This is a genomic window from Aquabacter spiritensis, from assembly GCF_004346185.1.
GTDB classification, from domain to species: domain Bacteria; phylum Pseudomonadota; class Alphaproteobacteria; order Rhizobiales; family Xanthobacteraceae; genus Aquabacter; species Aquabacter spiritensis.
The window spans coordinates 1-57,671 of the sequence record NZ_SMAI01000006.1 but is presented as its reverse complement, the minus strand read 5'-3'; the positions used below and the strand labels follow the sequence as shown (position 1 = coordinate 57,671).

The 57,671-nt window shown below is 67.2% G+C and carries 36 protein-coding genes (1 of these 36 running past the window's edge); 23 read left to right on the top strand and 13 right to left on the bottom strand.

Annotation, left to right across the window (positions count from 1 at the left end; genetic code table 11):
* Positions 1-2,363: the 3' portion of an efflux RND transporter permease subunit gene (locus EDC64_RS11160; RefSeq protein WP_132031385.1), read on the top strand. It extends 754 nt beyond the left edge of the window; only the last 2,363 of its 3,117 coding nucleotides appear in the window; the start codon falls outside the window, past its left edge; its stop codon occupies positions 2,361-2,363.
* Between the two features lie 24 nt (positions 2,364-2,387).
* Here EDC64_RS11160 and EDC64_RS11155 read toward each other — a convergent pair whose 3' ends face one another.
* From EDC64_RS11155 to EDC64_RS11145, 3 genes are all read right to left on the bottom strand, one after another.
* Positions 2,388-3,383: a helix-turn-helix transcriptional regulator gene (locus EDC64_RS11155; protein ID WP_132031384.1), complete on the bottom strand. Its 996-nt coding sequence runs from the start codon at positions 3,381-3,383 to the stop codon at positions 2,388-2,390.
* 228 nt (positions 3,384-3,611) lie between these two features.
* The gene (locus tag EDC64_RS11150) at positions 3,612-16,361 is read right to left on the bottom strand and encodes an autotransporter-associated beta strand repeat-containing protein (RefSeq protein WP_165933724.1); all 12,750 of its coding nucleotides are present in this window, start codon (positions 16,359-16,361) and stop codon (positions 3,612-3,614) included.
* A 489-nt stretch (positions 16,362-16,850) separates the two neighbouring features.
* On the bottom strand, positions 16,851-18,893 hold the full coding sequence (locus EDC64_RS11145; RefSeq protein ID WP_132031382.1) for a prolyl oligopeptidase family serine peptidase: 2,043 nt from the start codon (positions 18,891-18,893) through the stop codon (positions 16,851-16,853).
* Between the two features lie 616 nt (positions 18,894-19,509).
* Between EDC64_RS11145 and EDC64_RS11140 the strand changes: the two genes are divergently transcribed.
* From EDC64_RS11140 to EDC64_RS11130, 3 genes are read left to right on the top strand one after another with little or no spacing between them, the layout of a single operon-like run.
* Positions 19,510-20,565, top strand: a complete 1,056-nt coding sequence (locus tag EDC64_RS11140) for a CgeB family protein (RefSeq protein WP_132031381.1) — start codon at positions 19,510-19,512, stop codon at positions 20,563-20,565.
* On the top strand, positions 20,562-22,058 hold the full coding sequence (locus tag EDC64_RS11135; protein ID WP_132031380.1) for an oligosaccharide flippase family protein: 1,497 nt from the start codon (positions 20,562-20,564) through the stop codon (positions 22,056-22,058). The genes EDC64_RS11140 and EDC64_RS11135 overlap by 4 nt, the downstream gene beginning before the upstream one ends.
* Positions 22,059-22,097: 39 nt before the next feature.
* Complete coding sequence (locus EDC64_RS11130) at positions 22,098-22,937, top strand: FkbM family methyltransferase (RefSeq protein ID WP_132031379.1); 840 nt, start codon at positions 22,098-22,100, stop codon at positions 22,935-22,937.
* A gap of 166 nt (positions 22,938-23,103) precedes the next feature.
* Here the strand turns inward: EDC64_RS11130 and EDC64_RS11125 are convergent, their stop codons facing one another.
* Positions 23,104-24,441, bottom strand: coding sequence for a sensor domain-containing diguanylate cyclase (locus tag EDC64_RS11125; protein ID WP_132031378.1), 1,338 nt, complete (start codon positions 24,439-24,441; stop codon positions 23,104-23,106).
* 276 nt (positions 24,442-24,717) lie between these two features.
* On the opposite strand from EDC64_RS11125, the gene EDC64_RS11120 reads away from it, so the two are divergent.
* On the top strand, positions 24,718-28,722 hold the full coding sequence (locus tag EDC64_RS11120) for a glycosyl hydrolase family 18 protein (RefSeq protein WP_165933722.1): 4,005 nt from the start codon (positions 24,718-24,720) through the stop codon (positions 28,720-28,722).
* A 171-nt stretch (positions 28,723-28,893) separates the two neighbouring features.
* A complete protein-coding gene (locus tag EDC64_RS11115) occupies positions 28,894-29,724 on the top strand; it encodes an aldo/keto reductase (protein WP_132031376.1) in 831 nt (276 codons plus the stop codon).
* A 28-nt stretch (positions 29,725-29,752) separates the two neighbouring features.
* Here the strand turns inward: EDC64_RS11115 and EDC64_RS11110 are convergent, their stop codons facing one another.
* From EDC64_RS11110 to cobS, 3 genes are read right to left on the bottom strand one after another with little or no spacing between them, the layout of a single operon-like run.
* Entirely contained in the window at positions 29,753-30,466 is a 714-nt protein-coding gene (locus tag EDC64_RS11110; RefSeq protein WP_132031375.1) for a TIGR02281 family clan AA aspartic protease, read from the bottom strand.
* Entirely contained in the window at positions 30,466-30,672 is a 207-nt protein-coding gene (locus EDC64_RS11105) for a DUF1289 domain-containing protein (RefSeq protein ID WP_132031374.1), read from the bottom strand. The genes EDC64_RS11110 and EDC64_RS11105 overlap by 1 nt, the downstream gene beginning before the upstream one ends.
* Before the next feature lie 56 nt (positions 30,673-30,728).
* A complete protein-coding gene (gene cobS, locus EDC64_RS11100) occupies positions 30,729-31,529 on the bottom strand; it encodes an adenosylcobinamide-GDP ribazoletransferase (RefSeq protein ID WP_132031373.1) in 801 nt (266 codons plus the stop codon).
* A gap of 225 nt (positions 31,530-31,754) precedes the next feature.
* On the opposite strand from cobS, the gene yajC reads away from it, so the two are divergent.
* The 5 genes from yajC to EDC64_RS11075 are packed head-to-tail and all read left to right on the top strand — an operon-like array spanning position 31,755 to position 36,159.
* Complete coding sequence (yajC, locus tag EDC64_RS11095; protein WP_132031372.1) at positions 31,755-32,099, top strand: preprotein translocase subunit YajC; 345 nt, start codon at positions 31,755-31,757, stop codon at positions 32,097-32,099.
* A gap of 20 nt (positions 32,100-32,119) precedes the next feature.
* Positions 32,120-33,727 (top strand): protein translocase subunit SecD, encoded by a 1,608-nt coding sequence (gene secD, locus EDC64_RS11090; RefSeq protein ID WP_132031371.1) that lies wholly within the window; start codon positions 32,120-32,122, stop codon positions 33,725-33,727.
* 11 nt (positions 33,728-33,738) lie between these two features.
* Complete coding sequence (secF, locus tag EDC64_RS11085) at positions 33,739-34,848, top strand: protein translocase subunit SecF (protein WP_132031370.1); 1,110 nt, start codon at positions 33,739-33,741, stop codon at positions 34,846-34,848.
* Between the two features lie 8 nt (positions 34,849-34,856).
* A complete protein-coding gene (locus EDC64_RS11080) occupies positions 34,857-35,237 on the top strand; it encodes an Mth938-like domain-containing protein (RefSeq protein WP_132031369.1) in 381 nt (126 codons plus the stop codon).
* 7 nt (positions 35,238-35,244) lie between these two features.
* Positions 35,245-36,159 carry a phytoene/squalene synthase family protein gene (locus EDC64_RS11075; protein WP_132031368.1) on the top strand — a complete coding sequence of 305 codons (915 nt, stop codon included), beginning with the start codon at positions 35,245-35,247 and terminating at the stop codon, positions 36,157-36,159.
* Here the strand turns inward: EDC64_RS11075 and EDC64_RS11070 are convergent.
* The 4 genes from EDC64_RS11070 to uvrA form a co-directional block, all read right to left on the bottom strand.
* The gene (locus EDC64_RS11070) at positions 36,140-37,243 is read right to left on the bottom strand and encodes a serine/threonine protein kinase (protein ID WP_132031367.1); all 1,104 of its coding nucleotides are present in this window, start codon (positions 37,241-37,243) and stop codon (positions 36,140-36,142) included. The genes EDC64_RS11075 and EDC64_RS11070 overlap by 20 nt on opposite strands.
* Before the next feature lie 9 nt (positions 37,244-37,252).
* Positions 37,253-38,662: a methylenetetrahydrofolate--tRNA-(uracil(54)-C(5))-methyltransferase (FADH(2)-oxidizing) TrmFO gene (gene trmFO, locus EDC64_RS11065; protein ID WP_132031366.1), complete on the bottom strand. Its 1,410-nt coding sequence runs from the start codon at positions 38,660-38,662 to the stop codon at positions 37,253-37,255.
* Between the two features lie 167 nt (positions 38,663-38,829).
* Positions 38,830-38,994, bottom strand: coding sequence for a DUF1127 domain-containing protein (locus tag EDC64_RS11060; protein WP_132031365.1), 165 nt, complete (start codon positions 38,992-38,994; stop codon positions 38,830-38,832).
* A gap of 275 nt (positions 38,995-39,269) precedes the next feature.
* Positions 39,270-42,227, bottom strand: a complete 2,958-nt coding sequence (gene uvrA / locus EDC64_RS11055; protein ID WP_132031364.1) for an excinuclease ABC subunit UvrA — start codon at positions 42,225-42,227, stop codon at positions 39,270-39,272.
* A gap of 374 nt (positions 42,228-42,601) precedes the next feature.
* On the opposite strand from uvrA, the gene ssb reads away from it, so the two are divergent.
* A complete protein-coding gene (gene ssb, locus EDC64_RS11050) occupies positions 42,602-43,159 on the top strand; it encodes a single-stranded DNA-binding protein (protein WP_132031363.1) in 558 nt (185 codons plus the stop codon).
* Between the two features lie 89 nt (positions 43,160-43,248).
* Here ssb and EDC64_RS11045 read toward each other — a convergent pair whose 3' ends face one another.
* Positions 43,249-44,244 carry a GntR family transcriptional regulator gene (locus tag EDC64_RS11045; protein WP_132031362.1) on the bottom strand — a complete coding sequence of 332 codons (996 nt, stop codon included), beginning with the start codon at positions 44,242-44,244 and terminating at the stop codon, positions 43,249-43,251.
* 178 nt (positions 44,245-44,422) lie between these two features.
* On the opposite strand from EDC64_RS11045, the gene EDC64_RS11040 reads away from it, so the two are divergent.
* From EDC64_RS11040 to gyrA, 7 genes are all read left to right on the top strand, one after another.
* Positions 44,423-45,331 (top strand): amidohydrolase family protein, encoded by a 909-nt coding sequence (locus EDC64_RS11040; protein ID WP_132031361.1) that lies wholly within the window; start codon positions 44,423-44,425, stop codon positions 45,329-45,331.
* Between the two features lie 17 nt (positions 45,332-45,348).
* Positions 45,349-46,431 carry an isocitrate/isopropylmalate dehydrogenase family protein gene (locus EDC64_RS11035; protein ID WP_132031360.1) on the top strand — a complete coding sequence of 361 codons (1,083 nt, stop codon included), beginning with the start codon at positions 45,349-45,351 and terminating at the stop codon, positions 46,429-46,431.
* Positions 46,432-46,445: 14 nt separating this feature from the next.
* Positions 46,446-47,819 carry an NAD-dependent succinate-semialdehyde dehydrogenase gene (locus EDC64_RS11030; protein ID WP_132031359.1) on the top strand — a complete coding sequence of 458 codons (1,374 nt, stop codon included), beginning with the start codon at positions 46,446-46,448 and terminating at the stop codon, positions 47,817-47,819.
* A gap of 11 nt (positions 47,820-47,830) precedes the next feature.
* On the top strand, positions 47,831-48,247 hold the full coding sequence (locus EDC64_RS11025) for a cupin domain-containing protein (protein WP_132031358.1): 417 nt from the start codon (positions 47,831-47,833) through the stop codon (positions 48,245-48,247).
* 41 nt (positions 48,248-48,288) lie between these two features.
* A complete protein-coding gene (locus EDC64_RS11020; protein WP_132031357.1) occupies positions 48,289-49,302 on the top strand; it encodes a Bug family tripartite tricarboxylate transporter substrate binding protein in 1,014 nt (337 codons plus the stop codon).
* A 237-nt stretch (positions 49,303-49,539) separates the two neighbouring features.
* Positions 49,540-50,760, top strand: coding sequence for an E22 family MetX-like putative esterase (locus tag EDC64_RS11015; RefSeq protein WP_132031356.1), 1,221 nt, complete (start codon positions 49,540-49,542; stop codon positions 50,758-50,760).
* A 170-nt stretch (positions 50,761-50,930) separates the two neighbouring features.
* Positions 50,931-53,699 (top strand): DNA gyrase subunit A, encoded by a 2,769-nt coding sequence (gyrA, locus tag EDC64_RS11010; protein WP_207916023.1) that lies wholly within the window; start codon positions 50,931-50,933, stop codon positions 53,697-53,699.
* A gap of 85 nt (positions 53,700-53,784) precedes the next feature.
* Here the strand turns inward: gyrA and EDC64_RS11005 are convergent, their stop codons facing one another.
* Positions 53,785-54,711: an AraC family transcriptional regulator gene (locus EDC64_RS11005; protein ID WP_245504656.1), complete on the bottom strand. Its 927-nt coding sequence runs from the start codon at positions 54,709-54,711 to the stop codon at positions 53,785-53,787.
* Between the two features lie 129 nt (positions 54,712-54,840).
* On the opposite strand from EDC64_RS11005, the gene EDC64_RS11000 reads away from it, so the two are divergent.
* From EDC64_RS11000 to EDC64_RS10985, 4 genes are all read left to right on the top strand, one after another.
* Positions 54,841-55,605: an SDR family NAD(P)-dependent oxidoreductase gene (locus tag EDC64_RS11000; RefSeq protein ID WP_132031355.1), complete on the top strand. Its 765-nt coding sequence runs from the start codon at positions 54,841-54,843 to the stop codon at positions 55,603-55,605.
* Positions 55,606-55,774: 169 nt separating this feature from the next.
* Complete coding sequence (gene coaD / locus EDC64_RS10995) at positions 55,775-56,299, top strand: pantetheine-phosphate adenylyltransferase (protein ID WP_132031354.1); 525 nt, start codon at positions 55,775-55,777, stop codon at positions 56,297-56,299.
* Positions 56,300-56,453: 154 nt separating this feature from the next.
* A complete protein-coding gene (locus tag EDC64_RS10990; RefSeq protein ID WP_420808957.1) occupies positions 56,454-57,008 on the top strand; it encodes a peptidylprolyl isomerase in 555 nt (184 codons plus the stop codon).
* 102 nt (positions 57,009-57,110) lie between these two features.
* Complete coding sequence (locus tag EDC64_RS10985; protein ID WP_132031353.1) at positions 57,111-57,569, top strand: peptidylprolyl isomerase; 459 nt, start codon at positions 57,111-57,113, stop codon at positions 57,567-57,569.
* The last annotated feature ends 102 nt before the right edge of the window (positions 57,570-57,671 follow it).

The window sequence follows — 57,671 nt, the reverse complement described above, 5'->3', positions numbered from 1 at the left end:
CCATCCGCGCCAATCCCGACGGTTCGGTTCTGCGGGTGGGCGACGTGGCGCGGATCGAACTCGGCGCCTTCAACGAGGATGTGGAGACGCGCCTCAACGGGCGCGCGGCGCAGCTCATCGCCATCTATCTCTCCCCCGGCGCCAATGCGCTCGGCGTGGCGGAGGAGGTGAACCACGCCATGGCGGAGCTGAGCCGGCGCTTTCCGTCCGGCATGAAGCAGGCCATCACCTACGACACGACCAGCTTCGTGGAAGCCACCATCGAGGTGGTGGAGCACACTTTGGTGGAAGCCTTCGTGCTGGTCATCCTCGTGGTGTTCATCTTCCTCGGCTCGCTGCGCGCCACCCTGATTCCGCTGCTGGCGGTGCCGGTGAGCCTCGTCGCCACCTTCGCAATCATGCTGGCCATGGGCTATTCGGCCAACACCGTGTCGCTGCTGGCCATGGTGCTGGCCATCGGCATCGTGGTGGACGACGCCATCGTGGTGGTGGAGGCGGTGGAGGCGCAGATGGAGCGCGACCACAGTCTCACGCCCGCCGAGGCCACCAAGAAGGCGATGGAGGGAATTACCGCGCCCATCATCGCCATCACCCTCGTCCTGCTCTCGGTGTTCGTGCCGCTGGCCTTCATTCCCGGCATTTCCGGCGAGCTGTTCCGGCAGTTCGCCGTGGTCATCAGCGTGTCCATGCTGTTCTCGGCCCTCAATGCTCTGACCCTGTCGCCGGCTTTGTGCGCGCTGCTGCTGAAGCCGCATCACGGCGCGCGCAAGGGCGTGATGGCCTGGGTCAGCCGCCGCATCGACGGCGTGCGCGACGGCTATGCGGCCCTCGTCGCCCGGCTGGTCCGGGTGGCGGTGCTCTCGCTGGTGCTGGTGGGGGCCGCGGGGGCCGGCATCTATGTGCTCGGCAGCAGCACGCCCTCCGGCTTTCTGCCGCAGGAGGACCAGGGCGCCTTCTTCATCGAGGCCAAGCTGCCCGATGCCGCGTCCCTGAACCGCACGCGCGAAATCGTGGCGCGGGTGGAGGAGGTGGTCTCCAAGCTCCCGGGCGTCCAGGACGTCTCCGTGGTCAGCGGCTATTCCATGCTCTCGGGACTGGCCGAATCCAACAGCGCCTTCTTCATCGTCACGCTGAAGCCCTTCAAGGACCGCACCGTCGGGGTCAATGAACTCCTGGCACAGGTGGCGCAGGAAACGGCCGAGGTTCCGGCCTTGGTCATTCCGTTCAATCTTCCGCCCATCATCGGCCTCGGCACCGGTGGCGGATTCGAATATCAGCTGCAGAACCTGGAAGGCCGGCCCGCCGCCGAAATGGGCGAGGTGATGCGCGCCCTGGTCTTCGCCGCCAACCAGGATCCCGCCCTCACCGAGGTCTATTCCACCTTCCGGGCCGAGACGCCCTCGGTGTTCCTGAACATCGACCGCGACAAGGCGGAAGTGCTCGGCCTGTCGGTGAGCGACATCTTCGCCGGGCTCCAGGCCGCGCTGGGAAGCGCCTATGTGAACGACTTCAACATGTTCGGCCGCACCTGGAAGGTCTCCCTCCAGGCCGACGCCCTCGACCGCGCGAGCATCGACGACATCTACCGGGTGCAGTTGCGCAACCGCGACGGCAAGATGGTGCCCGTGCAGGCGGTGGCCGAGGCGGAGATCGCGTTCGCGCCGTCGGCCGTCATCCGCTTCAACAATGTGCGCAGTCTCACGGTGAACGGCGCCCCGGCGCCGGGCTATAGCAGCGCGCAGGCATTGGCCGCCATGGAGGCGGTCAGCGCCAAGACCCTGCCCAATGGCTACAGCTATGCCTGGACCGGCACCGCCTATCAGGAAAAGGCCGCCAGCGGCCAGATGGGCGCCATCCTGGCCTTGGCGGTGCTGTTCGCCTTCCTGTTTTTGGTGGGGCTCTATGAGAGCTGGGTCATCCCCGTCCCGGTCATGCTCTCCGTCGCGGTGGCGCTGGCGGGGGGCATCGCGGCGGTGGGACCGGCGGGCCTGTCCATCGATCTTTATGCCCAGATCGGCATCGTGGTCCTGATCGCGCTCGCGGCCAAGAACGGCATCCTCATCGTCGAGTTCGCCAAGGCCCAGCGGGAGGAGGGGGTTCCCATCCGGGAGGCTGCGGTGATGGCGGCCCGGCTGCGGTTCCGGGCCGTGATGATGACCTCCTTCGCCTTCATCCTCGGCCTTCTGCCGCTCGTCATCGCCACCGGTGCCTCGGAGATCAGCCGCCGCTCGGTGTCGACGCCGGTCTTTTTCGGCATGATCGCCGCCTCGACCTTCGGCATCCTGGTCATTCCCATGCTCTATGTCGCCTTCCAGACCGCGCGGGAATGGGTGAAGGCAGGCGGCCGCCGGAAGCCGGGCTGAGGCGGGTGCCGATGCGCCCGCCTTTCAGTCGGCGGGATCGCGCGCGTCCGGCGCGCCGGTCGGCGGATGGCCGAAGCGGCGGGCAAAGGCGAGCGAGAAGTTGCTGGCATGGGCATAGCCCAGCCGATGGGCCACCTGCTTCACGCTGAGGTCTCCGGTTTGGAGCCACTGGCGGGCCAGATCGAGGCGCCACCGCACCAGGCACTGCAGCGGCGACGCCCCGAAGACCTCTTGGAACACCTCGTTCAGCCGCCGTTGCGACAGGCCCACCTGCACGGCAACATCCTCGATGCGCGGTGGCTTGGCAGGGTCCGCGAGCATGATTTCGCGCGCTGCAAGCGCATGGCGGCGCGCCCGCGCACCCGGGCTCGGACGGGCCTCGTCATGGAAGGCAGATAGGCATTCCGCCAGCATCTCGAACGCCTTGCCTTCGAGATAAACGGCCTCCATCAGGCCCTGATACGGGTTGCGGGCGATCTGCTCCGCAATGGTCCGCATCGCCGCGCTGGGGACAGATGAACGGATCGACGGGTCGAACGCTCCGGTTATGAAGGCCGATATGGACCGGCCGGGCCGCTGGCCCTGCAGCATCTCGTCGAGCCGCGCGGGCGTTACGGCCATGCCCGAGACACGATGGTGCCCTGCGACATAATGAAAGGTGCTCAGCGGGTCGCGCAGCATGGCGAAATGGCTGCTGCCGGGAACAATGGCACCGTCCAGTCCGCCGTCATGGACATACGAGCTGCAGCCGGAGAAATTCAGGGCGAGCCAGAGATAGGGCTCACCGGACAGCACCCTGTAGGTCAGGTCGACCGGCGACCTGACCTTGGCATCGAAGGTGTAGACTTCCAGTCCCGGCCGGAGCGAGTATTGCGGGTAGGTGAGTTCCGCCACGCTGTTCGGCAAGATGCGCTGGTCCGGCGGGAGTTCGAGACTGTCAAAGCCATTCGGAAGAAGCCAACGGCTCTCCGATGCGATCCCTAACGTCGCCCCGCTTGCGCCTTCACGCCGGTCCGTCACGCGAGCCCCCACCTGCGATCAGGCAAAAGATAGCATGAATTTGACGGATCGGCGTGGCCGTCGGCGGGTGCGGGCGCGTGCCGCAACTCGGCCTGGTGGGGGCTCGACGCCGACCTGAAATCCCGACAGGGCTCCGGCCACCGGACCGCGCGCGATCCGCGAAAGGCGCGGTGCCGGGGCCACGCCAAGGCTCTCATTCGCCCGCAGCGCGGGCGGTTCCCGCTCGGTCTAGAACCGGGTGGTCAGCACGGCGCGCATGCCATTATCCTCATATCCGCCGCCGAAAGCGCCGTTGTAATTCACCCCGAAGGTGACATTCGGCGAGACGATCGCGTCGAGGCCGATCGAGACCAGCGCCGCGTCGCGGGCGATCGGCACGCCGCCGATGCTGAACGGCGCGGTGCTGCCCGCAAATCTGAGGCTCACGCTGGGATCGACATCGCCGAAGGCGTGTTGCCAGGCGAGCGAGGCCCGGAACTGGTACGGGTTCGCAGCGGTGCCGAAATCGGTGGTGAGCCGCACGCCGAGCGTGGTGAAGAGCGTGCTCATGGACTGGCTCGCCGCCGTCAGGCGTGCCGCCGTCCCGACTTCGGAGAAGCCGTCCGCCTCGAGATTTACATAGGCAAGGCCGGCAAACGGCTCGAGGCCGGCCTTATCGAACTGCATCCGGTAGCCGGCTTCCGCGAAGGCCTGAAGGGTGCGCGCGTCGTAATCGCCCTCGTTCTGCCCGGACAGGCCCGGCAGGGCGATCGTGCGCGCGGCCTCGATCGACTGCCAGCCATAGGACAGGCCGCCGCGCAGCCCGAGATCGCCGGAGGCGAACTGGCCCAATGTGGTGCCGCCATAGAGCGAGAGCGAATAGCTCTCGATCGATCCACTGGTCGAACTGCCCCCGGCGCTGAAGGACGTGAAGCCGTAACCGAACGCCGCGCCGACGAGCGTGTCCGTGCCGATCTTGCGGTCATAGCCCGCCACGAGACCGCCGATCGAGCGCGAGACGGTCGAGACATCGGCGGACGAGACATGGCCCCAGGAGCCAAAGCCTTGCGCCCACAGACCGTTTTCCGCCGCGGCCTGGGCTGCGGTCGGGGCGCTCGGGTGAGCGGTGCGGACTCGGTCGTACACCGCGTCGCGCACGAACCGCGTGTCCTCGATCATGATGGATTGCAGGCTGGCATAGGTTTCGCCCGACAGGCTGACGAGCGCGGGCTGAACCTGCACGGGACCGAGTTGGGCGACCGCATTGTACACGGCATTGCCCGCGCCCAGGGCTTCCACCGCCTGCGCCGTCTGCACCGCGTTCGGCGTCACCGCATAGGTGGAGAAGGAGATGCTGTTCCGGGTCAGGGTGAGCAGGATCGACGTCTGCGTGTAAGACAGGGTGGGGTCGAGGAAGGCGTAATTGGACGTCACCGTGCTGAAGGTGCCGTTCACCCCCTTGGAGGCGGTGAGGATCGTGTAGGTCGTGCTTGGCCCGTAGGCCGCGCCGTCGTCCAGCGCCACCACGTTCACCGCAGCACCGGCATCGATGACCGCCGCGCCGTTGACGGCGATGAGATCGCTCACCCCGCTCGCCAGGACTTCGGCCTGATAGGCCGAGCCGGCGGAGAAGCGCGCATTGCCGGTGACGGTCAGCGTCCCCGGCGAGTTTCCGGGCGAGACGATGCCGCCGCGGAGGACCAGATCGCCGATTTCGCCGCCGCCGCCGAGAACGGCTGGCGTTCCGTCCGCAGACACCCCCACCGTTATGTTGGACCCCGGCAGGCTGCCATTGATCTTGAGCGTGCCGCCCGAGACGGTGGTCGGCCCGGTGAATTGGGAACTCTGGCCGGTGAGTTCCAGCGTTCCTGCGCCGCTCTTCACGAAGGGGGCGCTGCCGACGAGGGTGCCCGCGAAGGCGGTGTCGCCGCTCTGGTTCACGGTGAGCGAGCCGGTGCCGAGCTCGATCGTGCCGCCGGTGCCGGCGAGCCCGGCCACCACCTGGTCGGCGCTCCCGAGCCGCAATTCGCCGCTGTCGACGACGAGCGGCGCCGTCGGGTCGAGGGTGTCCGCAACCGTCAGCGTGCCGCTCAGCACCGCGACGCCGCCCGCCGCGGTATTGGACCCGGTCAAGGTGAGGTCGCCCGTTCCCGCCTGCACGATCGCGCCCGTGCCGCTGATACTGCCCGTGAACGCGACGGCGTCGGACCGGTTGAAGATCAGGACGCCGTTGTTCAGCACGTCGCCGAGGATGCTGCCGCTCGTCCCGCCGTCGCCGAGCTGCAGCGCGCCGGACGCGATGGTCGTGCCTCCCGCATAGGTGTTGGCGCCTGTGAGGATGAGCGTCCCCCCGCCCGTCAGAGTCAGCGCGCCGGACCCCGAGATGACCCCCGAGAGCGTCAGGCTCGTGCCGATGGCCGGGCTGAGCGTGCCGGTTCCGGTCAGCGTCACGGCGCGGGCGGAGGTGAAGGTGGCGCGCGTCGCCAGCGTGCCGCCGGAGAGCGCGATGCCGCCCGAGGCCTGGCCCAGCGCGCCGTCCGCGCCGATCTCGAGCGTGCCGGCGGCGAGGGAGGTGCCGCCCGCATAACTGTTCGTCCCGGAGAGGGCGAGCGTTCCGGCGCCGCGCTTCACCAGGCCGCCGGTGCCGGAGATTTCGCCGGAGAGGGCGAGGCTGGTGCCCTCCGCAGGGCTGAGGGTGCCGTTTCCAAAAAGCACGACCGCGCGTGTCGAACTGAAGCTGTCGGTCGTCGCCAGCGTGCCACCCGCGAGCGTCAACCCGCCGGTCGCATCGCCGAGATTGGCATCGGCCGCGACCTGCAGCGTGCCGGCCGAGATGGTTGTGCCGCCGGTATAGGCATTGGTGCCGGAGAGGACGAGGGTGCCGGCGCCGGACTTGGCGAGGGCGCCTGTGCCGGAGATGACCCCCGAGAGGGTCAGGCTGGTTTCACCGGCGATGTTGAATGTGCCCGTTCCCTCGAGCGCGACCGTGCGTGCGGAGGAGAAGGTCGCCGTCGTTGCAAGCACGGCATTGGCGAGCGTCAACCCGCCGGTCGCATCGCCGAGATTGGCATCGGCCGCGATTTGCAGCGTGCCGGCCGAGAGGGTGGTGCCGCCGGTATAGGCATTGGAGCCCGAGAGGATGAGGGTGCCGGCGCCGGTCTTGGTCAAGCCGGCGGTGCCCTGGAGGGGGGCGCTGATCGTGGCGGTGCCGTCATCGACCCGGATGAAGGGCGTGCCGCCGCCCACCTGCGTCACCAGGGTCAGCGGGCCGGTGCCGGACAGGGTATAGCCGGACACGGCGAATTGCAGGCCGCTCGCGCTGACCGGGCCGACATCGACCGTACCCGCCGTCCCGGTGAAGATGCCGAGCCCGCCGGCGATCCAGGACGAGGCGACCGTGCCGTCGACATTGGTCCAGTTGGTGGCGGTGGGGGTCCAGCTGCCGTCGCCGCCGGTAATGGTGCCGCTGCCGGCCGTGCCCGCGCCGTTCCACCATTGGGTGGAGACGCCGTCGACGATGGCGATCAGATTGACCTGGCCGGCCACCGAGGTCTGGATCAGGCTTGCTGACAGGGAGGCCGGGACACCGGAAAGCGTCAGGCCGCTGCCGGTGAGGGAGAGCGTGCCGGTATAGTCGATGAGGCGATAGCTGCCGGCCGCGAAGGTGCCGCCGTCATTGATGGTGACGAACCCGCCCGCCAGCGCGAGGTCGCCGGTGACGGCGATGCGGTCGTTGAGCGCGCTGTCCGGCGCATTGGGCACGGCCAGGGAGAAGGCGAGGGTGGCGCCGGCGCCGACCGAGAGGCCGCCGAGCGTGAGGGTTCCCGCCGTGCTGCCGGTGCCGGGCGCGAGCGTCGCGCCGGCGGCGAGCGTCACCGTGCCGGCGACCGATCCGCCGCCGGTCAGGTTGGCCCCGTCCGCCACCGCCGCCGCCCCGGCCAGGCTTCCGCCCACCTGCAGCGTGCCGGCCGAGATGGTTGTGCCGCCGGTATAGGCATTGGCGCCGGAGAGGATGAGCGTGCCGGCGCCGGTCTTGGCGAGGCCGCCGGTGCCGGAGATCGTCCCGGAGAGGGTGAGGCTGGTGTCGGCCGCCGTGCTGACCGTGCCGCCGCCGTCGAGCGCGACCGTGCGTGCGGACGCCAGGTCCGCGGTCGTCGCGAGCGTGGCGCCGGCCAGCGTCAGCCCGCCCGCGCCGCCGAGATTGGAATCGGCGGCGATTTGCAGCGTGCCGGCGGAGATCGTGGTGCCGCCGGTATAGGCATTGGAGCCCGAGAGGACGAGCGTGCCGGCGCCGGTCTTGGCGAGGCCGCCCGTGCCGGAGATCGTCCCGGAGAGGGTGAGGCTGGTGTCGGCCGCCGTGCTGAACGTGCCGCCGCCGTCGAGCGCGACCGTGCGCGCGGAGGTCAGGTCAGCCGTCGTCGCGAGCGTCGCCCCGGCGAGCGTCAACCCGCCCGCGCCGCCGAGATTGGCATCGGCCGCGACCTGCAGCGTGCCGGCCGAGACAACGGTGCCGCCGGTATAGGCATTGGAGCCCGAGAGGACGAGCGTGCCCGTGCCGGTCTTGGTCAATCCGCCCGTGCCGGAGATCGTCCCCGAGAGGGTGAGGCTGGTGCTGCCGGCGGTCTCGATTGTGCCGCCGCCGTCGAGCGCGACCGTGCGCGCGGACGCCAGGTCCGCGGTCGTCGCGAGCGTGGCATTGGCGAGCGTCAACCCGCCGGTCGCATCGCCGAGATTGGCATCGGCGGCGACCTGCAGCGTGCCGGCCGAGACGGTGGTGCCGCCGCCATAGGTGTTGGTGCCGCTGAGGACGAGCCGTCCGGCGCCGGCCATGGTCAGGCTGCCGGCACCGGAGATCACGCCGGAGAGGGTCAGGCTGGTGCCATTGGACGGCGTGAGCGTTCCGCTGCCGGTGAGGGTCACGGCGCGGGCGGAGGTGATGTTGGCTGTGGTCGCCAGCGTGCCGCCGGAGAAAGCGAGGGCGCCCGAGATATTGCCGAGCGCGCTGTCCGCCCCGACCTGCAGGGTACCGGCGGAGAGGGTGGTGCCGCCCTGGTAGGTGTTGGTGGCGGCCGAGAGGGTCAGCGTGCCGGTGCCGGCCTGCGTGACCGAGCCGGTACCGGAGATCGTGCCGGCAAAGGTCACGTCATCGGATCGGTTGAAGACGAGGGATCCGTCATCGGTCACATCGCCGGTGATGATGCCGGTGCTGCCGCCGCTGCCGATCTGCAGCGTGCCCGCGGATATGGTGGTGCCGCCGCCATAGCTGTTGGCGCCGGTCAGCGTCAGCGTGCCGCTGCCGGCCTGGGTGAGGGTACCCTGGCCGGAAATCTCGCCCGAGAAAGTGAGGGCATCGGAGCGGTTGAAGACCAGCGCCGCGTCCACGCTCACGTTTCCGGCCAGGCTGCCGGATGTGTTGCCGTCGCCCACCTGGAGGATGCCGGCCGAGACGGTGGTGCCGCCTGAATGGGTGTCCACGCCGGCCAGGATGAGCGTGCCGTTGCCGGTCTTGGCATAGGAGCCGGTCCCGGACACATCGCCCGCGAAGGTCTGCGTCGTGTTCTCGGCCGTGTCGATGCTGTTGGCCCCGGTCACCGTGATGGTGCGGGTGGTGGTGATGTCATTCGTCTCGATGGCGAGCGTGCCGCCTGCGAGGACCAGAGCGCCGGTGCTGACGCCCAGATTGCTGTCGTCGGAGATCCGGAGGGTGCCCCCGCCGGAGAGGGTTGTGCCGCCGGAATAGGTGTTGGTCCCGGTGAGGATCAGGGTGCCGAGGCCGCTCTTGATCAGCGCCCCCTCGCCGGAGAAAGCGCCGCCGAGAGTGAGGGACACCCCATCGTCCGTGAAAATGGTGCTGCTGGTGCTGCTGGTCAGTGTAACCGCGCGGCTCGAAGAGAACGAACCGATTGCGGACAGCGTGCCGCCGGACAGGGTCAGGCCGCCAGAGCTGTTCCCGAGCCCCTGGTCCGAGCCGATCTCGAGCGTTCCGGCCGCCACCGTGGTGCCGCCGCTAAAGGTTTTGTTGTTCTCCAGAACCAGCGTACCGTCGCCGGTCTTGATCAGCCCGCCGTTGCCCGAAATGTTACCCGTCACGGTCAACGTCGTCCCGGCAGCCTGGGAGAAGGTACCGGTGCCCGTGAGCGATACGGATCTGGTGAGGGTGAAATTGCCCGTCGTGGCGAGGGTGCCGCCATTGAGCGTCAGCGAACCTGTGCCACCGAGATTGGTTCCCTGCGAGATCTGCAGCGTCCCGCCATTGATCGTCGTGCCGCCGGTATAGGTGTTTGTCCCGGTGAGCACGAGCGTCCCCGCGCCGGACTTCACCAGCGCGCCGCTGGAAACCACCCCGGAGAGGGTGAGCGTCGTAGCGGTGGCCGTGTTGATCGTGCCGGTGCCGGTGAGGGTGACGGCGCGGGTGGAACTGAAGGTGCCCGTCGTCGCCAGCGTGCCGCCGGAGAGCGTGAGCGCGCCGGTGCCGCCGAGATTGTCGTCGGCGCCGATCGAGAGCGTCCCGGCGGAGACCGTCGTGCCGCCGGTGTAGCTGTTGCTGCCGGAGAGGATGAGTGTGCCCGTGCCGGCCTTGGTCAGGCCGCCATCGCCGGAGATCTCGCCGGACAGGGTAAGCGTGGTGTCGGCATCCGTGCTGAAGGTGCCGGCGCCGGTGAGCGTGACGCTGCGTCCCGAGGCGAAGGTGGCGGTGGTCTTGAGCGTGCCGCCGTCGAAGGTCAGGTCGCCATAACCCAGCTTGTCTTCGCTGGACACTTGCAGCGTGCCGGCGTTCAGCTCGGTACCGCCTTCATAGGTGTTGTCTTCGGTGAGAACCAGCGTGCCGGCACCTGCCACCACGAGCGCGCCGCTGCCCTCCAGAGAGCCGGTGAGGGTGAGCGTCGTCCCGGTCGCCACGGCGAAGACGCCATCGGCGGTAAAGTCGGCGCGGCGGTTCGAGGTGAAGGACGCCGTGGTGGCGAGCGTGCCGCCGGTGAAGATGAGCGCGCCCGACTCTCCGCCGAGATTGGCGTCGGCGCTGATCGAGAGCGTGCCGGCGGCGAGGGTGGTGTCGCCGGTGTAGCTGTTGGTGCCGGTGAGGATGAGCGTGCCGGCGCCGGTCTTGATCAGGCCGCCTACGCCGGAGATGACGCCGGAAAGTGTCAGCGTGGTGCCGGTCGCGGTGTCGAACGTGCCGGTGCCGGCGACATTCACGGTACGAGCGGAGGTGACGTCGTCCGTCGTCTGCAGCGTGCTGCTCTCGAGGAAAAGCCAGGCGGTGCTGGCGCCGAGATTGGCGTCGTCGCTGATCGAGATCGTGCCGGCATTGATCACGGTGGCGACGCCATAGGTGTTGGTGCCGCTCAGCGTCAGCGTGCCGGTGCCGGCCTTGGCGAGTGTGCCGTTGCCGGAGATCGTGCCGGAGAAGGTGGTGCTGCTATTGTCACCGCCGGCGGTGAGGCTTTGGTTGCCGACGGAAAGACTGCCCGCACCGGCCAGCGAGCCCACGACCTCGGCGGTCGCGAGCGTGACGCTGGCGCCGTCCTCTATGGTGAGGCGCGCCGTATCGGAGAGTGACGACCCGCCGCTCAGCGCCAGCGTGCCCGCCGAGACCGTGGTGGCCGCGGTGAAGCTGTTCTCGCCGGTGAGGCTCAGCGTGCCGGCGCCGGTCTTGGTCAGCGATCCGTCGCCGGAGATGGTGCCGGAGAGGGTCAGCGTGGTGTCGGCGTTGGTGCTGAACGTGCCAGCGCCGGTGAGGGCGACGGCGCGGGCGGAGCTGAAGGAGGCCGTCGTTTTGAGCGTGCCGCCGTCGAGGGTCAGCCCGCCCAACGCATCGCCCAGATTCGCATCCGCGCTCACTTGCAGCGTGCCGGCGGAGATCGTCGTGCCGCCGCTATAGGTGTTGGTGCCGCTCAGAGTCACCGTGCCGTCGCCGGCCTTGATGAGTGTGCCGCCGCCGGAGATCGTGCCGGAATAGGTGATGTCATCGCTGCGGTCGAACGTCAGGATGGTGCCGCTGGCGAGGCTGACGGCGCCGGTGATGCTGCCGGTGCTGCCGCCGTCGCCGATCTGCAGCGTGCCCGCCGAGACGGTGGTGCCGCCGGTATAGTCGTTGGTGCCGGTGAGGATGAGCGTGCCGGCGCCGGTCTTGGTCAGGCTGCCGCCGCCCGAGATCTTGCCGGAGAGGGTGAGCGTGGTACCGGTGGACGTGGCGAAGGTGCCTGTTCCAGTGTTCAATGACACCGTGCGGGCGGACAAGAACGTTCCCGTGGTCGCCAGCGTGCCGTTCGAGAACGCGATCCCGGTGCCGGCACCAAGGTTGGCGTCGGCCGACACCTGAAGCGTGCCGGTGGTTATGCTGGTGTTGCCGGTATATGTGTTAGTCCCGGTGACGATGAGCGTGCCGGCGCCCGCCATTCTGAGAGTGGTACCGGAGAGCTCCCCGGACAGCGTGAGCGTGGTACCGGCGGCCGGCCTGATGAAGCCGTTAGCGAGGATCACGGCCCGGCCGGAGCTGAAGCTTGCCGTGGTGACGAAGCTGGTCGACCCGCTAATGGTAAGACTTCCTGCGGCGTTACCCAGATTTTCGTCGGCGGACACTTGCAGGGTTCCGGCCGAGATCGTCGTGCCGCCCGAATAGGTGTTGGTTCCCGTAAGGATGAGCGTTCCCGCGCCGGACTGGGTCAGCGATCCGAGGCCGGAAATCACGCCGCCGAGCGTCAGACTCATGCTGGTCGCCGGCGCGAACGCCCCGGCACCGTCGAGGGCCACCGCCCGGTTCGACGTGACCGTGGCCGACGCCGCGAGCTTGCCGCCGCCCGACAAGGTCAGGCCACCCGCAGTATCGCCGAGATTGCCGTCCGAGGAGACCTGGACCGTGCCGGCCGATATGGCCGTCCCGCCCGAATAAGTGTTCGAGCCCGAAAGAATGACGGTGCCGGCGCCGGTCTGCGCCAAGGCCCCCATCCCCGCGATCACCCCGGCCACGGTCAGCGTCGTGCTCGCGGCTGCGGCAAGGGCTCCCGTGCCGGTGACGGTGATGTCGCGGCTCGTCGACAATGTCGTCGAGGTCGCAAGTGTGCCGCCCGCCAGGGTCAAGGCGCCGTTTGCGTCGCCAAGACGGCTGTCGGCATTGATCCTCACCGTGCCGGCACTGATGGTCGTGCCACCGGAATACTCATTGGCCCCGCCGAGAACCAGCGTTCCGGCGCCGGACAGGGTGAGCGCGCCGGACCCGCTGATTTTTCCGTTCCAGGTCAGGGTCGCCCCGGATGCCGGTGCGAATGTGCCGCCGCTTGCGGACAATGTGGTGACGCGCGAATTGGTAAAGGTTCCCGTGACGACCAACGTTCCGCCCGAGAAGGTGACGCCTCCGCTGCCACCAAGGCCGCTGTTCGCCGCAATCTGGACCGTGCCGCCCGCGATGGTGGTGCCGCCGGTATAGGTATTAACGCCGGAGAGGACGAGCGTGCCTGCGCCGGTCTTGGTGAGGGCGCCGGTGCTGGAGAGAATACCGCCGAGCGTCAGCGTGGTGCCGGTGGCGACGGAAACAGAGGAACTGCTGGAAAGGGTTACATTCGGGCTGAAACTGAACGTGCCGGTAGTGGAGAGGGTACCGCCACCCAGGGTCAGTGTGCCGGTTCCAAGCGCCGTATTGCTGCTGACCTGCAACGTGCCGGCAGAGATCGTCGTGCCGCCGGTGTAGGTGTTGGTGCCGGAGAGCACCAGCGTACCGGCGCCGGATTTGGTGAGCGAGCCGTCGCCGGAGATCTCGCCGGACAGGGTGAGCGTGGTGTCGGCGTCCGTGCTGAAGGTGCCGGCGCCGGTAAGCGTGACGCTGCGTCCCGAGGCGAAGGTGGCAGTGGTCTTGAGCGTGCCGCCATTAAAGGTCAGGCCGCCATAACCCAGCTTGTCTTCGCTGGACACCTGCAGCGTGCCGGCGTTCAGCTCGGTACCGCCTTCATAGGTGTTGTCTTCGGTGAGAACCAGCGTGCCGGCACCTGCCACCACGAGCGCGCCGCTGCCCTCCAGAGAGCCGGTGAGGGTGAGCGTCGTCCCGGTCGCCACGGCGAAGACGCCATCGGCGGTAAAGTCGGCGCGGCGGTTCGAGGTGAAGGACGCCGTGGTGGCGAGCGTGCCGCCGGTGAAGATGAGCGCGCCCGACTCTCCGCCGAGATTGGCGTCGGCGCTGATCGAGAGCGTGCCGGCGGCGAGGGTGGTGTCGCCTTCATACGTGTTGGTGCCGGACAGGGTGAGGGTGCCCGCCCCGGTCTTGGCGAGCGCGCCGGAGCCGGACAGGATTCCGGACCAGGTGGCATTGAGCCCGTTGGTGTCGATGGTGCTGGTCGTGGCGTCGACCAGGGTCGCGTTCACCGAGGTGACGAGGTTCGAGCCGATGACCTGGATCGTGCCGCCGCCGAGATTGAACGCGTAGGTGCCGCTGCCGCCGAAGCTGCCGATCAGGCCGCCGGTTCCGCCCACCTGGAGGGTGCCGCCGGTCAGGTCGTAGCGGCCATTGCCATAGGCGGAAAGATAGAGGTGGGAGGCGTTCGAGATGGTGAGCGTGCCGCCGGTCTGGAAGATCTGCCCGGTCGACTGGTTGGTCGCGCCGCTTTCGCGATTGCCCAGAATGAGGCTGGACGGGCCGGCATCGGTGGTGTGCAGCACCACGGTGCCGGTCCCGCTGATATTGAGCGTGCCGGTGCCCGCCGCGCGCGTGCCGGTGTTGCGGCCGAGGCTGTTGAGTTCGCTCTCCAGGTTGAGCGTGCCCGCGCTGATATTGTAGGTGCCGTTGCCTCCCTGATTGCCGATGTTCAGAGAGGCGCAGCGACCCGCGACCGTGCAGGTCGGCGTGACATTGACGGTGCCGCCCGTCTGGTTGACCGTTCCCGTGCCGCCCCAGTCGCCGACATGCAGCGCGACGCCGACATTCAGCGTTCCGCCGGTGAGGGTGAGCGTGCCGGTATTGCCGCTGCCGGTGCCCACCGCGAAATAATCCACGGACGAGGTGCCCGCGGCGACGGCGATGGCGCCGCCTTCCAGATGCGTTTCGCCGCCGACGATGGTCGCGTTCGACAGCGTCAGCGTGCCGCTGCCCTTTTTGGTGAAGACGCCGTAGGAACTGTCCCAGGCGTTGCCGCTATTGGTGATCGTGCCTTCAAAGGTCCCGTCCGCGCTCGTGTCGAGCGTGAGAGTGCCGGTGTTGGTGGCGACGTCGCCGCTGCCGGTCAGCCCCGCGATGGTCTGGTTCTGCAGGATCTCGAACGTCGCGCCCGACGCAACAGAGACCGTCGCGCTGCTGGAAAAGGCCCCTGCGGCCGCAATCTGCAGCTTGCCGGCCGAGACGGTGGTGGCGCCGGTATTGCTTCCCGTGCCCGTGAGCACCAGCGTGCCGGCCCCCGACTTCATCAAGCTTCCGGCGCCCGCGCGCGTGCCGCTGAGCGTGGCGGTATCGGAGGCGCCGATGGTCAGCGTCGTCTGCGTGCCGGCACCGAAGCTGAAGGCGTTGGCGATGGTGGTGCCGTTCACGAGGGACAGCGTCACCGTCCCGCCGATCGAAACGTCGCCGGTGCCGAGGGCGGTGCTCGTGCCGACCCCAATGGTGCCGTCCTCAATGCTCGTGCCGCCATCATAGGTGTTGGCTCCGGACAAGGTGAGGGTGCCGGTGCCGGTCTTGGAGAGCATGCCGCTGCCGGAGAGGATGCCGGAGAGGGTAGCGGTCTGCCCGTTGGTGTCGATGGTCGCGATTTGCGTCGCTGCGAGGGTCATGTCCGACGCGGAGGTGAGCGCCGAGGAGACGATGAGGGTGCCGGCGCCGAAATTGAACTGGCCGGTGCCGCGGATACCGTTCGTCCCGCCAACCGTCAGGGTTCCGCCCGTGAGCGAGAAGGTGCCGGTCCCCGAGCCGAAGCTCAGATAGCTCGACCCCGACAGGGTCAGCGCGCCGCCCGTGAGATTGACGCTGCCGGTCGCGCCCGCAACAAGTCCGAGGATCAGGGGCGTCTCGACGGTTGCGGTGCCGCCCGAGATATTGAAGGTGCCCGTTCCGCCCGAGGCCGCCCCGAAAACGAGCTGCGGCGAGCCGCTGACATATTGTACCGAGAGCGTGCCGGCGGACAGGTTGTAGGTGCCCGTTCCGCCGACACCATAAGAGGAGGTGTCGCTGCCGAACCGGATCGGATTGATGAGCGCCAGCGTGACGCTGGATCCAGCACCATCCTGCGTGATGGTGCCGATTCCTTTCGAATCGCCGACATACAGCTGACCGCCCGTAAATGCGCCGGTGGTCATGGTGAACTGGGCGTTGTCCGAGATGGTCAGCGTTCCGCTCGCGGCGGTGCCCGATCCGCCGGCGCCGGATGTGCGTGAGCCGATATAGGCGGTCATCCCCCCGGAGGAGGCATCGAAGACACTGTCTCCCGAGAGCGCATAGGTGCCCACGCCGCCCTGCGTGCCAAGATCGAGTGCCCCCGCACTGCTGAAGCGCACCTCGCCGCCCGACTGATTGAACGCGCCGGTGACGCCGGTGCCGCGGCCGATGGCAAGTCCGCCATAATTCAGACTTCCGGCATTGGCGATGTACAGAAGCTCGCCGTCGCTCATGTCGAGCGTGCCGGTGCCGCCGGTCGTATTGAGGGCGCCGCCGCCGACCCAGATGCGGCCGATCGATGTGCCCGGCGCAACGCTCGTGTCGGCGAGATTCACCTGGAGGGTGCCGCCTTGGATGAGGAGCGTGCCGGTATCCCCATCGCCGATCTCGATCCGCCCGGCACTCGTCCCGCTGGTGGTGTTCAGCGTGAGCGTCGATCCGGACAGAAGCGTGAGGGTGGCCTCCTCGGACGCGCCGATGATGAAGGGTGAGGTGTTGAAGGTGAGGGAGAGGGAGCTGGCGTTTCCGGGAAGGGACCAGTCGCTGCCCGCATAGAAAGAGGAGCCGCCCTGGGCGGTGATGTCATTGGGCTCGCCGGTATCGATCGCGGCCTCGACGGCGGCGGTGAAGCTCGCCTGATCGGTCACGACAACGCTGTCCGCGCTCGCGGGACGGGGCGCGTTCATGTGGATCAGCAAAGAGAGTGCCGCGACTCCGGTATAAAGTCGCGCGGCACGCGCGCTCAACAAGCCAATCAAAGCAGCCCCCCGCATCTTATGCCTTTTTATTTCCGGGCCCGAAGGGATGCGAGGGAAAAGTTCCGGGTGGGCCGAAGCGGCCAAAAAATTACGCGTGCTCCGCTGCTTGCGGGAGCGGAAGACGGATTGACCCGCTTGGATCGAGCCGCTTTTTCTGGGAGAATCCAATGAATTGACGGAGGCGCGCGATTGGGAAAGCCGCTCCGATCCCCGCAAGGTCATCGGCGCCGCGCGAATCAGACGGGCCGCTTCATGTCCGGCGATCGTGTCCTGTGGCGGGTGGAACTGGCGTTCACAATCGAAGGGCCGGCCGGCGCGGGTCCGAGGCCCGCGCTGACCGTTCACCGTTCTGATTGCGCCCGGAAGGACCCGTCGCCGTCAGGTCTTCAGGCCCGTCCAGTGCGCTGCGAAGGCCCACATGTCGGCGATTTCCTCGATCGCCCTCTTGATCGGCTTCCCCCCGCCGTGCCCGGCGCGCGGTTCGATGCGCAGGAGGCGGGGGCGATCGCCGAGGTCGGCGGCCTGGAGGGCCGCGACATATTTGAAGCTATGGGCCGGGACGACACGGTCGTCCGTGTCGGCCGTGGTGGCGAGCACGGCAGGGTAGGGCGTGCCGGATCGGATCGTGTGGTAGGGCGAATAGCCGAGAAGGGTCTGGAAATCCGCCGCGTCGGCCGGATCGCCGAATTCGCTGACCCACAATCGACCGCCGGTGAAGCGGTCGAAGCGCAGCATGTCCATCACGCCGACCCCGGGTAGCGCCGCCGCGAAGAGGTCGGGTCTCTGATTGACCACGGCACCCACGAGAAGCCCGCCATTGGACTCGCCCTGGACGGCGAGGCCGTCTTCGGGTGCGATGCCTTCGGCCTTCAGATAGGCGCCGGCGGCGATGAAGTCGTCGAAGCTGTTCTGCTTGTTGCGCAAGCGTCCGGCATCGTGCCAGGCCTTGCCGTATTCCCCGCCGCCTCGGATGTTGGCGATCGCCAGCACGCCGCCTTGCTCGACCCATGCCAGTTGGGCGGGGGAATAGACCGGGATCATACTGATCCCATACCCGCCATAGGCAGAGAGAAGGGTCGGTGCGGGGTCACCGATGTCTTTGCGTCGGACGATGAACATCGGCACCTCGGTGCCGTCCTTGGAGGCATAGAATCGCTGCTCGACAGCAATCGCGTCGAGATCGATGGTGACCTTGGGCGCCGCCCATACGGAGCTGGAATTTGCCGCCGCGTCGTACCGGTAGATCGTGGTCGGCGCATTGAAGCTGGTGAAGACGAAGAAGGCTTCGCTGTCCGCGGCGCGGCCGCTGAAGCCGCCTGCGCTCCCGATTCCCGGAAGTTCGACGATGCCGTCGGGCGTGCCATCCGTGCGGTAACCAAGGACCTGCGTTTTCGCATCGGCGAGATAGGCGAGGATGAGCCGGCCGCCGAGCAGCGCCGCGTCGTTCAGCACCGCCGCCTGTTCGGGAATCAGATCGATGAAGTGGGGCTCGGCGTCGCCGAGATCGAGCGTTACGATCCGTCCGCGCTTCGCGCCCCATTGGGTCGTCAAGAAGAGCTTGCTCTCGATATTGCCGACAATGCTCCAGTAATTGTCGAAGTCAGCGACGAGCGTCCGGGATGGCCAGTCGGCGCGCGTCAGGTCGACGACGGTCGGCGCGCTGCCGCCCGAGCCCGGAGACGAATAAATGACCGCATAGCGGCCATCGTCGGTCACGCCGGCGATGTGAATGAGATGCGGCAGATCGGGTGTCGCATAGACCAGCCGATCTGCGTCTTGAGATGTCCCGAGGGCATGGAAGAAAACGGCATGCCCGGCCAATTGGGCCTGGGGCATTCCGTCGTCCCCCGGCGCGGGATATCGAGAATAGAAGAAGCCGGACCCATCCTTCGCCCAGGCGATGGACGTAAACCTGGCCCAGGCGATCCGATCCGCGAGGACTTTTCCGGTCCGGATGTCGAGAATGCGGATCGTGCGCCAGTCGGTCCCGCCGTCCTGCACCGCGAAGGCGAGGCGCAGCCCGTCTTCGGAAGGCGACCATTCCGCAAGTGCCGTTGCGCCGTCCTCAGACCAGCCGTTCGGATCGATCAGCACCCGGTCCGGACCCGTCACGCCGTCGCGCACGACGAGCACGGCTTGATTGTCGAGCCCGCCGTTGCGGGTGAAGAAGTAGCGATCGCCCCGCTTTGTCGGTGCGGTGAGGCGTTCGTGATCGAACAGGTCGGACAGGAGCGCGCGAAATCTGTCGCGCCCTGGCAATTCGGCGAGATGGGCGCGGGCGGCCTCGTCCTGGGCTTTCATCCAGGCGGCGACCTCCGGAGCGCGGCCGGCATCGCTTTCGAGCCAGCGATAGGGGTCCGTGATCTGCACGCCGAATTGCTCTTCGACGACGTCGATACGCTGGGTCTGCGGATAGGGCATCGGCATCTTCTCGTTGGTGCGGTGCTGCGCGCGGTGTGTTGGAACCGCGTGACCAGGTCTCGGCGGAAAGCCCGGGCGATCTCGTCCTCGTCGAGGTGGGAAGTAGAATGTCATTGCGCCAGCCGCGTTGTCTGGAGGTCTCCGCCTGACGCAGATCGTCCATGGTGCGGTCGGCAGAGGTCCACGGGGTCCATTGGGACGCGGCGAAGCACCCGATTTCCGGCGCACGAACCCCTGCGCGTACGCTGGATCTTCAGACAACGAACAAAATGAAGAATTGCTCCCTCCGAGCATCTTTTGGCTGGATGGTCGCTCCTGACAAAGCTCAAACGGGCCTGTATGCAAGCCTTGCGGCGGCGTGCCCTGTGCGGCTCGCGGAGTGTGCGGGATCACGAAGGACGGAAAGCCGCCCGGCGGGCCAGGCGCCAAAAATTGACGGCTCTACCAGCCGGGCGATTGGAGCGGGCCGTTCGCAAACGTTATGGTACCAGATTGCGGACCTAGACATTGCCCCGTGGCGAGAGATGGGGGCATGTTCGCCCACACGGGAATGACGGCCCAGCTGACCGTCCCGGCGAGTAATTGAGATGTTCGATACGACGGACTGGGAATCGTGATGCGCATCGGCATTCTAGCGACGGATGAGCAGGCGACGACCGCGCGCTATATTGAACGCGCTGTCCGTGAGGCGCATTTCGAGTTGCGCCCTCTCGCATCGGCCGAAAATGCGCGCGATCTGGCTGATCTCGATTACCTCATCGTCGTCGACCCGTGGTTCGGCGCCGTCAAGCCGCTGCTGATGGCTCCCTGTCCGGTGATCGGCTATTTTATCGACGTACATCTCGATCTCCCGACGCGCCTCGCTTATGCGCGCTATTGCGATCACGTTTTCGTCGCCCAGGAAGACCGCGTCGTCGATTTTACCCGCCTTCCGCATCCTAGTGTCCATTGGCTGCCTCTCGCAGGCGATCCGCGCGTTCACCATGTTCCGGCGCAGACGCGAATCTACGACATTGGCTTCGTCGGGAAGCTCGGGCCGCCGGGGAGCGCGCGCCGCACAGTTCTGGAGCAGGTCCTTTCGCGGTTTTCGACCAATGACTATGCCCGCTATCATACTCCCACGGAGATGGGGCACGTTTATAGCCGCTCAAAGATCGTCATAAATAAAAGTATAAATCATGATCTTAACATGCGTTTCTTTGAAGCCATGACGAGCGGCGCGCTTTTGATCACGGATCGCGATGTCCCAGGACTATGTCGGATCGGCCGCGAGGGCGAACATTTCGTCACATATCGCACGGCTGACGAGGCCGTGGAAAAGGTGACCTATTATCTAACGCACGATGCCGAGCGCGAAGCCATTGCCGACTGTGGTCGACACCTCGTCCTTTCGCAGCACACCTACGCGCATCGTCTGGCCCAGATGCTTGAGCGGGGACTACATTCGCCTCGACTGGACGCTCCCGCACGGCATGCCACCCCACGCACCGAAGCGATCTGGCGCAGCGAGTGTATGCGGTTGATCGGCGCATCGGCAGTCACGGTTGCAAATCTGATGATCGAGGGCCATCTCTCGGGTCCGATGCTGCGCAATTCCGTGACGGCCTTTGCCCGCGGTCTCGTGCGTCCCGTCCGGATCGCCCTGTCGAGGCGAATTCGGTCGCCGACATGACGTCACACGGCCGGACCTTGCTATGGAACGTAGCAGCCATGCTGGCGCTCGGGTTTCTGCAGCGGGGAATGGGCCTCGTATCCGTGACGGTTCTAGCGCGCCTGCTCGGCGTCTCGGGGGTCGGCGCTTATGCCTTTGTCCAGTCGACCAGCCAGACGTTTTTTAGCGTGTCCCGCTGCGGGCTCGATGCCGGCCTCCATGTCGGCCTGGGCAAGCTGGTCGTCCGGGGCGAACGGGCGCGCATCGAGGCGACGCTGGGCGAGGGGCTCTCCTTGTTCTGCTTGATCGCGGTCGTCGGCGCTGTTGTCATGTCGCTGTTGTCCGATCAGATTGCGGCCGGACTGTTCCACGCGCCGCAGCTCGCGTCATTGGTCAAGGTGGGCGCCGTCGTGTTCTTCGCTTTGACCTTGACCCAGTTTTTCTACACTGCGTTTGCCGGGCTCAATGCCTTCGTCGCCTATGCGCGCATCAGCGCTCTCAGCGGCGTGTTGCTTCTTGTCGCGACGGTGGCCGGCGGGTTTATCGCTGGAGTCGATGGCGCCGTTTGGGGACTGGCGGCTGCAAATTTGGCGGGTCTCTCTCTTTTGGGTCTTCGGTTGAAGGCTGAACTGAGCAAGCATGGCCTTCACTTGCGCCCGAGATGGCCGGCCCGAGAGGCACGTTCGCTCCTCGGCATCGGCTTTCCATTCTATGCGAATGGGCTATTGCTGGTTCCGGTCGACTTTCTCTGCATGGCCTATCTCAGTCGCGTTGCCGGGGTCGAAGCACTCGGCGACCTGCGCGCAACACAAACACTGATGAGTGTCGCGACTCTCGTTCCGGCGGCGTTGGCTGGTCCTTTTGTGGCGCAATTGGCCGGGCGTCTCGAGGCTGGCGGCAGTCCGAATGCGCTGCTCAACCAGATTCGTGCGATCTGGATTCTTTCGCTTTGCCTTGTAATCGGTCTTGGCACTCTCTGGCCGTTTTTCATTGATGTCCTCTTCGGCACGGCCTTTGCCCAGGCCCGGACCGCAGGCGTCGTGGCGCTGACCGCCTTCGTTCCCACCATGTTGCTTTCCACCTTGACTGGGGGCCTGCTTGCGATGAGCCGGTCGCGCACCCTCATTGCAGCCGGCATCTTCCAAGCCGCGATCGTATCTCTGTGTGCCTATGTGCTGATCCCCCGCTATGGTCTGGCCGGTTATCTCGCCTGTCAGACGATCAGCATGGCCGCTGGGATATTTGCTCTGATGGTGGTCGTGCCGCGCCACTTTCCGGACGGCATCTGGCGCGCTTGGATGGTTCCGCTCTCACTCCTTACTCTCGTCCTGACGGGGTGCCTGTTTGCCGATCAATGGTTCGAAGTGCGTTGGCCGACGCGCCTCAGCATAGGCCTCTGCCTCAGTTCTTTTTTGGTCGTGGCCTGTGGGACGACAGTATTGACCCGGAGCGAGCGCAACGCGATTCTAAGCCAGGTGGGACACGCGGCGAGGGATTTCCTCCGGCCAAATTAAGTGCGGTGATGCCGTGCAATGTGACGGTAGGATGTTCGAATGATTAAGGAAAAACTCGTTGGTACGGTTCAGCGTCTTGTTGCAAAGAATCGATTTGGCGTGGCTTTTTCCATTAAATTGCGCGAGCAGTGCAACTCTATTATCGGTCTGTCTTTGAGTTCTGGAATTGAGCCGACCCAGAACGGAGAGTTGTTACTCATCGATGTCGTTGCGCCGAGGTCTCGTTACTTCGTCGATGTTGGGGCTAATGTCGGAAACTGGTCTCTGATGTTTGCCGATCGTATGACCCATGCAAAAGGACTTGCCTTCGAGCCCGGGCCTCAAACGGTCGAACGCCTGCGCGCGGCGCTCCGTGGGGCCGGGTTCGGCGGGATCGAGGTGGTCGCAAGCGCCGTAAGCGATTTGCCCGGAACCCTCCGGTTTTGGGAGGAGGCCGGGTACGGCGAGACATCGAGCCTGCTCTCGCAGCACAGCCATCCCGATGCGAAGGCCGTCGCCGTGCCGGTGACGACGCTCGATATCGAAATGCAGACACGTGGTGTCGAGAGGATCGACTTTCTCAAGATCGACGCTGAAGGGTTCGATCTGAATGTCTTGCGTGGCGCTGCCGGATATCTTGGAGGTCAGCGCATCCGCGTTCTTCAATTCGAATACAATGCTCCTTGGGCCCTCGCCGGTGGCACGATCCAGGCGGCGTTCAGGCTTTTGGAGGGAAATGGCTACAAGGTCCGTCTTCTGATGCGGGACGGTCTCTTCATCGTCAATCCGGCAATGGCCGGTGAGTATTTCCGGTATGGAAATTATGTCGCATATTGTCCTTGCGAATGTGGGGAGCTGCTTGAAGCCGGAGCCCGACCTTTCGACGCATTGTTTGCATAATCGTGCAACCATCGAGCTTCGAACTTCTTGTCTCGGATATTAAAGAGGCCGGCCGCCAGATCTGCGCGATCTCGCTGAAGGTGCTCAACGGATGGCCGCCCCGCCGCGGCGGGCGATGATCATCGCAGCGGTCCGCCCGCCACGGCCCGCGCTTTGCAGACCGGGCCTAACCGCGATTGATGCGGAAGGTGTTCCGGCCCGCCGATTTTGCGGCATAGAGCGCGGCGTCCGCCGCCGCGACGATGTCGGCGGGATCGTCGCCGGCCTGATCGATGAAGGTGATGCCGATGCTGAGGCCGATCGAGAGCGCGGCATTCTCGACCGCGAACGGCGCTTTCATCGCGGCGATCAAACGCTCCGCGAGCCGCGCGGCGTCGGCCTCGGTCTCGATCGGATGCACGACGGCGAACTCGTCGCCGCCGAGGCGGGCGACCATGTCCGGTTCCGGCACGACTGCGCGCAAGCGTGCGGCGGCGAGCTGGAGGAGTTTGTCGCCCGCGACGTGGCCGAGCGTGTCGTTGACCTGCTTGAACCGGTCGAGGTCCATATAGAGGAAGGCGGCGCGCTGCCCGGTCTGCCCCGATTGCGCGATCGTCTCCTTCACGTGCTGGTCCAGCAGCGCCCGGTTCGCAAGGCCGGTCAGGGCGTCGTGGGAGGCGAGATATTCCAGATGGGCCTGCGCCGCTTTGCGCCGGTCCATGCCCCGCACCGACGAGACATAGCCGGTCGGAAGGCCGGTTTCGGCATCATAAGTGAGGCGGACCGAGGCCTCCATCCAGACCCAGGCGCCGTCCTTGTTGCGCTGGCGAACCTCGCAGATGCCGACGTCCAGGGTGCCGTTCCGGATGCTCTGCATCAGCTTGCGGAATTCGGGCACGTCGTCGGGATGGACGATGTCGATCGCCCGCTTGCCGACAAGGTCCTGCGGCGTGTAGCCGAGAAGCGCTTCGACGGAGGGCGAGACGTAGAGCCGGACCCCATCGAGATCGCCCCGGACGATCGTATCGCTGGAGGCCTCCGCCAGAATCCGAAAATCTGCCTCACGCTGCAGCGCCTGCTGCGTCTCCTCCAGCAGGCGGAGCATCTGCCCGGCAATGTCGGCGAGCCCGCCCAGCGCGGCAATTTCGTCGGCCCCGACCTCGCGGATCCGCGTGTCATACAAAGACAGGCGCCCGCGCAGCACGGATCCGAAGGGAATGCTCACCAGGCAGCGAAGGCCGGGATCGCCGGCGACATAAGGCTGATGGGCGAGGCGGGGGACCCGCGTCGCATCCGCAACCGCGACCATGCCGTCGCCCGCCGGCCAGCCCCGCAGCGAGGTCGCGAAGGTCCAAAGCCGCGGATCGGCCCGCGCGTCGAGATCGATCCAGTGAAGGTCGGGCGCTTCCAGACAGATCCCGGCGGCGGCGAATCCGAGCTGCCGACGGGCGCTGCGGCAGAGCGGAGCGAGGCGAAGCTGTGAGGGCGAAGCGGACTTCAGGGGGGAGGTGGAGCCGGGCGACACACTTTTTTCCTCGGCGCGTCTGACGTCGCACCGTCAGGCAGACGGGCCGGCCGGCAGCCGGTCGGTCCGAAAGTCATAGCGCATCTTGGATATTGCTCTGCAAGAGGCGGCGCCCTTTCGCCGCTGCAGGACGGAAATTTCCCCAAATGGTGGCCTTAAACCGGCAAAATATCATCACGCCATTGTGAGCCGGCACGAATCTCGATGGTCTCCGGTTGAATATGAAGGAATGTTCATGAACAGATGCCGCCATCGAAACGGGTTGGCGAGGGCATCATGGGAAAAGGGAATAAGACGACACTCACTTGGTCCTGGGGCGTGCATGCCGACATCGCATTCGACCCGACGGTCGACGTGCTGGATTTCGGCTGGTTCCAGGCCGACCAGTTCACTTTGTCCGAGGTGAACGGGGAGGTCGTGATCGCGATTCCCTCCAATGATCAGAGCTACACGCTCAGCGGCGTTTCGCTCGCGGACCTGTCCGCCGCCAACATCCTGGCGTCCGATTCCGGCACCTCGGCGCTGTGGACGCAGGCACTGGCGGCGGCCGAGCCGGCAGCGGCGGCGAGCGCCGCGCCGACCCACGTCTCCGTCGCGCCGGCGGAAGTCGCGCTCGACGAGGTCGCACCGGAAGAGGTCACGCCGGCCGCGGCTGCGGACGCTGCGGTATTCGCGGCAAGCGCCATCGAAACAGCGGCTGCCCCCCGCATGGTCGGCTACTTCCCCGAATGGGGCATCTATTCGCGCGACTTCGACATCGCCGACGTGCCGGCGGCGCAGCTGACCGACTTGATCTATGCCTTCGCGCGCATCGACGCCTCGGGCAAGATCGCGCTCTACGATTCCTATGCGGCGGTCGAGAAGACCCATCCGGCGGCGGACAGCGTCGACGGCGTGGCCGACACCTGGGACCAGGCCCTGGCGGGCAATTTCCACCAGATCGAGGAATTGAAGGCGATCAATCCGGACCTGCGGGTGTCGATCGCGGTCGGCGGCTGGACCTTGTCCGGGCCGTTCAGCGACGTTGCGGCGAGCGCGGCGGGCCGCGCGGTCTTCGCCCAGTCGGTGGTCGACTTCCTCACCGAATACAGCATGTTCGACGGCGTCGACTTCGATTGGGAATATCCCGGCGGCGGCGGCCTTTCCAGCAACGGCGTGCGGGCCGAGGACGGCGCGAACTACGCCCTTCTCCTGGCCGCGGTGCGCGAGCAGCTCGACGCGCTCGAGGCGCAGACCGGCCGCGACTACACCATCTCGGTCGCCTCGCCGGCCGGGGCCGACAAGATCGCGACCTTCAACCTGGAAGGCCTCGCGCCCTACGTCGATTTCTTCAACGTCATGGCCTACGATTTTCATGGCGGGTGGGAGAGCGTGACCGGCCATCAGGCGCCGCTGGTCGATACGATCGGCGGCAATTACGACGTTGCGACCGCGGTCGACCTCTATCTCGCGGCGGGCGTCGACCCGTCCGCGATCGTGCTCGGCGCGCCGATGTACACCCGCGCCTGGAGCGGCGTGGCCGATGGCGGCGACGGCGGCTGGAACGCGCCCGCGACCGGCCTCGCGCCGGGCAGCTTCGAGCCCGGCGTCTACGATTACAAGGACCTGCTGGCGAAGGTCCAGGAACCCGGCAGCGGCTGGGAGCTGTATTGGGACGACGAGGCCCAAGCGGCCTATGTCTACAATGCGCAGCTCGGCATCTATTCGACCATCGAAACCCCGTCTTCGATCGCGCTGAAGTCCGAATGGGCGCAGGCGATGGGGCTCGGCGGCATGATGTTCTGGGACCTGTCCAACGATGCGACGGGCTCTGCCGAGAGCCTGCTCAAGGCGGCCTATGACAGCTGGGTGCTCGGCAAGAGCCTCGCCGAAATCGCCGCCGCCTCGAACCTCTCGCCCGACACCGTGATCGGCGGAAACGGCGTGCTCGACAGCATCGTGACCCTCGACGGCGGGGACACGGGCGGCGGGGACACGGGCGGTGAGGATACGGGTGGCGAGGACACCGGCGGCGGGGACACGGGCGGTGGAGATACCGGCGGCGGGGAGACTGGCGGCGGGGACACGGGCGGTGAAGACACCGGCGGTGGGGATACGGGTGGCGAGGACACCGGCGGCCATGTCGGCGACGGCGTGCGCACGGTGACGGCCATTACCTGGTCCTGGGGCAGCACCACGGTCCTCAACTTCGACACCGATCTCGATGTTCTGGATTTCGGCTGGTTCTCCGCGGACAATTTCACCATTTCCGAGGTCGGCGGCTCCGTCGTCGTCGCCATTCCGTCCAATTCCCAAACCTACCGGCTGACGGACGTGTCTCTGTCCGATCTGACGATGGCCAACATCACCGGCAAGGATGCCTCCGCACTGGCAAAATGGACGGCGGCGCTCGCGGCTGCCGAGGGCGGCGGCGAAACCGGTGGTGAGACGGGGGGAGAAACCGGCGGCGAAACCGGCGGTGAGACGGGGGGAGAGACCGGCGGCGAAACCGGTGGCGACGGCGTGCGCACGGTCACGACGATCACCTGGGCCTGGGGCACGACCTCCGTCCTCGCCTTCGACGCGGCCTTGGACCAGCTCGATTTCGGCTGGTTCTCCGCCGACAATTTCACCATTTCGGAGGTCGAGGGCGCGGTCGTCGTGGCGATTCCGTCCAACAGCCAGACCTATCGGCTGACCGGAGGCAGCCTCTCCGACCTGTCGATGGACAACATCCTCGCCAAGGACCCGACCGCCTTGGCCGAATGGCAGGCGGCGCTGGCCGGCGGCGAGACGGGGGGAGAAACCGGCGGCGAAACGGGTGGCGAGACGGGGGGCGAGACGGGGGGAGAAACCGGCGGCGAGACCGGCGGTGAAACCGGTGGAGAGACTGGGGGAGAGACTGGGGGAGAGACTGGGGGAGAGACCGGCGGGGAGAATGGCGAGGCCGGCTTTGCGACGCCGTGGTCGGCCACCGAGGTCTATGTCGGCGGCGATCGGGTGAGCCTCGGCAATCTCGTCTATGAGGCGAATTGGTGGACCAGCGGCGCATCCCCCGCCACCAATAGCGGGGCCTCCGGCTCCGGCCAGGTCTGGACCTTTATCGGCTATATGGACACCACGCCCGTCGCACCGGACGCGCCGGAGGATCTCGTGGCGGGCAGCGTGTCCGACACCACGCTGACGCTGCGCTGGGATGCGGCCGAGGTGGACGGCGTCGGCAGCGTCACCGGCTATCAGATCTATCGCGACGGGGTGCTGATCGCGACCACGACCGCCACCTATCTCAAGGTGACGGACCTCGCGCCCGAAACCTCCTACGCCTTCGCGATCGTCGCCCTGGGGGAGGCGGGCGCCTCCGCCCCGTCCGATGCGATCGTGGTGACGACCGACGAATTGGGCAGCGGGTCGGAGAGCGACAAGGTCTTCTCGCCTTATATCGATATGTCGCTGACCTCCAGCCAGGACCTGGTCGGGATCGTCGCCGAAGCGGGCCTGGATGCGGTGACCCTTGCCTTCGTCCTGTCGTCCGGCACCGACACGATCGGCTGGGGCGGGACCGGCTCGATCGCGAACGACACTCTGCCCAACGGTACGACGATCGACAGCCAGATCGCCGAACTCCAGGCGCAGGGGGTCGAGGTCACGATCTCGTTCGGCGGCGCCAACGGGCAGGAGGCGGCGACCACCTTCTCCAGCGTCGCGGCCCTGGAGGCGGCCTATCAATCGGTGATCGATCGGTACGGCGTCACCAAGCTCGATTTCGACATCGAGGGCGCCGCGATCGCCGACACCGCGGCGAACGCGATGCGCAATGCGGCGCTGGCCCAGCTCCAGGAAGACAATCCCGACCTTGCGGTCTCCTTCACGCTCCCGGTCCTGACCGACGGGCTGACGGCGGCCGGGGTGGCGCTGCTTCAGGGCGCCATGGCGGCCGGGGTGGAGATCGCCGCGGTCAACATCATGGCGATGGATTACGGCGCCTATTACGACAGCGGCGACATGGGCGACGATGCGATTTCCGCGGCCACGGCGGCGCTCGCCCAGCTCGCGGCGATCGGCCTCGACTCCGACCTCATCGTGACGCCGATGATCGGTATCAACGATGTCACCTCTGAAATCTTCACGCTGGAAGATGCCCAGCAATTGGTCGACTACGTGCAGTCGAACGACGGCGTCGCCGGCATCTCCATGTGGTCGCTCAGCCGCGACAATGGCGACGTGATCGGCTCCGTCTCGCCGATCGGCAGCGGCATCGAACAGAGCGACTACGCCTTCAGCGAGATCTTCGGCTATCTCTGACCCGCCGCTTGAGCACGCGCCGATCAGCTTGCACCGCAAGCTGATCGGATCAGGCTTTGGACGGCCGACGGCCCCCCGCACGACGTGCGGGGGGCTTTTTTGCGCGTTCCCTCGCCCCGCTCTCCTCTTTAAGGTCGTCGGCGGGTGGGGCGCAGCGATGAAGACGCGAAAATGAAGATGGTCGAGCTTCCGGGCGGAGAGCGGGTGCCGGCCCTCGGCCTCGGCACCTGGTATATGGGCGAGCGTGCGGCGATGCGCGCCGCGGAAATCGACTCCTTGCGGCTCGGCATCGATCTCGGCGCCGCGCTGGTCGACACCGCCGAAATGTATGGCGACGGGCGCACCGAGACCCTGGTCGGGGCGGCGCTCGCCGGCTATCGCGAGCGCGTCTTCCTGGTCAGCAAGGTCTATCCCCACAATGCCAGCCGGACGGGCGTGGTCCTGGCGTGCGAACGCAGCCTGAAGCGGCTGTCGACCGACCGCATCGATCTCTATCTGCTCCATTGGCGCGGCAGCCATCCTTTCGCGGAGACGATCGCCGGGTTCGAGGCGCTCCAGGCCGCCGGCAAGATCCGCCATTGGGGCGTGAGCAATCTCGACGCCGACGACATGGCCGAACTGTTCGCCGCCGGAGGCACGGCCTGCGCGGCGAACCAGATCCTCTACAATCCCGGCCGCCGCGGTCCGGAGTTCGATCTGCTGCCGCTGCTCGAGCGGCGCGGCATCCCGGTGATGGCCTATAGCCCGATCGAGCAGGCGCGGCTGCCGCGCGGCGGCGCATTGGGGGGCGTGGCGCACAAGCACGGGGTCGACCCGTTCCAGGTGGCGCTGGCCTGGGCGATGCGCAGCGGGAAAGCGATCGCCATTCCCAAGGCGGCCAGACCAGACCATGTCCGGGCCAATGTCGCGGCCGCCGATCTCGTGCTCGATGCCGAGGACCTCGCCGTCATCGACGCCGAATTTCCGCCGCCCCGGCGCAAGAGCGGGCTGGAGATGCTGTAATCGGATCGCGGCCCCGGCCGGGCCGCGATCACCGTGCCGGCCCGCGCAGGATCAGCCGGTCGCCGCGCACCTCGAATCCCTCCAGCCGCGAGAGAAAGCTCATGCCGAGCAGGCTGCCGCGCAGCGCGCCGGGCGCGGCGACGAGCGCCCTGACGCCCCGCTCCGCGATCGCCCCCACCTCGACCCGCTCCAAGGTGACGGCGGCGGCACGGGTGCGGCCGTTGGCGGTGTCGATCGGCACATCGTAGCGCAGGGTGGCGAGGGGAAGGCCGATCGCCGCGGCCGCCTCCTGGGACAAGACGATCGTGGACGCGCCGGTATCGAGCAGCATCGGCAGCCCGACGCCGTTGATCACGGCGTTGATCCGGAAGTCGCCATTCGCGGTGCGCGCGACCTCGACGGTCTGCGCGCCGCCGGTGCGCGCGGCATAGCCCGGAACGAGTTCGGCCATCACCCGCTCGGCGGCGTCGCGGAGCGGCGCGCGATAGGTGTAGAAGAGCGCGAGCACGGCCACGACGACCAGCCAGAACAGCGCCGCGACGACGGCCGTGCCGATCCGGCGGGCGAAGCGATGCCAAGTTCCCAACCCGACCACTGCGCCGAAGGCGATGAGCGCCGTCAGGCTGGCGAAACGGGCGGATTCGATGCCCAGGACCATGCCGGTGTCATGGAAGACGATCAGCAGCAGGCAGGCCAGCGCCAGGCCGCCGAGCAGCACGCCGAGGAGCCAGCTCGGCCGCATCAGTCCGGCACCACGTCGATGCCGCGGGCCCGTAGCGCCCGGAGGCGGCCGGGTAGAGCGGCGATGATCGCGCTGCGCCGCGCCGGCGACATGGAAATCCAGCCGCCGATTTCCTGCAGCGACCGGCCGCAGCCGATGCACAGGCTGCTGGCCGGATCGACCACGCAGATCTTGATGCAGGGGGTCTTGATCGGCGTCTCGGGCATCGTCCTTCGCAAAGCGGGGGCGCATCCAACGGCGCCGCGCGTCGTACCGCCGCCGCTCAGGGACCGCGGGCGAAGATAAACACTGCCAGGAGGAAGGCAATCTCCGCCAGTTGCTGGACCGCGCCGGCGACGTCCCCGGTCTGCCCCCCGATCAGGCGGCGCGCAAGCCGGTGGATCGCCAGCCAGGCGGCCGCCGGCGCGATCAGGCCGGCAAAGGTGGCGCCGACGCCGAAGGCCGGGATCACGATGAGGGCGACGATCAGCGCCCCCATCAAAGCGGCCCGCGCGGCGGCGTCCGGCCCCGGGGCGCCGACGCCGACGCCGATCCCGTCGGAGCGCGCTGCGGGCAGGCTCTGAAGCAGCAGGAGACCGGCGGCGCGCGACACGGCCCCGGCTGCGATCAGTGCAAGGGTGCAGCGCACCGGCCCCGCCCAAACCAAAAGCGCCTCGATCGCGCCGAGCCGCAGAAGCAGGGACAGAATCAGTGCGCTCGCGCCATAGGTGCCGATGCGGCTGTCGCGCATGATCGCGAGGCGCGAGGCCACGTCGCGTCCGCCGCCGAACCCGTCCGCCGTGTCCGCCAGACCATCCTCGTGGAACGCGCCGGTCGCGAGCACGAGGGCGGCGAGCGCCAGCACCGAAGTCAGGAAGGGCGGGAAGCCGAGCGCGTGCGCCAGAAGCAGCGCCAGCGCACCGACGAGGCCGACGAGCGCACCGGCGAGCGGGATGGCGTACGCGATGCGCGAAAGCGCCGGGGCCGCGAAGGGCTGGTCCTCCTGCGCCAGAGCGGGGAGTGGAAGGCGCGTGAGAAAGCGCAGCGCGCGCGCAAGATCGTGAAGGACCCGGTGGGTGCGCATGTCCTCGTTCCGCGCTCCGGCCGGTGTCGCGCGGGATGCGGACGCCTCGGCGGGCCTGATCTGACAGGCTCCTCTTGGGAACGCCAATCGCCCTCCAGGTCAAGCCTGTGCGATCGCGCCCTTCACGTCGTTTGCATTCCCCGGTTCCCCCAGTATAGTCCCGCCGCTTCGGCCCGCCTGAAGGCAGCCGGTTGATCTCTTCCAATCAAGACGAACGAGGACGCCATGTTCATTACGCCCGCTTTCGCCCAGGGCGCTCCGGCCGCCGGCGGCGGGACCGACATGCTCATCCAGCTCGCCCCGTTCCTGCTGATCTTCGTCGTCATGTATTTCCTGATCCTCCGGCCGCAGCAGAAGCGGGCCAAGGCGCATCAGGAATTGGTCAGCTCGCTGCGCCGCGGCGACGTTGTGGTGACGGCCGGCGGGCTCGTGGGCAAGGTGTCGCGCGTCGTCGACGAGCAGGAGGTCGAACTCCAGATCGCCGACAATGTCCGTGTTCGCCAGCTTCGCGCCCATATCACTTCGGTCCGCTCCAAGGGCGAGCCCGCAAAGGACGAGACGCCGGCGTGATGCCGCGGATCTGAACGACGATGCTCCATTTCTCCCGGTTCAAGACGGCGCTCATCCTGGGAATCACCTTCCTGGGAATTTTGTTCGCGCTTCCGAACGTCCTGCCGCCCTCGATGCTGCAGGCACTTCCCAGCTGGCTGGCATCGAGCCATGTCACGCTGGGGCTCGATCTGCAGGGTGGCTCGCACATCCTGCTCGAGGTCGACGGCGCCGCGCTCCGCAAGGAGCGCGCCGAACAGGTGCGCGACGAGGTGCGGCGCGTGCTGCGTGAGCAGCGCATCGGCTATACCGGTCTCGTGGTGCGCGACACGACGGTGCAATTCCGCCTGCGCGATCCGAACGAAGCCGAAAAGGCCGTCACCGAGTTGCGCAAGCTCGCGGCACCGGTCACGAATGCTTTGCTCGGCACCGGCAACGGAGAAATGGACCTCACCGTCACGAATGGCGGCGACGGCTCGGTCAGCGTCGCGCTGACCCAAGCGGGGCTGAATGCCCGCATCCGCTCCGCCGTCGATCAGTCGATCGAGATCATCCGCCGGCGCATCGACCAGCTCGGCACGGTGGAGCCCAACATCCAGCGCCAGGGGGCCGACCGGATTTTGGTCCAGGTGCCCGGCCTCCAGGACCCGCAGCGCCTGAAGGCGCTGCTCGGACAGACCGCCAAGCTCGCCTTCCGCATGGTCGACCAGTCGATGTCGCCGCAGCAGGCGCTGGAAGGCCGGGCGCCGCCGGATTCCGAGGTTCTGCAGTCGAATGACGGCGTGCCCTATCTGGTGGAGAAGCAGGTCCGCGTCTCCGGCGAAGACCTGACCGACGCGCAGCCCGGCTTCGACCAGCAGACCAGCCAGCCGCTCGTCACCTTCCGCTTCAATTCCAACGGCGCACGCCGCTTCGCCGCGACCACGCAGGACGCCGTCGGCCGGCCATTCGCGATCGTGCTCGACAATCAGGTGATCTCCGCGCCGGTGATCCGCGAGCCGATCCTGGGCGGATCCGGCCAGATTTCCGGCTCCTTCACGGTGCAGCAGGCCAACGACCTCGCCATCCTGCTGCGGGCCGGGGCACTGCCCGCGCCGCTGAAGGTGATGGAGGAGCGCACGGTCGGCCCGAGCCTGGGCCAGGATTCGATCGAGGCGGGCAAGACCGCGGCCTATGTGGCGGCGGCGATGGTCACCGTCTTCATGCTCGCGATCTATGGCCTGTTCGGGTTCTTTGCCTTGATCGCCCTGGCCGTGCACGTGACGCTGATGTTCGCCCTGCAATCCGTTCTGGGGGCGACGCTCACTTTGCCGGGCATCGCCGGCGTGGTGCTCACGATCGGCATGGCGGTGGATTCCAACGTCGTCATCTTCGAACGCATCCGCGACGAGGCGCGCGAAGGGCGGTCGGCGATCTCCGCCATCGACAAGGGCTTCGTCCAGGCCCTTGGGACGATCATGGACGCCAACATCACCTCGCTCGCCACCGGCATCATTCTGTTCCTTCTCGGCGGTTCCGGTCCGGTGCGCGGCTTCGCGGTCACCTACATTCTGGGGCTTCTGACCACGGTGTTCACCGCTTATACCCTGACGCGTCTGATGATTGCGTGGTGGGTGCGGTGGCAGCGGCCGTCGAAGCTGCCAATCTGAGGGCGCCGCACATGCCTTTGATCAATTATATCCCGGCGAACCTCAACCTGCGGTTCATGAAGCTGCGGCACGTCACCTTCCCGCTCTCGGCGGCGGTGATGATCGCAGCCGTCGCCTGCTTCTTCGCGTTCGGCTTCAATCTCGGCATCGATTTCCGAGGCGGTACGCTGATCGAGGCGCAGTCGAGCCAGGCGCAGGCGGATATTTCCAGCCTGCGCGAGCATCTGGGCGACCTCGATCTCGGCGACGTACAGATCCAGGAATTCGGGTCGCCGCGCGACGTTCTGATTCGAATCGGGCAGACGGGCGCGGACGAAGCGGCCCAGCAGGCGATCATCGCCAAGGTCAGCACGGCGCTGGGCAGCGAGTACGGCATCCGCCGGGTCGAGGCGGTCGGGCCGAGCGTCTCCGCCGAGCTGGTGCGCCAGTCGATCCTCGCCCTTCTGCTGGGCGCGGTGGCGGTGCTGATCTATCTGTGGTTCCGGTTCGAATGGCAGTTCGCCATCGGTGCGATCGCGACCACCGCGCACGACGTCTTCGTCACGCTGGCGATGTATTCGATATTGGGGATCGATTTCGACCTGACATCGATCGCGGCGATTCTGACCATTATGGGCTATTCGCTCAACGATACGGTCGTGGTGTACGACCGCATCCGCGAGATGCTGCGGCGCTACAAGAAGATGCCGCTTCCGACCCTGCTCGATGTGGCTGTGAACGCGACGTTCTCACGGACCATCATCACCTCGCTGACCACCTTATTCGCGGCGATGGCGCTCTATTTCTTCGGCGGGGAAGTGCTGCGCGGCTTCTCTCTCGCGATGATGGTCGGCGTGCTGATCGGCACCTATTCGTCCATCTTCATCGCCGCGCCGATGCTGATCCATCTCGGCCTGCGCGCGACCACCGTGGAACCGGACGTGGAGGAAACCGGGCCGGTTCCCGAGGTCCCGACCGCCGAGGCCGCCATCGCGGGTCCGGCAGCCCCGTCACACGCTGCGCCGTCCCAGGTTGCCCCGTCTCAGGTTGCCCCGTCTCAGGCTGAGCCGGCCCCAGCCCCGGCGCCGCAGCGGCGGCCCGGCGGCAAGGGGCGGTCCCGGCCGCGGCCCGCCCGCAGCTGAGCCCGGCCATGGCGGATCCGGCGAGCGCCCCCTTTCTGCCCCGCCAGGTGCCGATCGAGGGCTATTCGGAGCGCTTTTTCCACTTTGCGGGGATGTCGCATGCCGGCTCCATCCTTGCTTTGCCCTCGGGAATCCGGCCCTGGAGCGTCGAGACCTTCGCGCAGCTCACGACAAGCGCCCTCGCGCCGATTCTCGCAGAGGCGAAGGCCCTCGATCTGCTCTTCATCGGCACCGGACGCGATCCGGCGCATCTGCCCGATCTCCAGAAGCAGGCGCTGCGCGCGGCGGGTCTGCGATTCGAGCTGATGCCGACGCCGTCCGCGACGGCGACCTATAACGTGCTTCTGGGCGAAGGGCGCCGCGTGGCCGCCGCACTGATCGCCTATTGAGGCGGGCATGGCGCAAACCGACCCTGCGACGGCGGATCTCGACCGCGCTTACGCGCATTGCGCGGACCTGATCCGGAGCCACGACCGGGACCGGTTCCTCGCGAGCCTGTTCGCGCCCGGGACGGCGCGGCGCCGGCTCTGCGCGCTCTACGCATTCAATCTCGAGATCGCCCGGGTGCGGGAAGTCGTGCGCGAGCCGCTTCCCGGGGAGGTCCGCCTGCAATGGTGGCGGGACCTGATCGAGGGGCTCGGGCGCGGCGATGTTTCGGGCCATCCGGTCGCGAGCGCGCTCATGGACCTCCTGGCAACCTCCGATCTGCCGCGCGCAGCGCTGCTGAACCTTATCGAAGCGCGCATTTTCGACCTCTATGACGATCCGATGCCGCGCGTGAACGATCTCGAGGGCTATGCCGGGGAAACCGCGTCGGTCCTGATCCAGCTCGCGGCCGGATTGCTGGTCGGGCGCATGGATGCCGCCCTCGCCACGGTCGCGGGACATGCCGGCGTGGCGGTCGCGCTCACCGGACTGATGCGGGCATTGCCGCTCCATGCCGCGCGCGGGCAGTGCTATCTCCCGGTCGACCTGCTTTCGGAACACGAGGCGACGCCCGCCGACGTCGTGGCGGGGAAGGCGACGCCCGGCGTTCTGGCTGCACTCGCGGCCTTGCGCAAGCGGGTCGCCGACCATCTGGCGGCGGCCGGGGCGGCGGCAGCCGATATCCCGGCGGCGGCGGTGCCGGCCTTTCTGCCGGTGGCGCTGGTGCCGCGCGATCTCCAGGCCTTGGCGCGGGCGTCCGATCCGTTCGCGCGCGTGGTCGGCGATGCGCCGGTGATCCGGCAATGGACCTTGTGGCGCGCGGCGCGCAGGGCCCAAGCCGGAAAAGCCTGGATCCGCCCATGGACTATGCCGCGGGGCGGGTGATCCGGTCGGTGAGGTTCAAGCGGCCGCGGGCGATTTCCGCGATCAGGGCGCGCATCTCCGGCGTGCCCGCCAGATCTTCCAGCATCTCGATCTGATTGCGCGCCACCAGAAGAAGGAGGTCGTCGCGCACGAAGCCGGCGCCGTCGCGGGGCAGGCGGGGGACGATCTGCACCTGGTCGAGGTGAGGCCGGTCGGGCAGCAGCGCCGCCAGATGGGTGCGCAGCGCCGCCGCATCGACCGGTGCGCGGGTCTCCACGAACGCGTACAGCCCGACCTTGCCGCCGAGCGTCTGAAAATCCGACATGTGGACGGCGCTCACCGCAGGATGCGTCTCGAGCGCAGCGGCGATGCGCGGCGCGACCTGCGTCACCCGCGGTCCGCGGCCCTCGGTGTCGGAATAGGACATCAGCCGGCGCGTGACGAAGCGGTAGACACGCTTGCCGGTCGCCATCCAGACCCGCGCGATGACGCTCTTTCGCGCCAGGACGCGCCGTTCGCGCGGGGTCAGCGCGTCCGGGCAATAGGTGCGCTTGTGCTTGAGCAGATGACGCAGATCCTCATAAGCGAGGACCCGGCCGATCCGGCTGCGCCGGTCGATCGGCAGCGCGAGCTGAAAGTCCGTCAGCCAGGCCTCGCCATCCGCCCCGCGCAGCCAATTCTGCTGCTTGGCGAGGTCGTTGTGGGCAAAGCCGGTGGCGTGGAGCGCCCGCAAGGCGGATTTGGCCGAGCGGAAGAAGGCGAGGTCGCCGCTCGGTCGGGCGATCTGGAGCGGGACGCCTTCGATCCAGCCCCGCACCAGGAAGCGATGGCCCACCGCCAGAAGCGGCGTCGTTACGCCGGTTCGGGTGACGCGCGCGAGCGCATAGGATTCGCGTGCGGCGAGAACCTGCGCGATCAGCGCGAACCAGAGCGAGACCTCGTTCCAGCGGCGCCGCACGGCGGGATAGGCCCGGCCATCCGGCGTGATCCAGGTGCCGCGCTCGACGGTGGAGAACACGTCGCGCTTCAGCACGGTATCGACGGTGAAGCGGCGCGGATCGGCCTTGTATTCGGGCGGTGGGACGTCGACCTTGTGCCTGGCCATGAGCGGCTCCTACGCCGCCCGCGCGGTGGCGTCGAGCCACAGATCGGCGTCGGCGAGAGCCCGGGCCGCGATTGCCCGCTTCTTCGCCAGGGTCTTCTCCGTGCCCCGCAACCGCTTGCCGTCGGGCGATTTCGGCGCCGCCTCGAGCGGCGGGAACAGGCCGAAATTGATGTTCATCGGCTGGAACGAGCGCGGGCCGGCATCCTCCGCCTCGATATGGCCGCCGGTAATATGGGCGAGGAGGGCGCCATGGGCCGTGGTGAGCGGGGGAAGATCGGGCGCCGCGCCATGCCGCTCGGCTGCGGCGAAGCGCCCGGCGAGGAGACCGATCGCCGCGCTCTCGACATAGCCCTCGCAGCCGGTGATCTGGCCGGCGAAGCGCAGGCGCGGATCGGCCTTGAGGCGCAGCGTGGCGTCCAGCAGGCGGGGGGAATTGAGATAAGTGTTCCGGTGCAATCCACCGAGGCGGGCGAACTCGGCCGATTCGAGGCCGGGTATGGTCCGGAAGACGCGAACCTGCTCGCCATGTCGCAGCTTGGTCTGAAAGCCGACCATATTGTAGAGCGTGCCGAGCTTGTTGTCCTGGCGCAGCTGGATGACGGCGTAGGGCTTCACGTCGGGCTGGTGGGGATTGGTGAGCCCGACCGGCTTCAGCGGCCCGAAGCGCATCGTCTCGCGGCCGCGTTCCGCCATGACCTCGATCGGCAGGCAGCCGTCGAAATACGGTGTCTTCGCCTCGAAATCGCGAATCGGCGCTTTTTCGCCAGCGAGGAGCGCGTCGACGAAGGCTTCGTACTGCGCCTGATCGAGCGGGCAATTGATGTAATCGGCGCCGGTGCCGCCGGGACCGGGCTTGTCGTAGCGCGACTGGAACCACGCCTTCGACATGTCGATCGTGTCGAAATGCACGATCGGCGCGATCGCATCGAAAAAGGCGAGGGCGGCTTCGCCGGTGAGCGTGCGTACGGCCTCGGCGAGCGGCGGCGAGGTGAGGGGGCCTGTCGCGACGATCACCTTGTCCCAGTCGTCCGGCGGCAAGCCATCGACTTCGCCGCGGTCGATTTCGACCAGGGGATGCGCCGCCAGGGCCTGCGTCACCGCCGCGGCAAAGCCGTCCCGGTCCACAGCGAGGGCACCGCCGGCGGGAACCTGGTTGGCGTCGGCGCTGGCGAGGATGAGCGAACCGGCGCGGCGCATCTCGGCATGGAGCACGCCGACGGCATTGCCCTGGGGATCATCGGACCGGAAGGAATTGGAGCAGACCAGTTCGGCCAGCCGGTCGGTGTGGTGCGCTTCGGTCGTGCGCACGGGGCGCATTTCATGCAGCACCACGGGAACGCCACGCGTGGCGAGCTGCCAGGCTGCTTCCGAGCCGGCAAGGCCGCCACCGATGACATGGACCGGATCGAGACGCGTCATCGCTCCTCTCTGAGCCGACCGGGCGCTGCGCCCGGGAAACGAACCCCCGGTCTGTGCCCGATCGCGGCGGCAGGTTCAAGGAAGAGGTGTGGCCGGAAGGGGCACAGACCCCCAAAAACGAAAATGGCCCCCGGAGGGGCCACTTCATGCACCGCCTGGCGGTTCGATCAGACGACGTGCAGCGCGGCGCGGCGTGCGACGGCCCGAATCTCGCTGCGGACGATATTGATATCGCCCAGCGTGCGGTCATCGAGGGTGGACAGCTCGGCAACGGTGCGGTTGTAAGCGTGCCAGCGGCGAATCTGGCGGGCCAGAAAACCCCAGAGCAGCATTTCTCTTCTCCTTCACGGCAACCCATCCCGGGCGCCACAATCGTTCGGGCGGAACATAAGGGGGAAGAAACCGGCCGCCAATGCATTTCGGTGCAATGCAGCATTGCGTGCGCCGCATATTCTCCAGACTGGATCTTTAAGTGTTCCGAAAGGCCCGCGGATCTCTTCGGAAGGCGCCGGCCGGACCTTTCATCTCGCACCTGCACAACATCGCGGCGTGGCGCGTAACTGCGCAGCTTCCGTCCGCGCGGCGGCTCTGCACCGGACCGGGGGGACTATTCCGCCGCGGCCCGCCGGCGCTTCCGCTCGGGCTTCGCCGCCGGCAGGGGGCGGCGCGCCAAGACTTCTGCCAGGAACGTGCCGGTATGGGAGCGCGGCGCGGCCGCGATCGCCTCCGGCGGACCCGAGACGAGGATCTCGCCGCCGCCGTCGCCGCCCTCCGGGCCGAAATCGATCACCCAGTCGGCCGTCTTGATGACTTCGAGATTGTGCTCGATGACCGCGACCGTATTGCCTTGCTCGACCAGTTCGTGAAGCACTTCCAGCAGCTTGGCGACATCGTGGAAGTGCAGCCCGGTGGTCGGCTCGTCCAGGATATAGAGCGTGCGGCCGGTGGCGCGCTTGGACAATTCCTTCGCCAGCTTCACCCGCTGCGCCTCGCCGCCCGACAAGGTGGTGGCCTGCTGACCGACCTTGATATAGCCGAGGCCGACGCGCGACAGGGTCTCCAGCTTTTCCCGCACGCTCGGAACGGCGGCGAAGAAGGCGGCGCCCTCGTCGACCGTCATGTCCAGCACATCGGCGATCGACTTCTCCTTGAACGTGACTTCCAGCGTCTCGCGATTGTAGCGCTTGCCCTTGCACACGTCGCAGGTGACGTAGACGTCCGGCAGAAAATGCATCTCGATCTTGATGACGCCGTCGCCCTGGCACGCCTCGCAGCGGCCGCCCTTCACGTTGAAGGAGAAGCGCCCGGCGCCATAGCCGCGCGCTTTGGCCTCCGGCAGGCCGGCGAACCATTCGCGCATCGGCGTGAAGGCGCCGGTATAGGTGGCGGGGTTCGAGCGCGGGGTGCGGCCGATCGGCGACTGGTCGATGTCGATCACCTTGTCGAGATGCTCGAGGCCTTCCAATTTGTCGAACGGTGCCGGCGCCTCGGTGGCGTTGTTCAGCCGCCGCGCCACCGCTTTGTAGAGCGTGTCGATCAGTAGCGTCGACTTTCCGCCGCCGGACACCCCCGTCACGCAGGTGAACAAACCGAGTGGAATCTCGGCCGAGACATTCTTCAGGTTGTTGCCGCGCGCGCCGCTGAGCTTCAGCATGCGGCGCGGATTCGGCGCGCGGCGGGCCGGCACGCCCACCGACAGCGCGCCGGTCAGATATTGGCCCGTCAGCGAGGCGGGATTGGCGAGGATCTCCGCCGGCGTGCCCTGCGCGACGATGCGCCCGCCATGGATCCCGGCGCCCGGCCCGACATCAACGACGTAATCGGCGGCGCGGATCGCGTCCTCGTCATGCTCCACCACGATCACGGTATTGCCGAGATCGCGCAGCCGCTTCAGCGTTTCGAGCAGGCGGGCATTGTCGCGCTGGTGCAGGCCGATCGAGGGCTCGTCCAGCACATAGAGCACGCCGGAAAGGCCGGAGCCGATCTGCGAGGCCAGCCGGATGCGCTGGCTCTCGCCGCCCGACAGCGTGCCGGAGGCACGCGACAGGCTGAGATATTCAAGCCCGACATCCATCAGGAAGCGCAGCCGGTCGCGGATCTCCTTCAGGATCCGCGCCGCGATTTCGCTTTGCTTGGCCGTGAGCTTGGCCGGCAGCGCCTCGAACCAGTCCGAAGCGCCGCGCACCGACAATTCGCTGACTTCGCCGATATGATTGCCGGCGATCTTCACGGCCAAGGCTTCCGGCTTCAGGCGGTAGCCTTTGCACACCGCGCAGGGGACGGTGGAGAAATATTTGCCGATTTCCTCCCGCGCCCAGTCGCTCTCGGTCTCCTTCCAGCGCCGGTCGAGGTTGCGCACGATGCCCTCGAAGGTTTTCGACGTCTCATAGGCGCGCAGGCCGTCATCATAGGCGAAGGTGATCTTCTCCTCGCCGGAGCCGAAGAGAATCACCTCTTTGGCCTTCTCCGGCAGATCGGCGAACGGCACGGTGAGCTTGAACTGATAGTGCTTCGCCAAAGCATCGAGCGTCTGCCCGTAATAAGGCGACGTGCTCTTCGCCCAGGGCGCGATGGCGCCGCGCTTCAGCGAGCGCGTGCGGTCGGGAACGACGAGATCGGGATCGATCGTCTGCTCCACCCCGAGTCCGTCGCAGGCCGGGCAGGCGCCGAACGGATTGTTGAAGGAGAACAGCCGCGGCTCGATCTCGGAGATGGTGAAGCCGGAAACCGGGCAGGCGAACTTCTCCGAGAACAGGATGCGGCGAGCGGCGCCGCTCTCGTCCTTCTCGTCGGCGAACTCGACGACCGCGATGCCGTCGGCGAGGCCGAGGGCGGTCTCGAAACTGTCGGCGAGGCGGGTCGCGAGATCGGCCCGCACCACCACCCGGTCGACCACCACGTCGATGTCGTGCTTCAGCTTCTTGTCGAGCGGCGGCGCCTCCGCGATCTCGTGGAAGGCGCCATTGACCTTCACCCGCTGGAAGCCCTTCTTCAGAAACTCCGCCATCTCCTTGCGGTACTCGCCCTTTCGGCCGCGCACGACCGGCGCCAGCAGATAGAGCCGGGTGCCTTCGGGGAGTGCGAGCACGCGGTCGACCATCTGCGAAATGGTCTGACTCTCGATCGGCAATCCGGTGGCCGGCGAATAAGGAATGCCCGCGCGCGCCCAGAGCAGGCGCATATAATCGTGAATCTCGGTGACGGTGCCGACGGTCGAGCGGGGGTTCTTGGAGGTGGTCTTCTGCTCGATCGAAATCGCCGGGGACAGGCCGTCGATCTGATCGACGTCCGGCTTCTGCATCATCTCCAGGAACTGGCGGGCATAGGCCGAGAGGCTTTCGACATAACGGCGCTGGCCCTCGGCATAGATCGTGTCGAAGGCGAGCGACGACTTGCCCGAGCCCGAAAGGCCGGTGAAGACCACCAGGCTGTCGCGCGGGATTTCCAGGTCGACATTCTTCAGATTGTGCTCACGCGCGCCGCGCACGCTCAAGACGCGGGCGTCGCGCCGGGCGGGGGCTGGCGAAGGGGCAGGCGCGGCGCGGGGAGGGGATCGGTCGCTCATCGGTCAGGTCGGCTCGGGTGCGGGAGATGCGGCGGACGAGAAACGGCGCCGGTCCCGAGCGCAGTCGAAAAGACGCTCCGGAGCATCGGCATCCCGCGCCTGTTTGGCCACGTCCCTCAATGTAGGTCCCCGTGTGCGATGCGGTAGGGAACGTAGCAGGAACAAAAGGAAGGTCCAGCGAAAAAGGCGCGGGTGTCTCGCTTGCCCTGGATACGATGGGGTGATAGAACATAAGAAGAACATACACGCGATTGTGTGCGCGCTCCTTTTCCGTGGACAAGCCGGCGGCGGGCCTCGCTTCGTCGGACGGGGAGGATAGGGTGCATGGTTTCGCGCCGGCTCGGCGCGGTGACGGATCCGCAGGGAGGGATGAGATGGCCGGGAGCGTGAACAAGGTGATCCTGATCGGCAATCTCGGGCGCGATCCGGAAGTGCGGGCGTTCCAGAATGGCGGGCGGGTGTGCAATCTGCGCATCGCCACGTCTGAAACCTGGCGCGACAAGGCCTCCGGCGAGCGCCGCGAGCGGACCGAATGGCACTCGGTGGCGATCTTCAACGAGAATCTCGTCGGCGTCGCGGAGCGGTTCCTGAAGAAGGGCTCCAAGGTCTATATCGAAGGCCAGCTCGAGACCCGCAAGGCGACCGACAACCAGGGGCAGGAACGCTATTTCACGGAAGTCGTCCTGCGCCCGTATCGTGGCGAACTGACCTTGCTCGACGGCCGCGGGGGCGGTGGCGGCGGCGGTGGTGAGGAAGAGGGCGGCGGATCGGATTTCGGCGCGTCCAGCCCGATGGGCGGAGGCGGATATGGCGGATCGTCCGGCGGCTTCGGCGGGGGATCGGGGGGCGGATCCGGGGGCGGATCGGGCGCGCGTCGTCCTGCGCCGGCCGGCCGCCCGTCCGACGACATGGACGACGAGATCCCCTTCTGAGACGAGGCCGCGCGGGTCCGCCCGCATGGGGCGCTCGCGCGCGGCCGGGTGGCGCGTCGGGTTCGCGACGCCATCGGGCGCGACGGGTTTCAGATCGGCGTGCCTTCCGGATCCGGCCCGGCTTCGGCCTGCTGTATAGGAGGCTGCTCGGTGGCCACCCGCTCACCCATTCGGTCGACCATGGCCGGGTCGGGGTCGGACGCGCGGGGCGGCCGCTCCATCATTTTCTCGATGCTGACCGAGGCGAGATGCCGGCGCATATAGGCCGCGGCCGCGGCGCGGTCGTCCTGAAGCAGCAGGTCGATCAAATGCAGGTGCTCGCGGGACCGCACCACGGCGTATTTCCGATCCAGCGACTGGCGGTATTCGATCAGCCGGCGCAGCCGGTCGATCCGCTTCAGGCTCTCGATGAAGAAGAGGTTGCGTGAACACTCGATGATGGTCTCGTGCAGCCGGCTGTTGAGATCGAACAGTGCGGCGTTCGAGACCGTCCAGATCGCGCCTTCGACCAGCGCCTGCTGCTGGTCCCGGCAGGCCAGAAGCGCAGGACGGTCGAGCGTGAAGCCCGGTTCGAGAATCGCCGCGGGCTCGATGACGAGGCGGAAGCGATAGCTGTCGCGATAGGCTTGCATCGAGGTGAGCATGGGCAGGAAGCCCCAGCCGTGCCCCGGCAGCCGCGCGATCCATCCCTCGTTCGCGATCCGCGCCAGCACACGCCGCACCTGGGCCTGCGATAGCCGGTATGCCTGGGCGAGCTTGGTCTCGCTGACCTTCTCCGGCAGCCGGCCCTGCAGGCGGTGCTCGGCGATCGCGAGATAGGCGGCCTCCTCCTCGTCCACCGCACGCACCGGCGCCATACCGCACGAGGCCTGCGGCAGGACGAGATAGCCGCCGCGCCGGGGATTCGGTGCGATCTGCCCGGCGCTCTCCAGAAGCATCAAGGCCTGTCGGACCGGCGAGCGCGAGACGCGGAACTGATCCGCCAGCTTGCGCTCGACCAATTGCGCGCCCGGCGGCGCAACGCCCGATCGGATCTGATCCAGAATCTGGCCGGCGATTTGCGTGACGAGAGGCGAATGCGACATGCCGATCCGAGAGGTTCGGCCCAAGCGGGCGTGAAATGGGCGTGAAGCGGGCGTGACGCTGCAACATAGCAGGCGAGCGGCGAAATTCGCCATAGTTGGTATAATTTCGTTGAAATGTACCAAAATCACTCCTAAGAGGGCGTGGAGCTGGCCGAGACCAGAGCGCGGGGAGACGTGGATGGAGCGCACCGAGCCGACGAGCCTGCCGCCCGCCGCCGATCGAGCCGTGCCGCCGCGTGCCTGCGACTGCCATGTCCACGTGTTCGATCCCGCGCGCTTTCCCCTTGCTGCGGGGCGGGCCTATACGCCGGGCGCCGCGCGGCTGGATGCGCTCGAGGCGCTGATGGCGGATCTCGGCATCGCGCGGGCGGTCCTGGTTCAACCGAGCGTCTACGGCGCCGACAATTCCTGCCTCCTCGCGGCTTTGGCGGGGCTCGGCCCGCGCGGCCGCGGCGTGATCGTCGTCGACCCCGCGCAGGTCACCGACGCGGACTTGCGTGCCTTCCACCAAGCGGGCGCGCGCGGCGTCCGGATCAACCTCGAATCGCGGGGCGAAACCCGCGCCGCAGCGGCGCGCGCGGCCTTCGCCGCGGCGGCCGAACGGGTCGCCGGGCACGGCTTCGTCCTTCAGATCTATGCCGACCTCGCGCTTCTGCCGGCCTTGGCGGACGATATCGCGCGCGCCGGCGCGCCGGTGGTGCTCGATCATTTTGCCGGCGCCCGCGCGGAGCGGGGCCTCGATCAGCCGGGCTTTGCCGAATTGCGCGATCTGCTTGCCACCGGCCAGGTCTGGGTGAAGCTGTCCGCGCCCTACCGTGCCTCGCAGCAGCCGGATCATGCCGATCTCGCGCCGATTGCCCGAGCGCTGATCGCGGCGCGTCCCGACCGCTTGGTCTGGGCATCGGACTGGCCGCATACCGGCGGCGGGGCGTCTCGGGCGCAGCGCGGCGCGGACGCCGTCGAGCCGTTCCGCGCCATCGACGACAAAGGCAATCTCGCGATGCTCGCGCACTGGTGCGGCGCGGGCCCCGTCTTCGACCGGATCCTCGCCGACAACGCCGCGCGATTGTTCGATTTTCCTCTCTGACTGGACGGATTTGCGACATGAAGATCCTGGTGCTTCCCGGTGACGGCATCGGCCCCGAAATCACCGCGGCCACCTTGTCCGTCCTGACGGCCGCGGATGAGCGGCTCGGCCTCGGCTTCGTCTTCGAGACGATGGAGATCGGGCTGAAGACGCTGGCGGAGCGCGGCACGACCCTGCCGCCGGAGGTCCTCACGCGCGTCCCGCAGATGGACGGCGTGATCCTCGGCCCGGTATCGCACTATGAATATCCGACCCGGGAGGAGGGCGGCATCAATCCCTCGGGCGCGCTGCGCGTCACCTTCGAGCTTTATGCCAATGTGCGCCCCTGCCTCTCGCGCGAGGGTATGAGCATCCTGCGCAAGCCGATGGATCTCGTGATCGTGCGCGAGAACACCGAAGGCTTCTATGCCGACCGCAACATGTTCGCGGGCAGCGGGGAATTCATGCCGGAGCCGGATATCGCGCTTGCGGTGCGCAAGGTCACCGCGAAGGGCTCGGCGCGCGTCGCCCGGGCCGCCTTCGAACTGGCGCGCGGCCGCCGCCGCAAGGTGACGGCGGTGCACAAGGCCAATGTGCTGCGCCTGTCGGACGGACTGTTCCTGAAAGAGGTGCGCAAGGTGGCGCAGGATTATCCCGACGTCGAACTCGACGATCTCATCGTCGACGCGGCCAGCGCGCTTCTCATCCGCCGGCCGGACAGCTTCGACGTCATCGTCACCACCAACATGTTCGGCGACATTCTGTCCGACGAGGCGTCCGAATTGTGCGGCAGCCTCGGGCTGGCCGGTTCGATCAATGCCGGCGACGAAATCTGCGTCGCCCAGGCCCAGCACGGCTCCGCCCCGGACATTGCCGGGCGCAACCTCGCCAATCCGACTTCGCTGATTCTGTCGGCGGCGATGCTTCTGGACTGGCGCGGCCGGCGCGACGGCAACGATAGGTTGGTGGCGGCGGCGCGGCTGATCGAGGCGGCGGTGGAGACGGCGCTGGAAAAACCCGAAACCCGCACCCGCGATCTCGGCGGTACCATCGGCACGGATGACTTTGCCCGTGTGGTGCGTGCAAATATCGCCGCCGCCGCGCAGTCGGACGCGGCCTGATTCAAGGAAACGCCATGATTGTTTCGCTCAATCCCGCAACCGGAGCCGAACTTGCGCGGTTCGAGGTCCATACGCCGGCGGAGGTCGACGCGGCTCTGTCGGCCGCCGTCGCCGCTCAGGCGGACTGGGCGCGCGTGCCGATCACCGAACGGGTCGAACTGCTGCGGTCGATGGCGCGCGCGCTGCGCGCCGGCAAAGCCCGGTACGGCGAACTGATCACGCAGGAAATGGGCAAGCCGCTCCCCGAGGCCGAGGCCGAGGTCGAGAAGTGCGCCTGGAACTGCGACTTCTATGCCGATCAGGCGCCGGTCTTCCTGGCCGACGAGGCCACCGAGAGCAACGCCGCGGAGAGCGCCGTGGTGTTCGACCCGCTCGGCGTGGTGCTCGCCATCATGCCGTGGAACTACCCGTTCTGGCAGTTCTTCCGCTTTGCCGCGCCGGCCTTCGCCGCCGGCAACGGCGCGATCCTCAAGCATGCCAACAACGTCCCGCAGTGCGCGCTGGCGGTTGAAGAGGTGATGCGCGAGGCCGGCTGCCCCGAGGGCCTGTTCCGCACCTTGCTGATCGATTCCAGCTCGGTCGGCGGCCTGATCGCCGACGACCGGATTGCCGCCGTGACCCTGACCGGCTCGACTGAGGTCGGCATGATCGTGGCGTCGCAGGCCGGCAAGGCGCTGAAGAAGCAGGTTCTGGAACTCGGCGGCTCGGACCCGTTCATCGTTTTGGCCGATGCCGACATCGCCGCCGCCGCCGCGACCGCGGTCAAGGCGCGCTTCATCAATGTCGGCCAGAGCTGCATCAACGCCAAGCGCTTCATCGTCGAGGACTCGGTCGCCGACGCCTTCGCCGAGGCGTTCTGCGCCGGGGTCGCAAAGCTCAAGATGGGCGATCCGATGGAGCGGGACACCAATATCGGGCCGATGGCCCGCGGCAATCTCCGCGACACGCTGCACGACCAGGTGGAGCGTTCGGTGAAAGCCGGCGCGGTGCTGAAGCTCGGCGGCAAGCCGGCGGAGGGCCCCGGCTATTTCTACCCCGCGACCGTCCTCGACCATGTCGCCCCCGACATGGCGGCGGCCTGCGAGGAGACGTTCGGCCCGGCAGCGGCGATCATCCGTGTGCGTGACGCCGACGAGGCGATCATGCGCGCCAATGCGACCGAGTTCGGCCTCGGCGCGGCGCTGTGGACGGCCGACGTCGCACGCGGCAAGCAGCTCGCGCGCCGCATCGAGGCGGGCGCGGTCTTCATCAATGGCATGACCGCCTCCGATCCCCGGCTGCCCTTCGGCGGCATCAAGAAGTCCGGCTATGGGCGTGAACTCGGCGTCTACGGCATCCGGGAGTTCGTCAACATCAAGACGGTCTGGATCGGACCGGCGAAGGCCTGAGGGAGGCGCACATGACTGACCGTAAGGCGGCGATCCTGCGTCCCTCCGAAATCCCCGCGCGCGAGCGCGGGGGTGGGGCGAAGACGATCCCTCTGGTGACGCGCCGTACCGGCGCGACGTCCTTCATCAACGGCATCACGATCTTCGCCCCGAAGGCCGCGATTCCGCTGCACAGCCACAATTGCGACGAGAGCGTGATGCTGCTCGAGGGCCGGGCGATCGCCGAGATCGACGGCGTCGCGCACGAGGTGGAGGCGGGCGACACCACCTTCATCCCGGCCAATATCCCGCACCGCTTCATCAACCGCTCCGACAGCGAAGGCATGAAGATCCTGTGGATCTACGCCTCCGTGGACGCGACCCGCACCCTCATCGAAACCGGGGACACCCGGACGATCGATGACGAGCACAAGGCGCCGATCGCATGACCGGCGCCCGTTTCCACCCAACATAGACCGGGAGACACCCCATGCGACACGACGCCCAATCCCATGCCGGCGCGCGCGCCTTGAAAATCGCGCGCCGACTGGCTGCCGCTGCGGGTCTCGCCGCCCTGATGGCGGCAACCCCGGCTCTGGCACAGACCTATCCCACCCGCGAAGTGACGCTGGTGGTGGGCTATGCCGCCGGCGGCACGGGCGACGTGATCGCACGGGTGATCTCCGATCGCCTCGCCAAGAAGCTGGGCAAGCCGGTCGTGGTCGACAACCGCGCCGGCGCGAGCGGCTCGCTCGCCGCCTCTTATGTCGTGAAGTCGGCGCCGGACGGACAGACCCTGCTGGTCGGCCAGACCGCGGAAATCTCGATCAATCCGTTTCTGATGAAGATCGCCTACGATCCCCAGGCGGACCTGCTGCCGATCGCGCTCGCCGCCGTGGTGCCGCTCGGCCTCGTGGCGCCGGAGAAGGCGCCCTTCTCGACCGTGCAGGAGGCGATCGAACTGGCGAAGAAGACCCCCGCCGGCCTTACCTTCGCCTCTTCCGGCATCGGCACGCCGAGCCATTTCGCCACCGACATGCTGAAGGCGAAGAGCAAGGCGAACTTCACGCTCGTCCCCTATAAGGGCGCAGGACCGGCCCTCAACGACATTCTCGGCGGCCATGTCGACCTGTTCTTCTCGGGCCTGCCCGCCGCGGTGCAGAATGTGCGTGCCGGCCGCATGAAGCTTCTGGCCGTCTCCTCCGCCCAGCGTGCCGCGAGCCTGCCGAATGTGCCGACCGTGGCCGAGGCGGCGAACATTCCGGGCTTCGACATTACGCTCTGGGTCGGTTTCTTCGCCCCGAAAGGCACCCCGGCCGCGATCATCACCCGCCTCAACACGGACATCAACGAGATCATTTCCAGCCCCGAGGTGAAGGAGCGCTTCCTCGCCGAGGGCGCCGATGTCCATGTTCTGTCGGTCGAGCAGACGGCCGCCTTCACCCGCGCCGAAAGCGCCAAGTACAAGGGTTTGATTCAGGAGCTGGGCATCAAGCTCGAGTGAGACGCGACGCACCGTCCGTCCAAGGCGGGCGGTGCGTCTTGATCTGGGCGGTGCGGCGTTTCGGCGCTATTCTCCCGCCTGGGCCGTCGCGATCCGGACCGCAGGAGAGGCGATGTGCACGCTCGCCTGCCGCGTGCGCGCGCATCGCCGGGTGAAACCCTTCCTGGCCGGCATCGTTTGGCTTCGGGACCGCGCTTCGTGCCGGCCCGCAGACCACGCACGGCCGGGGAGGACCAAATGACGCCCACTGCCTCGTCACATCACGGCACGCCGGAGCGTAAACGCGTCGGCGCGATCGTCCGCATCGCCGCCCTGCTCGGCGCCTTCGCTCTGGCGGTCACGCCCGCCGCCGCGCTCGATGCCCTCGTCCAGAAGCAGACCTTCACCCTGCCGAGCTACACCACGGTAGGGGGAGCAGCCCTCAGGGACGTGAAGGTCGGCTGGGAAGCCTACGGCACGCTCAATGCCGAGAAGAGCAATGTGATTCTCATCACGCATTTCTTTTCCGGCACGAGTCACGCCGCCGGTCGATACAAGCCCACCGACCCCGCGCCCGGCTATTGGGATGCCATTATCGGCCCGGGAAAGCCGCTCGATACCGATAAATATTACATTCTCTCGTCGGACACCCTGGTCAATCTCAACGCCCACGACCCGAATGTCGTGACCACCGGGCCGGCCACCAAGGCGCCCGACACCGGCGCGCCCTACGGACCCCGTTTCCCGCTCGTGACGATCCGCGATTTCGTGAACGTGCAGAAGGCCCTGCTGGACGAGCTGGGGATTGCCAAGCTGCATGCCGTGATGGGGCCGTCCATGGGGGCGCTACAGGCCTATGAATGGGCGACCGGCTATCCCGAGGTCGTCGGGCGGATCGTGCCGGTGATCGGCTCCGGCGACGCGGATGGCTGGCTGGTGGCCTGGCTCGACGCCTGGGCCTCGCCGATCCGCCTCGACCCCAATTTCAACGGCGGAAACTATTATGGGCGTGCGGCCCCCAAGGCCGGATTGACCCAGGCGCTGAAGATCGTGACGCTCAGTGCCGGCGCCGCCCCGTGGGCCAACACCACGTTCGGCCGCAAATGGGCCGAGCCGGGCAAGGACCCGGCGCAGGACATGGCGAACAAATATGCCGTCGAGGCGAAGCTCGACGAGATCGCCGCGGCCCGCGCGGAACTCGCCGACGCCAATCATTTCCTCTACCTCGTCAAGGCCAATCAGATTTTCGCCGCCGGCGGCGATGTCGGGCTCGCGCGCATTACGGCGCCGGTCCTCCTCATCTCCTCGGACGGCGATCTGCTGTTCCATCCCTCGGCGATCCAGCGGACCGCGGACGAGATCCGCAAGGGCGGTGCGCCGGTGGAGCAGGTGAAGATCAGCGGCGGGCGTGGCCATCTGGATGGCATCGCCAACATCCAGGAGGCCGGCGAGGCGATCCGCCGATTCCTCGACAAATGACGCCGACTGGGGTGCCGATCGGGACCGATCGGCACTCGCTTCCGCAACACCCTGCTAAGCCATTGATTATAAAGGGTCAGTGAACCGGCGATCGAGGTTGTTTCGCTGGCGCGGCAAAGCTGAATCGGGTAGAAGAGGCGATAGTCTGTTCATCAGGAAAGACGAGCGTTTTGGCTGAAGACGATAGCCTGGGCGGAAGCGGCGCGCTGCCCTCCGAAATCCGGCCGGTCTCGATCACCGAAGAACTTTCGCGGTCCTATCTCGATTACGCGATGAGCGTGATCGTTGCCCGTGCGTTGCCGGACGTGCGCGACGGGCTGAAGCCGGTGCATCGGCGGATCCTCTTCTCGATGCACGAGAACGGCTATCTGTGGAACCGCTCCTACCGCAAGTCGGCGCGCGTCGTCGGCGACGTGATCGGTAAATACCATCCGCACGGCGACCAGTCGGTCTACGACGCTCTGGTGCGCATGGCGCAGCCTTTCTCGATGCGGGTGCCGCTCGTGGACGGGCAGGGGAATTTCGGCTCGGTCGACGGCGATCCCCCGGCGGCGATGCGCTACACCGAAGTCCGGCTCGAAAAGATCGCCCAGTCGCTGCTGGACGATCTCGACAAGGACACGGTCGACTATCAGGAGAATTACGACGGCAGCGAGCGCGAGCCGACGGTTCTTCCCGCACAGTTTCCGAACTTGCTGGTGAATGGCGCGGGCGGCATCGCGGTCGGCATGGCCACCAATATCCCGCCGCACAATCTCGGCGAGGTGATCGACGGCGTGCTGGCGCTGATGGACGATCCCGAGATGGATCCCGAGGCGCTGCTGGATGTCGTCCCGGGTCCGGACTTCCCGACCGGCGGCCTGATCTTGGGCCGCTCCGGGATCCGGCAAGCCTATCTCACCGGCCGCGGCTCGATCATGGTGCGGGCGAAGGTCGCGATCGAGACCATCCGCAAGGAGCGCGAGGCGCTCATCATCACCGAGATTCCCTATCAGGTGAACAAGGCGACGATGATCGAGAAGATCGCCGACCTTGTCCGCGAAAAGCGGCTGGAGGGCATTTCCGAGATCCGCGACGAATCCGACCGCGACGGCATGCGGGTGGTGATCGAGATCAAGCGGGATGCCCAGGCCGACGTGGTCCTGAACAATCTCTACCGCATGACGCCGCTGCAATCCTCGTTCGGCGCCAACATGGTCGCGCTGTCCGGCGGCAGGCCGGAGGTGATGACGCTCCACGACATGCTGACCGCCTTCATCGCATTCCGCGAGGAAGTCGTCAGCCGGCGAACCAAATTCCTCCTGCGCAAGGCGCGCGACCGCGCCCACGTCTTGGTCGGTCTCGCCATCGCGGTTGCGAACATCGATGAAATCATTCGGCTTATCCGATCGGCGCCGGACCCCGCATCGGCCCGCGAGTCCCTCATGGGGCGTGCTTGGCCGGCAAAGGACATGGCGCCGCTGATCGCGCTCATCGCCGATCCGCGGCACGTTCTGGCCGAGGACGGCACATATCGGCTCTCGGCGGAGCAGGCCCGCGCGATCCTCGATCTGCGGCTGCAGCGCCTCACCGCCCTCGGCCGCGACGAGATCGCCGAGGAGCTCGACAAGCTCGCGATCGAGATCGCGGACTATCTGGAGATCCTGGCGAGCCGGGTGCGGATGATGGACATCATCCGCGGCGAGCTGCTGGCGATCAAAGCCGAGTTCGATACGCCGCGGCGGTCGGAAATCGTCGAAGGGTTCGGCGACCTGGAGGACGAGGATCTCATCCAGCGGGAGGAGATGGTCGTCACGGTCTCCCACGCCGGTTACGTCAAGCGTGTCCCGCTCTCCGCCTATCGCGCGCAGCGCCGCGGCGGCAAGGGGCGCTCGGGCATGCAGACGCGGGACGAGGATTTCGTCACCCGGCTGTTCGTCGCCTCCACCCACGCGCCGGTCCTGTTCTTTTCCTCCAAGGGTAAGGTCTACAAGCTGAAGGTATGGCGTCTTCCGGCGGCGGCGCCCCAGGCGCGCGGCAAGGCTCTGATCAACATCCTGCCGCTCGAACAGGACGAGCGGATCACTTCCATCGTCCCGCTGCCCGAGGAGGCCGATTCCGAAGGGCGGATCCAGATCATGTTCGCGACCACGGGGGGCACGGTCCGGCGCAATGCGCTGGCCGATTTCTCCCAGGTGAATCGCAATGGCAAGATCGCCATGAAGCTCGAGGACGGCGATGCCATCGCCTCGGTGCAGCTCTGCACGGAGGATGACGACGTGCTGCTCACGACCGCCGACGGCGCCTGCATCCGCTTCCCGGTGAGCGACGTGCGGATCTTCAAAGGCCGCGATTCGGTCGGGGTCCGCGGCATCCGTCTGGAGGACAAGGACCGGACCATTTCGATGGCGATCATTCGTCATTTGGACGCGACGGCCGAAGAACGGGCCGCTTATCTGCGCCTCGCCGGTGCGGTGCGGCGCAGCAATGGCGCGGCCGAAGCCGGAGAGGAGCCGGTTGTCGTCGAGGCCGAGGCCGAGGAGCCCGTCGCGGCCGAAGCGCGGCTCTCGGAGGAGCGCTACGCCCAGATGGGCGCGGCCGAGCAATTCATCCTCACTTTGTCCGAGAATGGCTACGGCAAGCGCACATCGTCCTATGAATACCGGGTGACCGGCCGCGGCGGCAAAGGCATCGTCGCGATGGCGGTCAACGAGCGCAACGGCCGGCTCGCCGCCTCCTTCCCGGTCGAGGACCAGGACCAGATTATGCTGGTGACGGACGGCGGTCAGCTGATCCGCTGCCCGGTGGACGGGATCCGGATCGTCGGGCGGGCGAGCCAGGGCGTGATCGTGTTCGACACGGCCGAAGGCGAGCGCGTGGTCTCGGTGGAGCATATTCCCGAGGAAGAGGATGCCGCCGGCCTCGACGCCGAGCCGCCGGCCAATGGCGGCGACGCCTGAGCGATACCCTCTTTGCCCTGCCGCGCCCCGCGCGGCAGGGCAAGCGGCACACCCTGCGGGTCACCGCCGATGGACCCGCCGACGCTCAGGCCACCGCGCGGCCGATCCCGAGATCCCGCCGCGGCGGGGCGCCGAACATGCGCGCATAGTCCCGGCTGAATTGCGACGCGCTCTCATATCCCACGGCGAAGGCGGAATGGCTCACCGCCCGGCCTTCGGCCAGCAGCAGCCGACGCGCCTCCAGCAGCCGGAGCTGCTTCTGGAATTGCAGCGGGGACAGCGTCGTCACCGCCTTGAAATGCTGGTGGAAGGAGGACGGGCTCATGCCCGCCGCCGCGGCCAGCTCTTCCACGCGCATCGGGCGGGCATAATCGGCGCGGAGCACGGCGACGGCGCGGGCGATGCGCGCGGTGTGGCCGTCCGGCATCGCGAGCCGGCGCATCGCGCCGCCATGACGGCCGGCGAGAAGCCAATAGTGCATCTCCTGCAAGATCGGCGCGCGCAGCACGGCCAGCGCCTGGGGATGGTCCAGAAGCCGGACCAGACGCAGCGCGCAGTCGAGCAGCGCCCCGTCCGTCTTCTCGACCAGGATGCGGGTCGGCAGATCGCCGGGTGACGCGGGCGCCGCCTCCATCTGCCCCATCACTTCACGAAGTCGCGCCGCGTCCAGCTCGATTGCGACGGCGAGATAGGGCGCGTGCCGGCTCGCCGTCACGACCCGGCCGGTCACCGGCACGTCGACATTCACCATCAGCGACTGACCTGCGCCGAACCGCAGCAGGGTGTCGCCGCTCAGCACTTCCTTTTCACCCTGCAGAACGAGGCAGATCAACGGGCGGTAGATCGTCCGGATATGCCCGCTCGGCGCCTCAGCCTTCACCAGTTCGATGCCCTCGGTGCGCGTAAAGCTCAGCCCTTCGGCATCGGGCGGGTGGACCGCATGTCGCTTCGCGAGGGCGATCAACTCCATCGCGGCGGCGCTGCTTCCGGCTGTCTGCTGGATTTCCCTCATGGTCGAAGTCTGCTGCGAACCGGCGGGGACGTCAACGAGTCCGGAGGAACGGGCAAGTCATTCGGGGGTTTTGGCAAGTTCCGGCGCCGCATCACGGGTAAATCTTTGCCCTCACTTGGAGGATCTGCCATGACCAATGCTACCAAGATCGCTCTCGTCACCGGCGGCAGCCGCGGCCTCGGTCGCAACACCGCCATCAGCCTCGCCCACCGCGGCGTCGACGTCATCCTCACCTATCGCACGCAAGCCGGCGAGGCGGACGACGTCGTCCGCGAGATCGAAGCTCTGGGCCGCAAGGCGGCGGCGCTGCAGCTCGATGTCGGCGAGGCCGCGCAGTTCGATGGGTTCGCCGCGACCGTTCGGGACACGCTGGAGCGGGTCTTCGGCCGCCAAAGCTTCGACTTTCTCGTGAACAATGCCGGCATCGGCATCTATGTGCCGTTCGCGGAAACCACCGAGGCGATGTTCGACCAACTCGCCGCCATTCATCTGAAGGGGCCGTTCTTCCTGACCCAGAAGCTGCTGCCGCTGATCGCCGATGGCGGCGCCATCGTGAATCTGTCGAGCGGCCTCGCGCGGTTCACGTGGCCCGGCTTCTCCGCCTATGCGGCGATGAAGGGCGGCATCGAGGTGCTCACGCGCTACATGGCGAAGGAATTGGGCGCCCGCGGCATCCGGGCGAACACCGTGGCGCCGGGCGCGATCGAGACCGATTTCGGCGGCGGCATGGTGCGCGACAATGAAGACAGCAACCGGGCGGTCGCCGCCGCCACCGCCCTCGGCCGCGCCGGGCTGCCGGACGATATCGGGCCGATGATCGCGGCCTTGCTCGGCGAGGAGAACCGTTGGGTGAACGGCCAGCGAATCGAGGTGTCCGGCGGCGTCAATCTCTGAGCCTGGCGCTACGCCGCACGCACGCGCGGATCCGCAGCGTCTCGCGCATGAAACTCCGGCTCGGCTGCGCCGTGCGGGCGCAGCCGAGGACCAGCCGCGAGTGGCTGGCCGGCGGCGTCGCGCGCGCCCCATTGCGCCGGGAAGCGGGGCGGGCTAACCCTTCCGCCCCATGAGCCTCGTCGCCCACACCACCCGCACCGCCATCTATGCCGGCTCGTTCGATCCGCCGACGAACGGTCATCTCGATGTCGTCCGCTCGGCCTGCCGACTGGCGGACCGGCTGGTTCTGGCGGTGGGAATCCATCCCGGCAAGGCGCCCGTCTTTTCGCCGGCCGAGCGGCTGGACATGCTCGCAGAGGTCTGCGGTCCGGTCGCGGCAGAGGAGGGGACCTGCCTCGAAGTCATCACCTTCGACAATCTGGTGGTTGAAGCGGCCCAGCGGGCCGGTGCCGGCTTGTTGATCCGGGGGCTGCGGGACGGCACGGACCTCGATTATGAAATGCAGATGGCCGGCATGAACGGCACCCTCGCGCCGGCGATCCAGACCGTGTTTCTTCCCGCCTCTCCGCGTGTGCGCCCCATCACCGCCACCTTGGTCCGGCAAATCGCAGCCATGGGCGGCGACGTCTCGGCCTTTGTCCCGGCGGCGGTGCTGTGCCGTCTGCAAGCGAAGTTTCCGAAGCGTCCTGCGTGAGGCCGACGTCGCCGCGCCCCGTTCGCGTTGCGCCCTTGGCGTTCAGTCCCATCGCGCCCAAGGCGCGTCAGTCCCATCGCGCCTCGGCGCGTCAGCCCATCGCGCGATCGCGCGGCAATCCAGGAGAACGTCCATGCGCAGTGTCTTCGGCCGGATCACGGGCGGGCTCGTGCTCGCTCTCGCGCTCATGGTGGCCGCCCACGGGCCGGCTGCGGCGCAGGGCAAGAGCGATCCCCAGAACACCCTCTATCTCGAGACCACCTATGGCCGCGTCGTGATCGCGCTCCGGCCGGATCTCGCACCGAAGCATGTCGAGCGCCTCAAGCTGCTGGCACGCGAGGGCTATTACAACAATGTGCCGTTCCACCGCGTGATCGACGGCTTCATGGCGCAGACCGGCGACGGTCAGTTCGGCAACGGCACGGGCGGCTCGAAATACCCCAATTTGCCGGCCGAATTTTCCAAGACCCCGTTCAAGCGCGGCACGGTCGGCATGGCCCGCTCCTCGGCGCCGGACAGCGCCAATTCGCAATTCTTCATCTGCCTGGATGCCGCGTCCTTCCTCGACGGCCAATATACCGTGGTCGGCGAGGTGGTCTCGGGCATGCAGTTCGTCGATCAGATCAAAAAGGGCTCCAAGGCCAATAATGGCTCGGTGTCCAATCCCGACCGCATCGTGAAGATGCAGGTGGCGGCCGACGTCAAGTGAGCCGCCCGCGGCGCCTATCGCGTCTCGGCGTCTCGCCAACCCGCGCGCCGGACCACCGGCCGCTTAGTCCGACCAACAGGTCCAACCTCGAAGGAGCAGCCCATGGATGAGGAAGTGATCGTCCTGGAAACCACCAAAGGCGATGTCGTGATCGGGCTGCGCCCCGACCTCGCGCCGGGCCATGTGGCGCGGATCAAGGAACTGGTGTCGCAGGGCTTTTACGATGGCACGCCGTTCCACCGCGTGATCGAGGGCTTCATGGCCCAGACCGGCGATCCGACCGGCACCGGCATGGGTGGGTCGGGCAAGAAGCTGAAGGCGGAATTCAACCGCCAGCCGCACACCCGCGGGACCGTGTCGATGGCGCGTGCCGCGAGCCCCGATTCGGGCGACAGCCAGTTCTTCATCTGCTTCGGCGATGCCCGCTTCCTCGACGGCCAATATACCGTCTGGGGCGAAGTGATCTCGGGTATGGAGAATGTCGACCAGATCAAGCGCGGCGAGCCGGTGTCGGACCCCGACAAGATCGTTGCCGCGAAACTTCAGCCGAAGGCCGCCTGAAGGCGGCCTCAGACCGCTGACAAACCCCGTCGATTTTTCGGCGGGGTTTTTGTTTGGGTTGGGGCCGGTCGGTTTTTGGCTATGGCGTCGGTCGATTTTGGG

What these genes read in the sequence shown, in the direction of transcription:
- EDC64_RS11080 (WP_132031369.1), top strand. Translation starts at nt 34,857, where the DNA reads ATGGCGGATCCGGCGAGCGCCCCCTTTCTGCCCCGCCAGGTGCCGATC.
- EDC64_RS11040 (WP_132031361.1), top strand. Translation starts at nt 44,423, where the DNA reads ATGGAGCGCACCGAGCCGACGAGCCTGCCGCCCGCCGCCGATCGAGCC.
- EDC64_RS11020 (WP_132031357.1), top strand. Translation starts at nt 48,289, where the DNA reads ATGCGACACGACGCCCAATCCCATGCCGGCGCGCGCGCCTTGAAAATC.
- EDC64_RS11120 (WP_165933722.1), top strand. Translation starts at nt 24,718, where the DNA reads ATGGGAAAAGGGAATAAGACGACACTCACTTGGTCCTGGGGCGTGCAT.
- uvrA (WP_132031364.1), bottom strand. Translation starts at nt 42,227, where the DNA reads ATGAGCGACCGATCCCCTCCCCGCGCCGCGCCTGCCCCTTCGCCAGCC.
- EDC64_RS11105 (WP_132031374.1), bottom strand. Translation starts at nt 30,672, where the DNA reads ATGCCCGAGACGCCGATCAAGACCCCCTGCATCAAGATCTGCGTGGTC.
- EDC64_RS11045 (WP_132031362.1), bottom strand. Translation starts at nt 44,244, where the DNA reads ATGTCGCATTCGCCTCTCGTCACGCAAATCGCCGGCCAGATTCTGGAT.
- EDC64_RS11025 (WP_132031358.1), top strand. Translation starts at nt 47,831, where the DNA reads ATGACTGACCGTAAGGCGGCGATCCTGCGTCCCTCCGAAATCCCCGCG.
- EDC64_RS11005 (WP_245504656.1), bottom strand. Translation starts at nt 54,711, where the DNA reads ATGAGGGAAATCCAGCAGACAGCCGGAAGCAGCGCCGCCGCGATGGAG.
- EDC64_RS11145 (WP_132031382.1), bottom strand. Translation starts at nt 18,893, where the DNA reads ATGCCCTATCCGCAGACCCAGCGTATCGACGTCGTCGAAGAGCAATTC.
- EDC64_RS10985 (WP_132031353.1), top strand. Translation starts at nt 57,111, where the DNA reads ATGGATGAGGAAGTGATCGTCCTGGAAACCACCAAAGGCGATGTCGTG.
- EDC64_RS11115 (WP_132031376.1), top strand. Translation starts at nt 28,894, where the DNA reads ATGAAGATGGTCGAGCTTCCGGGCGGAGAGCGGGTGCCGGCCCTCGGC.
- EDC64_RS11030 (WP_132031359.1), top strand. Translation starts at nt 46,446, where the DNA reads ATGATTGTTTCGCTCAATCCCGCAACCGGAGCCGAACTTGCGCGGTTC.
- ssb (WP_132031363.1), top strand. Translation starts at nt 42,602, where the DNA reads ATGGCCGGGAGCGTGAACAAGGTGATCCTGATCGGCAATCTCGGGCGC.
- secD (WP_132031371.1), top strand. Translation starts at nt 32,120, where the DNA reads ATGCTCCATTTCTCCCGGTTCAAGACGGCGCTCATCCTGGGAATCACC.
- cobS (WP_132031373.1), bottom strand. Translation starts at nt 31,529, where the DNA reads ATGCGCACCCACCGGGTCCTTCACGATCTTGCGCGCGCGCTGCGCTTT.
- EDC64_RS11015 (WP_132031356.1), top strand. Translation starts at nt 49,540, where the DNA reads ATGACGCCCACTGCCTCGTCACATCACGGCACGCCGGAGCGTAAACGC.
- EDC64_RS11035 (WP_132031360.1), top strand. Translation starts at nt 45,349, where the DNA reads ATGAAGATCCTGGTGCTTCCCGGTGACGGCATCGGCCCCGAAATCACC.
- EDC64_RS11060 (WP_132031365.1), bottom strand. Translation starts at nt 38,994, where the DNA reads ATGCTGCTCTGGGGTTTTCTGGCCCGCCAGATTCGCCGCTGGCACGCT.
- yajC (WP_132031372.1), top strand. Translation starts at nt 31,755, where the DNA reads ATGTTCATTACGCCCGCTTTCGCCCAGGGCGCTCCGGCCGCCGGCGGC.
- EDC64_RS11130 (WP_132031379.1), top strand. Translation starts at nt 22,098, where the DNA reads ATGATTAAGGAAAAACTCGTTGGTACGGTTCAGCGTCTTGTTGCAAAG.
- EDC64_RS11135 (WP_132031380.1), top strand. Translation starts at nt 20,562, where the DNA reads ATGACGTCACACGGCCGGACCTTGCTATGGAACGTAGCAGCCATGCTG.
- EDC64_RS11110 (WP_132031375.1), bottom strand. Translation starts at nt 30,466, where the DNA reads ATGCGGCCGAGCTGGCTCCTCGGCGTGCTGCTCGGCGGCCTGGCGCTG.
- coaD (WP_132031354.1), top strand. Translation starts at nt 55,775, where the DNA reads ATGAGCCTCGTCGCCCACACCACCCGCACCGCCATCTATGCCGGCTCG.
- EDC64_RS11140 (WP_132031381.1), top strand. Translation starts at nt 19,510, where the DNA reads ATGCGCATCGGCATTCTAGCGACGGATGAGCAGGCGACGACCGCGCGC.
- EDC64_RS11075 (WP_132031368.1), top strand. Translation starts at nt 35,245, where the DNA reads ATGGCGCAAACCGACCCTGCGACGGCGGATCTCGACCGCGCTTACGCG.
- EDC64_RS11070 (WP_132031367.1), bottom strand. Translation starts at nt 37,243, where the DNA reads ATGGCCAGGCACAAGGTCGACGTCCCACCGCCCGAATACAAGGCCGAT.
- secF (WP_132031370.1), top strand. Translation starts at nt 33,739, where the DNA reads ATGCCTTTGATCAATTATATCCCGGCGAACCTCAACCTGCGGTTCATG.
- trmFO (WP_132031366.1), bottom strand. Translation starts at nt 38,662, where the DNA reads ATGACGCGTCTCGATCCGGTCCATGTCATCGGTGGCGGCCTTGCCGGC.
- EDC64_RS11000 (WP_132031355.1), top strand. Translation starts at nt 54,841, where the DNA reads ATGACCAATGCTACCAAGATCGCTCTCGTCACCGGCGGCAGCCGCGGC.